48 protein-coding genes and 2 pseudogenes are annotated in these 48,541 nt (G+C 45.7%); 11 read left to right on the top strand and 39 right to left on the bottom strand.

Going from position 1 to position 48,541, the window contains the following annotated elements; all coding sequences use genetic code 11:
• Positions 1-448: 448 nt before the first annotated feature.
• From AC58UU_RS37620 to eutL, 18 genes are all read right to left on the bottom strand, one after another.
• Positions 449-685: a hypothetical protein gene (locus AC58UU_RS37620; protein WP_497322541.1), complete on the bottom strand. Its 237-nt coding sequence runs from the start codon at positions 683-685 to the stop codon at positions 449-451.
• A 312-nt stretch (positions 686-997) separates the two neighbouring features.
• A complete protein-coding gene (locus AC58UU_RS37615) occupies positions 998-1,750 on the bottom strand; it encodes a YwmB family TATA-box binding protein (protein ID WP_497322540.1) in 753 nt (250 codons plus the stop codon).
• Between the two features lie 64 nt (positions 1,751-1,814).
• The gene (locus AC58UU_RS37610) at positions 1,815-3,353 is read right to left on the bottom strand and encodes an amino acid permease (protein WP_497322539.1); all 1,539 of its coding nucleotides are present in this window, start codon (positions 3,351-3,353) and stop codon (positions 1,815-1,817) included.
• A 52-nt stretch (positions 3,354-3,405) separates the two neighbouring features.
• On the bottom strand, positions 3,406-3,534 hold the full coding sequence (locus AC58UU_RS37605; protein WP_261304047.1) for a hypothetical protein: 129 nt from the start codon (positions 3,532-3,534) through the stop codon (positions 3,406-3,408).
• An 81-nt stretch (positions 3,535-3,615) separates the two neighbouring features.
• Positions 3,616-4,431: an ethanolamine ammonia-lyase subunit EutC gene (gene eutC, locus AC58UU_RS37600; protein ID WP_497322545.1), complete on the bottom strand. Its 816-nt coding sequence runs from the start codon at positions 4,429-4,431 to the stop codon at positions 3,616-3,618.
• A gap of 163 nt (positions 4,432-4,594) precedes the next feature.
• Positions 4,595-5,956 (bottom strand): ethanolamine ammonia-lyase subunit EutB, encoded by a 1,362-nt coding sequence (locus AC58UU_RS37595; protein WP_497322538.1) that lies wholly within the window; start codon positions 5,954-5,956, stop codon positions 4,595-4,597.
• Complete coding sequence (locus tag AC58UU_RS37590) at positions 5,953-7,434, bottom strand: ethanolamine ammonia-lyase reactivating factor EutA (RefSeq protein WP_497322537.1); 1,482 nt, start codon at positions 7,432-7,434, stop codon at positions 5,953-5,955. Before AC58UU_RS37590 ends, AC58UU_RS37595 begins: the two co-directional genes overlap by 4 nt.
• 8 nt (positions 7,435-7,442) lie before the next feature.
• Positions 7,443-8,045 (bottom strand): ANTAR domain-containing response regulator, encoded by a 603-nt coding sequence (locus tag AC58UU_RS37585; protein ID WP_497322536.1) that lies wholly within the window; start codon positions 8,043-8,045, stop codon positions 7,443-7,445.
• Positions 8,042-9,496: a sensor histidine kinase gene (locus tag AC58UU_RS37580; protein WP_497322535.1), complete on the bottom strand. Its 1,455-nt coding sequence runs from the start codon at positions 9,494-9,496 to the stop codon at positions 8,042-8,044. The genes AC58UU_RS37585 and AC58UU_RS37580 overlap by 4 nt, the downstream gene beginning before the upstream one ends.
• A 23-nt stretch (positions 9,497-9,519) precedes the next feature.
• Complete coding sequence (locus AC58UU_RS37575) at positions 9,520-9,963, bottom strand: EutP/PduV family microcompartment system protein (RefSeq protein ID WP_497322534.1); 444 nt, start codon at positions 9,961-9,963, stop codon at positions 9,520-9,522.
• 4 nt (positions 9,964-9,967) lie between these two features.
• On the bottom strand, positions 9,968-10,309 hold the full coding sequence (locus AC58UU_RS37570) for a BMC domain-containing protein (protein WP_047676497.1): 342 nt from the start codon (positions 10,307-10,309) through the stop codon (positions 9,968-9,970).
• The gene (locus AC58UU_RS37565; protein WP_171687760.1) at positions 10,291-10,593 is read right to left on the bottom strand and encodes a EutN/CcmL family microcompartment protein; all 303 of its coding nucleotides are present in this window, start codon (positions 10,591-10,593) and stop codon (positions 10,291-10,293) included. Before AC58UU_RS37565 ends, AC58UU_RS37570 begins: the two co-directional genes overlap by 19 nt.
• Before the next feature lie 6 nt (positions 10,594-10,599).
• Positions 10,600-11,421: a hypothetical protein gene (locus AC58UU_RS37560; protein WP_497322533.1), complete on the bottom strand. Its 822-nt coding sequence runs from the start codon at positions 11,419-11,421 to the stop codon at positions 10,600-10,602.
• Positions 11,422-12,216 (bottom strand): phosphate propanoyltransferase, encoded by a 795-nt coding sequence (pduL, locus tag AC58UU_RS37555; RefSeq protein WP_497322532.1) that lies wholly within the window; start codon positions 12,214-12,216, stop codon positions 11,422-11,424.
• Positions 12,217-12,224: 8 nt separating this feature from the next.
• Complete coding sequence (locus AC58UU_RS37550; protein ID WP_047676490.1) at positions 12,225-12,512, bottom strand: BMC domain-containing protein; 288 nt, start codon at positions 12,510-12,512, stop codon at positions 12,225-12,227.
• Between the two features lie 18 nt (positions 12,513-12,530).
• Complete coding sequence (locus tag AC58UU_RS37545; protein WP_497322531.1) at positions 12,531-14,018, bottom strand: acetaldehyde dehydrogenase (acetylating); 1,488 nt, start codon at positions 14,016-14,018, stop codon at positions 12,531-12,533.
• A 1-nt stretch (position 14,019) separates the two neighbouring features.
• Positions 14,020-14,520, bottom strand: coding sequence for a BMC domain-containing protein (locus tag AC58UU_RS37540; RefSeq protein WP_497322529.1), 501 nt, complete (start codon positions 14,518-14,520; stop codon positions 14,020-14,022).
• 20 nt (positions 14,521-14,540) lie between these two features.
• Positions 14,541-15,197, bottom strand: a complete 657-nt coding sequence (eutL, locus tag AC58UU_RS37535) for an ethanolamine utilization microcompartment protein EutL (protein ID WP_497322528.1) — start codon at positions 15,195-15,197, stop codon at positions 14,541-14,543.
• Between the two features lie 325 nt (positions 15,198-15,522).
• Here eutL and AC58UU_RS37530 point away from each other — a divergent pair, with 325 nt between their 5' ends.
• Positions 15,523-19,092, top strand: a complete 3,570-nt coding sequence (locus AC58UU_RS37530; RefSeq protein WP_497322527.1) for a fibronectin type III domain-containing protein — start codon at positions 15,523-15,525, stop codon at positions 19,090-19,092.
• 46 nt (positions 19,093-19,138) lie between these two features.
• Here AC58UU_RS37530 and AC58UU_RS37525 read toward each other — a convergent pair whose 3' ends face one another.
• The 4 genes from AC58UU_RS37525 to AC58UU_RS37510 form a co-directional block, all read right to left on the bottom strand.
• On the bottom strand, positions 19,139-21,478 hold the full coding sequence (locus AC58UU_RS37525) for a sensor domain-containing protein (RefSeq protein ID WP_497322526.1): 2,340 nt from the start codon (positions 21,476-21,478) through the stop codon (positions 19,139-19,141).
• Entirely contained in the window at positions 21,468-21,992 is a 525-nt protein-coding gene (locus AC58UU_RS37520) for a DUF5317 domain-containing protein (protein WP_497322525.1), read from the bottom strand. The genes AC58UU_RS37525 and AC58UU_RS37520 overlap by 11 nt, the downstream gene beginning before the upstream one ends.
• A gap of 363 nt (positions 21,993-22,355) precedes the next feature.
• Positions 22,356-22,745 carry an iron chaperone gene (locus AC58UU_RS37515; protein WP_497322524.1) on the bottom strand — a complete coding sequence of 130 codons (390 nt, stop codon included), beginning with the start codon at positions 22,743-22,745 and terminating at the stop codon, positions 22,356-22,358.
• Positions 22,746-22,962: 217 nt separating this feature from the next.
• Positions 22,963-23,529, bottom strand: coding sequence for a GNAT family N-acetyltransferase (locus tag AC58UU_RS37510; protein WP_497322523.1), 567 nt, complete (start codon positions 23,527-23,529; stop codon positions 22,963-22,965).
• A gap of 257 nt (positions 23,530-23,786) precedes the next feature.
• Between AC58UU_RS37510 and AC58UU_RS37505 the strand changes: the two genes are divergently transcribed.
• The gene (locus AC58UU_RS37505; protein WP_497322522.1) at positions 23,787-24,764 is read left to right on the top strand and encodes an aldo/keto reductase; all 978 of its coding nucleotides are present in this window, start codon (positions 23,787-23,789) and stop codon (positions 24,762-24,764) included.
• Between the two features lie 84 nt (positions 24,765-24,848).
• Here the strand turns inward: AC58UU_RS37505 and AC58UU_RS37500 are convergent, their stop codons facing one another.
• Positions 24,849-25,820: an aldo/keto reductase gene (locus AC58UU_RS37500; RefSeq protein WP_497322521.1), complete on the bottom strand. Its 972-nt coding sequence runs from the start codon at positions 25,818-25,820 to the stop codon at positions 24,849-24,851.
• Between the two features lie 292 nt (positions 25,821-26,112).
• Here AC58UU_RS37500 and AC58UU_RS37495 point away from each other — a divergent pair, with 292 nt between their 5' ends.
• The 3 genes from AC58UU_RS37495 to AC58UU_RS37485 all read left to right on the top strand — a co-directional run bounded on the left by AC58UU_RS37495 (position 26,113) and on the right by AC58UU_RS37485 (position 28,040).
• Positions 26,113-26,682: an FAD-dependent oxidoreductase gene (locus AC58UU_RS37495; protein WP_497322544.1), complete on the top strand. Its 570-nt coding sequence runs from the start codon at positions 26,113-26,115 to the stop codon at positions 26,680-26,682.
• Positions 26,683-26,724: 42 nt separating this feature from the next.
• Complete coding sequence (locus AC58UU_RS37490) at positions 26,725-26,952, top strand: DUF896 domain-containing protein (protein WP_497322519.1); 228 nt, start codon at positions 26,725-26,727, stop codon at positions 26,950-26,952.
• Positions 26,953-27,041: 89 nt separating this feature from the next.
• A complete protein-coding gene (locus AC58UU_RS37485) occupies positions 27,042-28,040 on the top strand; it encodes a type I glyceraldehyde-3-phosphate dehydrogenase (protein ID WP_497322517.1) in 999 nt (332 codons plus the stop codon).
• A 100-nt stretch (positions 28,041-28,140) separates the two neighbouring features.
• Here the strand turns inward: AC58UU_RS37485 and AC58UU_RS37480 are convergent, their stop codons facing one another.
• The gene (locus tag AC58UU_RS37480; RefSeq protein ID WP_497322516.1) at positions 28,141-28,584 is read right to left on the bottom strand and encodes a GNAT family protein; all 444 of its coding nucleotides are present in this window, start codon (positions 28,582-28,584) and stop codon (positions 28,141-28,143) included.
• 125 nt (positions 28,585-28,709) lie between these two features.
• Between AC58UU_RS37480 and AC58UU_RS37475 the strand changes: the two genes are divergently transcribed.
• Positions 28,710-29,870 (top strand): acyl-CoA dehydrogenase family protein, encoded by a 1,161-nt coding sequence (locus AC58UU_RS37475; RefSeq protein WP_497322543.1) that lies wholly within the window; start codon positions 28,710-28,712, stop codon positions 29,868-29,870.
• Positions 29,871-29,883: 13 nt separating this feature from the next.
• Here AC58UU_RS37475 and AC58UU_RS37470 read toward each other — a convergent pair whose 3' ends face one another.
• The 12 genes and pseudogenes from AC58UU_RS37470 to AC58UU_RS37415 all read right to left on the bottom strand — a co-directional run bounded on the left by AC58UU_RS37470 (position 29,884) and on the right by AC58UU_RS37415 (position 40,426).
• Positions 29,884-30,588 (bottom strand): PIG-L family deacetylase, encoded by a 705-nt coding sequence (locus AC58UU_RS37470; protein WP_497322514.1) that lies wholly within the window; start codon positions 30,586-30,588, stop codon positions 29,884-29,886.
• On the bottom strand, positions 30,585-30,896 hold the full coding sequence (locus AC58UU_RS37465; RefSeq protein WP_056830839.1) for a DUF1806 family protein: 312 nt from the start codon (positions 30,894-30,896) through the stop codon (positions 30,585-30,587). The genes AC58UU_RS37470 and AC58UU_RS37465 overlap by 4 nt, the downstream gene beginning before the upstream one ends.
• Positions 30,897-30,925: 29 nt before the next feature.
• Positions 30,926-31,363: an AAA family ATPase gene (locus tag AC58UU_RS37460; protein WP_497322513.1), complete on the bottom strand. Its 438-nt coding sequence runs from the start codon at positions 31,361-31,363 to the stop codon at positions 30,926-30,928.
• 2 nt (positions 31,364-31,365) lie between these two features.
• The gene (locus AC58UU_RS37455) at positions 31,366-32,103 is read right to left on the bottom strand and encodes a tRNA(His) guanylyltransferase Thg1 family protein (RefSeq protein WP_497322512.1); all 738 of its coding nucleotides are present in this window, start codon (positions 32,101-32,103) and stop codon (positions 31,366-31,368) included.
• Between the two features lie 281 nt (positions 32,104-32,384).
• Positions 32,385-32,477, bottom strand: a pseudogene (locus AC58UU_RS37450) (stalk domain-containing protein); the annotation flags it as partial.
• A 33-nt stretch (positions 32,478-32,510) separates the two neighbouring features.
• Positions 32,511-33,302: a sugar phosphate isomerase/epimerase family protein gene (locus tag AC58UU_RS37445; protein ID WP_497322510.1), complete on the bottom strand. Its 792-nt coding sequence runs from the start codon at positions 33,300-33,302 to the stop codon at positions 32,511-32,513.
• A gap of 34 nt (positions 33,303-33,336) precedes the next feature.
• Positions 33,337-34,854, bottom strand: coding sequence for a CehA/McbA family metallohydrolase (locus AC58UU_RS37440; protein WP_497322509.1), 1,518 nt, complete (start codon positions 34,852-34,854; stop codon positions 33,337-33,339).
• 12 nt (positions 34,855-34,866) lie between these two features.
• Positions 34,867-35,742: a carbohydrate ABC transporter permease gene (locus AC58UU_RS37435; protein WP_497322508.1), complete on the bottom strand. Its 876-nt coding sequence runs from the start codon at positions 35,740-35,742 to the stop codon at positions 34,867-34,869.
• A 13-nt stretch (positions 35,743-35,755) separates the two neighbouring features.
• Positions 35,756-36,655: an ABC transporter permease gene (locus AC58UU_RS37430; protein WP_497322507.1), complete on the bottom strand. Its 900-nt coding sequence runs from the start codon at positions 36,653-36,655 to the stop codon at positions 35,756-35,758.
• Positions 36,656-36,727: 72 nt separating this feature from the next.
• Entirely contained in the window at positions 36,728-38,323 is a 1,596-nt protein-coding gene (locus AC58UU_RS37425) for a type 2 periplasmic-binding domain-containing protein (RefSeq protein WP_497322506.1), read from the bottom strand.
• 202 nt (positions 38,324-38,525) lie between these two features.
• Positions 38,526-39,596, bottom strand: a complete 1,071-nt coding sequence (locus tag AC58UU_RS37420) for a zinc-binding dehydrogenase (protein ID WP_497322505.1) — start codon at positions 39,594-39,596, stop codon at positions 38,526-38,528.
• Between the two features lie 68 nt (positions 39,597-39,664).
• Complete coding sequence (locus AC58UU_RS37415) at positions 39,665-40,426, bottom strand: DeoR/GlpR family DNA-binding transcription regulator (RefSeq protein WP_497322504.1); 762 nt, start codon at positions 40,424-40,426, stop codon at positions 39,665-39,667.
• 327 nt (positions 40,427-40,753) lie between these two features.
• Here AC58UU_RS37415 and AC58UU_RS37410 point away from each other — a divergent pair, with 327 nt between their 5' ends.
• Positions 40,754-42,595, top strand: a complete 1,842-nt coding sequence (locus AC58UU_RS37410) for a putative phage tail protein (RefSeq protein WP_497322503.1) — start codon at positions 40,754-40,756, stop codon at positions 42,593-42,595.
• A gap of 95 nt (positions 42,596-42,690) precedes the next feature.
• Here the strand turns inward: AC58UU_RS37410 and AC58UU_RS37405 are convergent, their stop codons facing one another.
• Entirely contained in the window at positions 42,691-42,933 is a 243-nt protein-coding gene (locus AC58UU_RS37405; RefSeq protein WP_497322542.1) for a DUF2357 domain-containing protein, read from the bottom strand.
• Between the two features lie 355 nt (positions 42,934-43,288).
• Between AC58UU_RS37405 and AC58UU_RS37400 the strand changes: the two genes are divergently transcribed.
• Positions 43,289-43,972 carry a YHYH domain-containing protein gene (locus tag AC58UU_RS37400; protein ID WP_497322501.1) on the top strand — a complete coding sequence of 228 codons (684 nt, stop codon included), beginning with the start codon at positions 43,289-43,291 and terminating at the stop codon, positions 43,970-43,972.
• A gap of 347 nt (positions 43,973-44,319) precedes the next feature.
• A pseudogene (locus AC58UU_RS37395) lies at positions 44,320-44,493 on the top strand (helix-turn-helix domain-containing protein); the annotation flags it as partial.
• Positions 44,494-44,588: 95 nt separating this feature from the next.
• Here the strand turns inward: AC58UU_RS37395 and AC58UU_RS37390 are convergent.
• Positions 44,589-45,800, bottom strand: a complete 1,212-nt coding sequence (locus AC58UU_RS37390; RefSeq protein WP_497322500.1) for an HD-GYP domain-containing protein — start codon at positions 45,798-45,800, stop codon at positions 44,589-44,591.
• A gap of 194 nt (positions 45,801-45,994) precedes the next feature.
• Here AC58UU_RS37390 and AC58UU_RS37385 point away from each other — a divergent pair, with 194 nt between their 5' ends.
• Together AC58UU_RS37385 and AC58UU_RS37380 are read left to right on the top strand one after the other, a co-directional pair.
• A complete protein-coding gene (locus AC58UU_RS37385) occupies positions 45,995-46,609 on the top strand; it encodes an N-acyl amino acid synthase FeeM domain-containing protein (protein WP_497322499.1) in 615 nt (204 codons plus the stop codon).
• Complete coding sequence (locus AC58UU_RS37380; RefSeq protein ID WP_497322498.1) at positions 46,606-47,367, top strand: ThiF family adenylyltransferase; 762 nt, start codon at positions 46,606-46,608, stop codon at positions 47,365-47,367. The genes AC58UU_RS37385 and AC58UU_RS37380 overlap by 4 nt, the downstream gene beginning before the upstream one ends.
• Positions 47,368-47,525: 158 nt before the next feature.
• Here AC58UU_RS37380 and AC58UU_RS37375 read toward each other — a convergent pair whose 3' ends face one another.
• Positions 47,526-48,224 carry a nuclease-related domain-containing protein gene (locus tag AC58UU_RS37375; RefSeq protein WP_497322497.1) on the bottom strand — a complete coding sequence of 233 codons (699 nt, stop codon included), beginning with the start codon at positions 48,222-48,224 and terminating at the stop codon, positions 47,526-47,528.
• Positions 48,225-48,541: the final 317 nt, after the last annotated feature.

Below are 48,541 nucleotides of genomic sequence, written 5' to 3'. Positions count from 1 at the left end.
AAGCTGAAATGCTCATTGACTTGCTAGCGAGATTTTGCAATCTCTTTTTGAACGATTTCTCGTTCGTGCTTACTCACTCGTTGTTCAGTTTTCAAAGATCAATTTCTTTCGCTCACTGCCGTGTTACCGAAGCAGCGAAAAGTAATATACCATACTGATTTTTATTTTGCAACTAGTTTTTTTCTAGTTACTTTCACCAGCCTGTCTTGCGGCCGGAGTGATAATATACCATGGTTATTAAACGTATTGCAATGTTTTATTTTTCCAATTACAAAAAAGTTTCTAAGGTTGATTCTTACCTACTTTAATAACATCTCCTTACTTATAAATCCTTATAACAAAAAAACACCTGCTGCTTTAGCACGTGTTCTTTATACTCCTTTTTTGAAAGCAATCGTCAATCCGATTAATGTTTAGTAATCCGAAAACAAAGGCATTATAATTTTGTTCACTCAGCAGCTTTAGTTTCCATTGTACGTTCATGAACCACATAACTGTTGACAATGGCAGCTGCAAACGTTGCTCGATTGTTTCGGAAGTAATGAAACAAAATGCGAGCTTCTGGACACTCTTCATCATATTGAGAAAAGTTAAAGAAATCGTCATCTCCCCAACCCTCACTACGGAGGCTTTCAATAGATTCTGCAATTATACTTGGGATGACCGGTTTGGTTATCGTTATCATATTCCCACTCCTCGGAGTATATTCAGATACCGTTTATTACCCGTTTTTGCCCACATCAGGAAACAATAGCGATTATTTATAATAACGGGATTATTGGATGGCAGGATCGGCTTCTTTTGATTGACTTTTTTCAGCATGTTAAGATCACCTCCTTGCTTACTTTCTTATATACTTCTAATTCTTTTGTATGTGTTACTCATTCTAACCACTCTATTAATCTATTAAACCTGAGGCAAACTATTAATTTTGATTTCACCCCAATCTCGAAACAAACAAAAAAGGAGCAGCAATAAACTGCACCTTTACGCACTTTTAATATTCCATTGTTATGATCGGAGTACCTACGGTTAGTCGCAACTTGCCAGTCGTAGAGTCTTGATGCAAAGCAACCTGCAGATTTACCGTTTTGTCACCACTCTTAATAGAGGATTGGAACTCCCTCGAAGATAAAGACACACTTACCGTATTCTGGTCCTTATAGCTTTCTACGATTTTGCCTTTAAAAGCTAGAGTTATTGAGCTTACCAGCTCTGTAGAACTCTTTTGACCAGACTGTTCTTGCTCATCTACATAACCTTGCACCATAACATTCCATTGGCCATTTATACCAAACTTCTTCAATTGTTCTCCCGCTTGCTCTTGCCACTTAACCAACTCCGACTGTTCAGCTTCATGAGTAGCGTCTAATCGCAAGACGACATAGCAAGCAGATTGTCCCTGTGGACTTGCAACTGTTACGGTGACGACCGCTCCAGGTACAACCTCAGATTTCGCTGTATAGGTCGGATGTGAATTGGATTCACTCAACACTTCAGCCTGAGAAATTCCAAAAGCTTGGGACAGTTTCTTCCCAGTTTGCAGCATATCCTGAGCTACACCATTGCACGTTCCGTAACTGCCTGTATATTTGAAGGTTATTTGATTCTCACTCATCATATACGGTTTAACTGTGTTCAATAACTGGAGAGCTTCTTGCTCACCATGCGCATCGGCATGACGAACCCACCCAAAAATAATGCTTATAATAGACATACAAATGATCGATAATAACCAAGATTTCTGCATATAAAAGGCACCTCTTTACTAGAATATTCAACTCTAGTAAAAGGATGCCCAAATCTAGCAGATGTTAAACAGAGGAGGTTTTCTCAAGTTCTTTTTCTCGTCGTATGATTTCTTCCATGGAAGTGTTAAGTGCGGCCTGTGGCCCAGGGAAGTGATTTTTATAATAAGCTAAATCCATAATTACTAGAAGAATCAGCATCCCAGCTACGGCATAGCCGGCCATTTGATTCGGAGGAATCACCATGACGATGCAGATGAAGATGATCCACAGAAGCGCGACGACAGAAATGAACGTGCTGTATTTTCCGAGATTCCACGGTCCGAGATGTTTATCTTGAAATCTGCCTTCCGCTTTCGCTCTCAGTTTGAGATAGATCGGAATGCCGTAAGCCACATATAGGCCCACAACACTGACCGCAGTTAGAAACGCAATCGTCGTGTAAGTCGCATCCGGATTCACCATTTTGATGATATAGTCGATGAAAGCGAGCAAGAACGAAAGAATAATAGCCAGCCAAATGGCTTTGGCAGGTGTGCGATATTTCTTCGAAATTTGCGCCCATTGGTGGCTCATCGGCATCCCCTTGTCACGAGAGAAGGCATACATCATACGTGAAAAGGAAGTGATAGAAGCTAGACCGCAGAACCACATCGCGGCGGTGACCAGCCATAGAATGACAGAGCCGAATGTACCGCCCAGCGCTTGGCTGATGACATAGATGAACGCATTGCTTGAACCGGCAGCAGCACCAGCATCCTTATTGGACAAGGTGACAAAAGCAAGCATAACGAATCCAATGACAAACGAATAGGCAACGGATGTGAAAATACCCCAAGGCGCGCGCACACGAGGGTTAATGGTCTCCTCAATGGTATGAGCAGAGGCATCATATCCCGTGAATGTCCACTGAGCTTGCAAAAGTCCGATTAGAAAAGCAAACATATACGGTTTATCCGAGAACGTTTCGCCCACTTTGAACAAATAATCGACAGGATTCAAGTTGCCTTTGGTGAAAAAGGCAAGTGACAAAACCAGCACCGCCACCACAGCGATATGGTACCATGCGGAGAAGTCGTTCAGCCTCGAAACGATGCGAATCCCGATATGGTTTAGAATGCCATGCGTAAGTAATATGATTGTGAAACAAATCAACACGGTTGTATTGTTGGATTCATAACCAAACACACTCGCGATGAGCGGATCGGCGAAAAGAGCTACCGAATAATCGATACCAGCCACAATCCCGATTTGACCGATCAGATTGATCCATGCGGTATACCAGCCCCAGCGTTTGTTTTTCAAAATAGCCGCCCAGTGGTACAAGGCGCCAGCCGTCGGAATGGCCGAAGCAAGCTCAGCCATGACTGCCGCGACAAACATGACAAAAAGGGCGACAATCGGCCAGCCAAAGCCCATCATGCCCGCACCGCCATAGGTTAATCCGTGGCCGTATAACGATACAGCGCCAGTAAGAATGGAAATGATGGAGAATGAAATCGCAAAATTGGAAAACCCACCCATACTGCGCAGCAGTTCTTGGGCATAACCGAACTTGTTTAAATCCCTTTTGTCTTTGTCATGATGATTGGAAGGGTTGCTCATCTTTGATCCTCCTCATCAGATAGATACGATTTGTACAAACAAGTCACGAGTCTCATTTCCCTAGGAAACTTTCATGTTTGCTTTCATCGAATTCACGAATGCTTTTGTTGGCGATTCTGACAATCCATAAAGCAAACAAACACGTTACCGCAATAATTACGATTCCTATCGTCAGTTCCATTCGGCCTCCACCTCCTTCTCCGGACTACCATATAGAAAAGCTTCTAACGAAGCACATTCTCAAGGGGAACAATATTGACCATTAGATTTCCAAATTGACACCGCTTGTCTTTTGCTCAAGCATTTTATTCACGATGGTGCCGATATGCGCGCCGCCTTCCAGTGGTGGGGTACCCCCGCGATGAATGTTGGAAATCACCGTTCGGTCGCTCTCTACCGTGCCTTTACGCGGTTTGTAACAGATGTAAGCACTAAGCGATTTTGACGAAACGAGTCCTGGTCTTTCCCCGATCAAAAGAACAAGCACTTCCGGCTGCACAATTTCGCCGATGTGATCCATGACAGCGACCCTACCGCCACGGACGAAAAATGGAGTACCTGTGGATAACCCGTAAGCACTCAAAGAATCCAACAACGAAGGATAGACATCGCCTAAGTTGGCATCTACCGCGTTGGCGCTAAGTCCATCTGAAACGACTATCTGCACCTGCGGATTCAACTTGCACCTTTTCTGAATTTCCGCGATTCCTTCTTCTGTAATAATACGTCCCATATCGGGGCGTTTTAAGTAGTTTTCCGTATTCTCGTACCGAGTTTCTACCGTAAACAAACCGAATTCGTCCAAAAGCGCCTGACTCGCTTCACCATATATGGAATCGACAGCTGCGGCATGGTCACGCCGAAATTTAAGCACCTCTTTGGTGAGCGCCCTCGTTCCCGTACGCCATACGCCTATACGTGCCGGTGTACTGGCAAGCAGCTCATTCATCCCTTCCTCCCATTTGGGAGTTGGTACTTTAGAGGTGAATGTATCCAATTCGGGGGCAGGGGCCAGTTCCGACACCATTTCTACTCGGGTAGATCGCTGAGCTTCCTCGTTAACCAGATCAGGATTCATAGAGCGAATGGTCGCCGGATTGTCAGCAGCTTTTGATGCGGACAGCTTCTTCTCAAGCTCTGCCATCACCATATCGACAAGCTGATCCATGGGTACAGCTTTGTTCATGTCGTTTCCTCCTTAGAGTTTTGCGATAGCAAAACTGGCTTCGTAAGCATCTGAGTTACATAAAAAGGGTCGGATCTCCCGCCAACGGTGTTAATCGGCCATTTTCCATGATGCCCATTTTCACCAGCCATTGTTCAAATGCCGGGGCCGGGCGCAGTCTCATCAATTCCCTCAAAGTGGCGATATCATGATAGCTGGTAGATTGGTAATTGAGCATGCAGTCATCTGCCATGGCCACACCGATTAGGTAATTGACGCCTGCAGCGGAAAGCAGCACAGCCAAATTGTCCATATCATTCTGATCTGCCTTCATATGGTTGGTGTAGCAAACATCTACACCCATCGGCAGCTGCTGAAGCTTGCCCATGAAATGGTCTTCCAAACCGGCCCGAATGACCTGCTTGCTGTCATACAAATACTCAGGTCCGATGAAGCCTACAACCGTGTTGACGATAAACGGCTTATATTTTCGGGCAAGGCCATAACAGCGGGACTCGAGTGTGACCTGGTCGATACCGTGATGCGCTTCGGCTGACAATTCGGAGCCTTGACCCGTTTCAAAATACCAAAGATTCGGCCCTGTCCCCGTGCCTTCCTTGGCAATGAGATCATCCGCTTCGTTAAGCAGCGCAACATCGATGCCGAACGCTTTATTCCCGCCTTCCGTGCCGGCCAAGCTTTGAAACACCATGTCGGCAGGAGCGCCTTGGCGAATAGCGCGCATTTGGGTTTTGATATGCGCCAAGACACAGTTCTGTGTCGGAATCTGCCACTTCTCCATTACTTCTTTGGTGACCTGCAAAATATTCTTGACGCTATCCGCTGAATCGATAACCGGATTGATACCGATAACCGCATCACCGATCCCATAGCTTAAAGCTTCAAATAAAGCGGCCTTAATCCCCTGAATATTATCCGTAGGATGATTGGGTTGAGCCCGGCCGGACAGCACTCCCTTTTGACCAATCGTAATGTTGCAATGAGTTGTAACTTCCATTTTGGATGCGGCTTGCACAAGATCAAGGTTGCTCATTAATTTGGCGGCAGCAGCTACCATCTCACTGGTTAAGCCACGAGAAAGTCTGCGAATTTCATCATTTCCCGTTTCTTGCCGCAGCAAGTACTCTCGCAGCTCAGCCACCGTCCAATTGCGTACCTCGGTGTATATCTTTTCGTTTATACCGACCTCGATCACCCGCGACACTTCATCGATTTCTGGCGGCAGCAGAGGATGATTGCGGATATCCGTCAGCGTCAAATCGGACAGAACCAGCTTGGCTGCAATTCTCTCCTTCGCATCCTGTGCAGAGATACCGGCCAACTGATCGCCTGATTTCTCCTCATTTGCCTTTGCCATGACTTCCTTTAAATTTTTGAATTGAAAGGTTGTACCAAGCAACGTAGTCTTCAGGTTCACTGACTTATCACCTCCGCTCTGTTGTGAAATGCCAACGTTTTGACCACCACCGGAATCATGATTCCGGATATCGCCTCGCCCAAATCGATATAATCCCCATGCTCCACACGGATTTGATCGATGCAAATGACTTTCGGACGTTGTCCGCAGCGTTTTGCTAGAGATTGTCCGAGCGCCTTCGCGATATCCGTTTCACAGATAACCACCATTGCTTCACTATCAGGGAAATGTTGGACAAAACTTGCATGCAGCCTATCAGCTAAGTGCTGAAGCGATGTATATGTAAGGTTATTCATTCCTGTTAAAGCCAGCCCAAACGGAGGTGATTGATCCCGATCAAAGAGGCTTGCGCCACTTTTCATGATCGCATTCAACGCATCCGCAAGCAGTTCAGTTTGCTTAAGGATCTGCGGTGTTATATCAAGCCCCAGTACAGGCAGATTGCGAATCGGCAGCAGCGATGCATCCAAATGCACCGTAGCACCGCTGATTTCCGTACTTTGCATCCCTGCACCGATGACGGTCGCTCTGACCGTTTGATCCGCACGGATGAGTCGGATAGGATATTGGGCTGATAATTCCTTCCATGTGTGCGCCAGCAAAGGGCCAATATCATGATGTACCGCCACATCCGCCAGGCTTTCCGGTTTCTTTTCCTCCATCAACAGGCCGATCCCTCCGGATACCATCCATTCTCCAATGGGAGGCATTGACGCAAGCGGCTTGCCGTTCAGCAAGGAACGAAGTGATTCATCATGCTCAGGAATGATCTGCCCGGCCAAATAATCCATCATGCAGTGGCTCATTCCCATGCAGATTTCTTTTATGAGAGTAAAGCTAACCGTGTCGCCAGCCTTAATGTTATATCCGCTAGTCCTCAGCCACGGACGAATCGATGGTGATACGTCTATAACGGTTCCTGTTGGATCCATCTGGATGAGCCTGCCACCAACGTGAAAGGTGACCGTTCCAATCAGCTTGCCTCTTTGAAAAATAGCCGCATTCGCTGTACCTCCGCCAATATCGATATTGGCGACTGCGCCTCGAATCTGCATCGAACGGCGCTCGGCACCGGCGCCTTTGCCGGCAAGCAGCCCTTCTAGGTCAGCACCTGCCGTTGCTACAACGAAATCGCCCGAGCGTTCGGCGAGCAGATGCAGTATTTGTCTCGCGTTTGTTTTATTCGCCGTTTCTCCGGTAATGATAACGGCGCCGGATTTCAAATCCGCCGGACGGATTCCTGCCTGCTCGTACTCTTTGGTCACGATTTCCCAGATGCGCTCCGCATTGATTTCATCGCCGTTATTCAGCGGTGTGCTGTAAATCGGACTCGCGTACAGCAATTCCCGCTCCGCGATCTCAAATCGAGGCAAGCTGAGAACACCCGACGAGCGTACTAATTTCAAACGGCTAATAACCATTTTGGTCGTACTCGTTCCGATATCTAGGCCGACACTTGTGATCCACTGGTTATGCATTTCTCCGTTCACCCGTCCTGTGCCACGCTAGATAATGATTCCAAACCCTCGGTGAGCATGCACGCCGCCAGCTTCGAAAGAGGAATACGCGTTGTCATGCTTGCTTCGCGCATTTTATTGTAGGCTTCTTCCTCATTTAAGGCGTACGCCTGCATCATGATGCCCTTCGCTTTTTCGATCACTTTGCGCTCTTCGATGGATTGCTTTAGCTGTTTGATGTCCTGTTTCAGTGAATCCATCTTTTCTTTTTGACTCAAAGCAATTTCCACTGCTGGCAACAAATCTTCCTCCGACACCGGTTTAACTAAGAAAGCAGCGACACCCGCCTCGCGAGCATCCTTCACCAATTCCTTTTGGCTGTATGCCGTAAGCAGTAAAACGGATGTATCCTGCTGCAGCTTGCGTATAATTTGGGAAGCCTTGATACCGTTCATGACGGGCATTTTAATATCCATGATGGCTAGATCCGGTTTTAACCTGGCAACGAGCTCTACCGCTTCCTCGCCATTTTTGGCTTCTCCCGCGACCCAATATCCGCCCTCTTCCAGCATTTCGCGAATATCCATGCGAATGATCGGATCATCATCCACAACAACGATGGCGTTTTTCATGCCGATTCGTCCTCCTTCTGCTGCGCTTTGGAAAGTGGAAAAGTGATTTGAACATCCGTACCCCGTTCATCCGAAGTTATGTTAATGACACCGCTGAGATTTTCCTCCACAAGTGTCTCTGTGATTTTCAAGCCAAGATGGCCCTTCCTGTCTGAATGGTTTGCCGCTTCGAATCCGACGCCATTGTCAGATACACGGACACAGACGATGGTGCCGCTACATTGCAGGGAAATTTCGATTTCCCCTGTATGTCTCTCCCCAAAAGCATGCAGCACGCAGTTCTGCACAAGCTCATTGACGACAAGTGCAAGCGTCGTGGCAACGTCTGACTGTAAAATAAGCTCATCCCCCGAAATTTTCGGGTTAATGTTCTGATCTGGTTTGGAAGAGGATGAAATAATGTTCTTCGTAATACGGTCCACCACATCATTGAAGTGGATCGTTTCAAGTCCTTCAAAAGCAAGCATTTCATGAATGACGGCAATGCTGTTAATACGGTTGATACTATCGCGATAGACTCTCTCCACTTCTTCAAGCTTGGTTCTTCGCATCTGCAAGCGGAGTAGACTGGATACAGTCTGCAAATTATTTTTCACACGATGATGAATTTCTTTAATAACTGCGGATTTGATCACCAGCTGCTTTTCTTTTTCTTTAATATCCGAGATGTCGCGAATGAGAATAATGCCGCCAACCTCCCGCTGATCCCGGTAGATGGACATGGCTTTTAGATCAAAGGAAACATGCCCAATTTGAAGCTCCTGATGGATGAGTCCTTTGCGGCCAATGAGAGGGTTCCCTTCCAATCTGCCATAAAACAACTGGGCAATCGGGTATCCGTTAATCACGCCAACATGACCGATTTCCTTCAACATTTCAGCTGCTCGGGGATTGGTATAGGTCACACACTCTTTGTCATCAAATAAAACAATGCCTTCGTGCATAAGCGACTGCATACTGCCTTCAGACATCGCCACAGTAAGCAGCGTTTCGCTCAGCTGTTCCGTTGTCTCCATTAATCTCGTCACATTTTTCTCCTGCTCGAGCTTCTCGGAAATGTCCTTTTCCATGATCAATGCGCCAATGACATTACCATTTTTCGAGCGAATCGGCACGACGTTCTGTTGAATGGCAATCTGCTCCTGCGAGATGCCTCTCGATCCGATTACGGATTGCCCGGAAAGCAAACAAAACATCACGGCAGGCTCATTTTGCGCAAAAGCATATTGTCCGACAACTGATGTCTTATATAGGGATGGGGCTGAGGATGGATGTGCCTCGGCAACCACAAGCGCTGAACCCTTGTCTGCTAGCGGGCAGTCAATAAATACATCCGATTCCGACACATCGGCTATCAATTGCAGCTGAGCGGCCATCTCCTTGATCGTCTGGGCTTCTTCCTCGCTTAAAATCGTATGATTCCTGCACAATTCCATGATCGATGTCATCATGAATCCCTCTTTACATCGTGGATTTACGCCTCATGGACAATCTCCATAAGTCTTTCCTTCAACTTTTGAATTCCCACTATGGATGCAGCCGACGTCAAGAAGATTTCGCCTTCTGGTAATGACTGCCTTAGAAGGGTTATGGCTCGATCAATGTCTGCCTTCGGGTGATCGATTTTGGTTACTACCCCAATCGTTAATACAGGAAACCCCTGTTCAAATCCGGGAGGAAAATAGTTTCTGTTCCGGGCAGCATCCTGCACAAGCACAACGGCTGCAGTCTCATGAGAGGTCGCTATTAGTGAACGATAATACAATGGATTTTCGCTGTATTCACCGGGTGTATCAATGATCCAGTCCCGATAGATGAGACTTTGGGTTTTGATCGCCGGCTCCGATTCCCCGAACAAGGCTTTAATTAACGTTGATTTCCCAGCACCGACAGCGCCGATTATCATTACTTTTTTCATAATTTCAAGACCTCGTTATTGGTGCAGTCGCAAATTTCAGCTTATCCTGCAAAAAAGCATTCACAGCCTCAATCGCCATCTCCACAGCGGCTACTTCTCCCGTGAGCACGAGCGATCCGGTGAAGCGATCCAAATAACCGATGCCCACACTAGCCGCTTTGGTCGCAATGTCAGCGGCAATGATCGCCGTTTCCGTGGGAGTAAGCGTTAAAATCCCGATCGCATTCCTTTCATCAATGCCAAGCTTCGTATACAAAACCGGGTCAGGATTGGCAATCACATGAGCCAGTGTCAGTTGTTTGCCGGGCACATATTCCTGAATCACTCTCATCTTCTGCTCTTCCATACGTCCTCCTCGGTTTCTTGAGCGACCTCATAACTATCTACAATGCCTACAATCATTGCATCGATAGGAACCATTTTATCCGTGAACAAGGTTCGGGCCGGACTCCCTCTAGAGACGATCACATTCTCGCCAACACCGGCTCCAATACGGTCTGCGGCAATGATCGGAGTGCCCGCTTCGCTGTCTTTGAAATCCATCGGCTGGATCACCAACAATTTCAAATTGTCCATGCCCACTTCTTTTTGCGTAGCCCATACACTGCCGATTACTTTTCCTAAAAACATAGGACCTCACCCTTCAGCCGCATATTCGATCGTGATGCCTTTCTCCTTCAGCATGTCTTGGGCCAGTGAAGAAATGATCGTTCTCTTGCCAACTCGCAGTGAGCGAAGAGATTTACTTTTGGATTCCCGCGCCACCCAATCGGCAGAGATGAGCCTTCCTTCATATACAATGTGCCCGCTATCCTCGGTACGCTCGGCTTTTTCTACTGTGCTACCCACTTCTGCAACTTCAGAATCCGGACGGATTTTATTCACAACCATTTCAGCCAGCTGCTTCAACGGACCAAATTCAACACCATACATTTGAAGTTCCATTTTGTAATAATCAAAAAGGTTGGCATAAGACTTAGGCAGTGTTATTGTCTTCAGCGTACGTCGGTCAGCCCTTTTTAACCCGGAATTATCATCGCCGATGAGTACAAATTTATTCTGAACCAACGTGGAAAAGATGATCTCCGATATGATGGTCCCTTTCATGCCAAGAGCGGCCCTTGCCGCATTATCTAGATCAATTTCCGGGATCACGATTCCCTCATATTCGAGAGGCACCTCTAGAGGAGACGGTGCGAATTCGTCGGATGCAATCGTTTTTCCACGACCGCCGCATTCAATTTGGTGTTTTCCCAGCCAAGAAGAGGCTTCTCCATCCAAGAACAAAATATCATGATTAACCTGGTGATTATTTAACCATATAAAATGATCGGTAAAAGCCTCGTGAGCCGTACTGTCGTAAAAAATGTAAAGCACCTTAGGTCGCTTGACCGCTTGCTTCTCCAATGAATCAATGAGCTCACGAACAATAGACTCGACCATTTGCTTGATCTCCACCTAGAGCTGCCTCCTTTCGGCGCGCGTGATTTCACCGTTTTTGCCGATCACCTGAACCTGGTCACCCGTATTTAAACGGGCAGCATTCGCTTCATCCAAGTCAATATGAAAATCGAGCGAAAAATGCGCGCTAACCCTCACGATCGTATCAGCAAAAATAATCGGCCGTTCCCCCATGGCTTGGACAATGAGGCGATCTCCTTCGTTGACCTGAAAGATTTGGGCATCTTCTGGAGACATGTGCACATGATTTTTGGCAATGATCAATCCCTGCTGCAAAACGACCGTTCCGCTCGCACCGACGAGTGTCATACTTGGTGTACCTTGAATATCACCAGACAACCGGATCGGAGGATGAATGCCCAGCTCAAATCCATCTGTACGCGAGATCTCCACTTGGGTCGCTCCACGTGAAGGACCTAGGATACGGACATGTTGGATGATTCCTTTCGGACCAATCAATGTCACGGTTTCGCGCGCAGCGAACTGACCTTTTTGGGAAAGCTCACGAAGAGGAGTTAACGCGTAACCGCCACCGAACAACGCTTCAACATGCTCAGGAGAGAGGTGAACATGCCGGTTTGAAACGCCAACTGGAATGAGCTTGAGCCCAATATCCTCGCTTCCGGGAAGGATCGTTGACTCCGAAGGGGCCACGCGCCGCAAAGAAATTCCCCTATCTTTTAAAAAGTCAGCGGCTGCCGGTGTCAGCTTATCCCCGTCCATTACCGGAAACGGATTCGGCAGGCCTTTAATCAGTTGCGTACGCAGATGCGTTTCCGTAATAAGCGTCATAGACGTATTTAACCTTCGAGTTTAGGAAGAATGAACTCAATGTCTGAATGCGGACGCGGAATGACGTGAACAGAGACAAGCTCTCCCACTTTTTCCGCAGCTGCAGCACCAGCATCCGTGGCCGCTTTAACAGCGCCAACATCTCCTCTGACCATGACCGTGACCAGTCCTCCGCCAACATGAACTTTACCGACCAATCTCACATTCGCTGCCTTGACCATGGCGTCTGCCGCTTCAATTGAACCTACCAAGCCTTTCGTCTCCACTAAACCTAAAGCTGCCATTTCTCCTGCCATTTGAATTTCCTCCTCGGGTTATGTATGCAAATGCATTTCGGAAAGCACGCTTTTTATGATCTGCGCAACTTCATCACGCGTAATACCGAGCTTATTAGAGCTCTCCAAACTTTCTGCCACTAGCGCTACAACACGGTTTGTTACGGGCTCCGTCGGCATCTCTTTTATGCCAAAAGCTACTCGCTTGATGTTCAACAAATGCTGTGGTCCAATATTATCGGATGTGATGTTATTGCCATAGGAACCACAGCCCAGCGTCATTGATGGCATAATCCCCGTCGTTGCACCGATTCCCCCGAACGTAGTGCCTGTATTCACCAAGATACGCGATGCTGGTTTCTCCAGCCCGAACGCCTCAATGATCGATAAGTCTTCGCCATGGATGCCGAGTGTATGTCCAAGTCCTCCGAGCTCCAACAGTTCCACACAGCGTTGGCAGCCTTCTTGCCAGTCACTCACGGTATATAAAGCAAGTACAGGACTGAGTTTCTCCATGGAAAATGGATACGCATGTCCTACCTCCGACTCTTCCGCGACCAGTACCCTTGCATCTTCCGGGACGGTTATGCCAGCCTTGCCAGCAATCACTTGTGGAGAACGGCCAACCACATTCGGGTTCATCCCTTTTCCAATGGTGAGGATCGAGCCGACCTTTTCTTTTTCCTCCACGTTCAAAAAGTAAGCCCCCTGCCGCTTCAATTCCGCGACCAGCTCCGCTTTAACTGCTTGATCGACGACAAGCGCTTGTTCCGAAGCGCAGATCGTTCCGTAGTCGAACGTTTTGCTTTGCAGAATCAGTCTCACAGCTCTTAGGATATTCGCACTTCGGTGTATGTAAACCGGCACATTGCCAGGCCCGACACCGTATGCGGGCTTGCCAGAGCTGTAAGCGGCCTTGACCATTGCGGTTCCACCCGTTGCCAAGATGAGATCGGTGAGCTTATGCTTCATCAGCTCACCGATCGCCTCAAGAGACGGAACCGATAGACAATGAATCAGCCCCGGTGGGGCTCCTGCCTTCTCCGCCGCAGCACGCATGACGGCTGCCGACTCCTGCGAACAGCGCAGTGCTGATGGATGAGGACTAATCACGATGGCGTTTCTTGATTTAAGTGAGATCATGCATTTGAACAAGACAGTTGAAGTCGGGTTCGTTGAAGGTATAATCGCAGCAACAATACCGACTGGTTGAGCGATTTCCCAGACTTGCTTCACATCATCTTTGCGGATGACACCGACCGTTTGCATGTCCTTGATTGCCGAGTAGACGTCTCTAGCAACGAAGAGATTCTTCGCCTTTTTATCGGCGACTTTTCCGAAGCCTGTCTCTTCTACAGCCATTACACCCAGCCGTTCTGCCTCCAACTCCGCCGCTTGAGCCATGGCTGCTACGATCATATCTATTTGCGATTGCGTCATTTTCTCCAGTTGTTTTTGTGCCGCCTTCGCCTCTTGAAGGAAATGGCGAACCTCCTGGATCGCTTGTAAATCGCTATCGAGCTTCATGTTATCGGCTCTCCCCCTCCATCCCCGTGAAAAGTCTTACCAATTCGGCTTTACTAACTAATTGGATATCCCGACCAGTTATGGGGAATCGGGGCGTATTATGGGCAAGCTCTCTGAGCTGTGCTACGGTCATTTTGCTCCAATTCGGCGCACTCACCTCCGGCGTCGCGATAACCTTAATGAGCTCCTCCTTCGGTGAATCTTTCGGCTGGTTTTTGGCCCAAGCCTCCTGAATCATCGCGTGTACTGAAGGATCAGGTCGTGGTATAACGTGTGTGGATAACAGCTTGCCTACTCTCTGCGCTTCTGCCGCACCTGCATCCACGGCAGCTTTGACCGCTGCAACATCGCCCAAAATATAGATCGTTACGATGCCGGCATCCACTTTTTCATAAGTCGTTACCTTCACATCTGCGGTTTTGGCTGCAGCGTCTGCGGCTGCAATCAATGCAGGCAGACCGTAAGTTTCGATCATGCCCAAAGACATCAATCTTCCATCCATTTTTAAACACCCGCTTCTTATTACCCTATTTTCTTAGGCTCTCGAGCAATGCTTCGAACGGCCTCCGCGAACGCTTCTGCTGCTGCCGTACAAGCAGATTGACTGCCTGTCAATAATCCTCCCGCAAAGTTCGTCTCCGTCGGAGGGCCATAAAACTTGCACATGCGTACATCGGCAGCCTTCAGTGCGGCATCGAGTGCGAAAACTGCTTCGAGTGGCGGAGCAATCAAATAGGCAAGAGGCTCTCCTTCTTGAATTTCCGCCAATGTGGATAGATAAGAACCGGTTCTGGAGACAACATGAGCATAGTAAGCATGCGTTCCCTCGTCGTTGAGGGAGTAAAAACAAGCTCCAGTCTCCATCACTTGGATAGCTGCATCTAACCCACTTCTCACTTCTGCAGGCGAAGCACCGCCTATAATCCCAATAAATTCTCCTGAAAGCGGTCCAGATGCATGACCCGATCCTGCATAAAATGAACGAGCATACACCACTTCAACTGTTGCATTCTTCGTTGCTTCATCGATAGCGGTGTAACCCACATCATCGATGCTGGACGTTAACAGACCGAGGCTGCGAATGCCCGGCTTCAATTCCAACTGAAGTGCCAAGCCGGCATCCACATTAGGGATGATCCTAACAGCGAGCGGAATGGCTCGAATTGGTTGTTGTTTCACTCCTTTCACCTCTTCACCCGAATGAATGAAAACAAAAAGGTGCCCAGGTGCAGAGAACGACGTGTCGTTCTTGGACCTAAGGCACCTTTGCCTGCTATTTATGCTTTTGTCTATGGATATGCGGGTTGTACAAGGAATATTCCGTGGCCCCACTTTCAACCGGCAACAAACGAAAAAACAACAGCCTATCATAAATTTTCACATCCTTGGAAGTGAACTTGTTCTATACAATGAAAAAGTCAACAGTCCGAGAGGAGATGATCAGATAATCCTGGCATGACATATGAAAGCGATTTCGAGTGCAATTCACAGTTACCATCGTCAAATGAACAATGAACGAAAGGAGTTAACTGCAATGAATGTATTCAAACGTTTAAGGAAAATCATAGCTTTGTTATTGGCATTATTAATTGTTTCTAACTCCGGTACATGGAATGTTTCCGTGTCAGCAGCATCCACTGTCGATTTACTAGATCCGGAATTTATTAATAGTCATGGCGGTAATTCTGTTTCAATAAATGCAGATCCAAACAGGTCACCCTATGCAGTCTTTGGTGAAGCTTTTGGCACAGATAACCCTGTTGAGGGTGTTACCAAAACGGCAAGAGACATCCTGGGGCCAGCTGCTGAAAGACATGTTGAAAATGTCTATGACCAGTCATTGGGTAAAGACGTTTTTAAAGTAGAAGTGAATGGAAACGATTGCTACACCTGTTATTTGCATAATACGACATACGATAGTGCTACCGGCACTTTTATCGGTGGTAACGACGACAGACAACGAATTGAAATAAGGCCAGACGATGATAATAGAAACCGGATAGGCTTGGAAAATGACATTACGGCCTACAACTGGAAGCTTAAGTTAGATAAAGATCTCCCGAGGCCTGATGGTTTTTTTCATATATTCCAGTACAAGGCAGTAAATGCTTACGGCCCGGTTACAAACAAATTACCGCTCCATGACTCTGTCAGTTATCCAAACTTCTCAAGTGACGAGGATGGTAATCCGATCCTTACACTAACTGTTTCATCATCAGCTACACAAAATCTGGAGTTCCGTTATGCAGATATTGGCTCTGAGGCAGGACAACAAACGCTTGCGAGTATCCCCATTAACGCCATTAAGGACAAATGGGTTGATATTACAATTAAGATTCTTAACTCTGAGTATGGTTGGGTCACAATGACCATGAAGGATGTTGAGACCGGCAATATTTTAATGGAATACAACGATCCTAACCGAGTTCTTGATATCTGGAGACGTCCTGAGGTGAAATATAACAACAAGACCTTTGAGGGGCCCTATCCTTCTATCAGCAATATGCTTAACCGTCCAAAATGGGGTATTTACCGTAAGGCAGATAAATCGAATCCGAATGTCAAGGATGCCAAAATCTACTTGGCAGATATGACACTTTATAAGTCTGCGGTAAATGTCTCACCGGTTAACCTTGCTTACGGTAAAAAAGCTTACAATTTTGGCGCTACAACTGGTAACGCGTTCCAACTAGCTAACGCAAAGGCGGAGCGACTAATAGATGGTGTACAAACAGATCCTGTGAAGTATACAAATTTGATAGTCCCCCAGACCAATTTATCTGCCCTTGGCGATTTGAGCTGGATAGGAACTGAAAGTTCCAAAAAGGGGAATGTAATTATCGATTTAGGAAAGAAAATGGATTTTAATCAAGTTAAGCTCTCGGCTAAAACTTTGCGATTGAAGTATGTTAACATCGAGGTCTCAGATGACTCTGCTGCACATTCAGAAGCGGATTTAAATACTATTGGATTTACGCCAGTGGATCCTTTGTACAGTGATGCCGGTAAAGGTTGGACATATTTCAATTCGGTTAACGGCGGCGGAGATGATGCGGCAGATAAAGAATACCTTATAGATCTAGGGAAAACGTATTCATCCAGATATGTTAAGTTTTATTTTGAAAATGGTTCCGGCAGCAACACGACTACGGGGACTTCCACTTTTACAATGACGGGCCCTCCACGTATTTCTGAGCTTGAGATTTACAATGCGCCTCTAACACCAAAGAATATTGCCATTAATTACTCTGGTGGTTCAAGTGCAACCATTTCCTGGGATCCTGTTCCTGCTGATTATTTCGTTATTTATGATAACGGAAAGGTATTAGTGGATCGTGCTGCTTCAAATAGTTATAACCTGACGAATTTAGACCCTGGTGCAATTTACAATCTTTCTTTGAGGACGGCATACACGGATCCCTATTCTTTCAAACCGATGCTTTCAGCAGAAAGTGCAATTAAAGTATTGCAAACCGATGGAGATCCCATTATTCCAAATCCCCCCTCATCAGTGACAGCGACAGCAGCCTCGGATAAATCTATCAATGTTAGTTGGGATGCAGTACCTGATGCCCAGAGTTATAGGGTAGCGTTGGTTACCGATGCTAATGAAAGAATAGTAGCGGATGATTATAAAGGTACATCCTATACGATCAAAGATCTGTCTCCTGGAACGTCCTATCAAGTAAAGGTCTACTCTATAAGAAGAGGTACATTGTCTACTGCTGCTGCAGAAGACCAAGTCACAACTTCAGGTATAAAGAACGCTTCCGATAATCTTTTATTCAATAAGGAAGTCCAGTATTCAAGAGTTTGGAATGATGATACCGGCAGCTTCGGTGGTCAAAAGACACTTGACAATGATCTATCGGATGGTTCCAGATGGGTTGCTCTAAAAGGCTCCACGTCGGCATGGATGATGGCCGATATTGGAGAAACAACGCCCGTCAGTGTGCTGGAATACTTTAGCTTTCAGAATAAGTTAAAAAAAGTCTCTTTCTATTATGCAACGGACGCAGAAGCGTTTACGAATCCAACTAGTAATAAGTGGATAAAAATACTTACCGACGACCGTGTGAGTCAAGGTAAATATGGCAATCCTAGCATTACTAAAATTGCAGAGAGGATTACTCTTGCTGCGCCTGTAAATGCAAGATTTATCAAATTTACGGTTGATGAAGTTGATGGTGATATTAACGTCAATGAAGTTAAGGCTTTCGGACCTATATCCTTTGTTGGGAACTCTGCCTTAACGGCTATTGATCAAACAGACACCAGTGTTGAACTTAGCTGGGCTGGTTCCAATACGACCCTGCCGGTTTCAAGCTACGATGTTTATAATGGAAATACCCAGCTGACTACCGTGACAGCTGACGTTAATAGCTACAAAGTTACAGGACTTACACCAAACACTGCGTATACCTTCAGGGTTAAGGCTGTAAGTGAGTCTGTAGATGATTCCGTATACTCGACACTTGGTGGGCTGACACTTAACGTTACAACCTTGGCGGATAAGACAGCTCCGACGGCAACCGTTGCGTACAGCACCGCTTTACCGACCAATGGAAACGTGACGGCAATGATTACTCCGAGTGAACCGATTACGGTCACGAACAACGACGGCTCGCTCAGCTACACGTTCAGCGATAACGGCAGCTTCACATTCGAGTTCGTCGACGCTGCAGGCAACAAAGGTAACGCAACGGCGGCGGTCGCGAACATTGACAAGATCGCTCCGACGCTCACGCTTTCGGTCGACAAGCCTGTGCTTAACCCTGCGAACCACAAGATGGTGACGGTCACAGTGAACGTATATGCGGATGGGACCGGTTCCGATATCGCATCCGTTGTGTTGACGTCGATCGTCTCGAATGAGCCGGACAACGGAACCGGCGACGGCAATACAGGTAACGACATCCAAGACGCGGCTATCGGAACATACGACACATCGTTCAGCCTCCGCGCAGAACGTTCCGGTAAGGGAACCGATCGCATCTACACGATCACGTACACGGTCACCGATACGGCCGCCAACGTAACAAAAGCTTCGACTCAAGTGGTTGTCCCACATTAATGGCCATATGAAAACGGCAGCCCTCTAGATGAGGGCTACCGTTTTTTCAATATGTTTGTAAAAGCCATACCCGCTCAACAAACTCTCCTGCCGCCAAAGGTTTACTGATCAAATATCCTTGAACACCATCACAACCTTGCTCACGCAAGTAAGAAAGCTGTTCACTCGATTCGACTCCTTCAGCGATTACTTTCATGTTTAAGCTATGTGCCAATTTGATAATACCACTTATGATCAATTCGTCTTTTGGAGACATGTTTAAGTTATCAATAAAAGACTTGTCCATTTTCAAATAATCAAATGAAAAATGCTTCAAATAGCTAAGCGAAGAGTAACCCACTCCAAAATCATCGATGGAAATAGATATACCGAGCTCTTTTATTTCTTCAAGCACCTTCATCGTATGTTGGGTATTCTGCAGTAGCATGCTCTCCGTAATCTCAATCTCAAGCCACTGAGGATCTAGCTCCGTTTCCCGCAGAATTTGCCCAATTGTACGGACTAAATGCTCATTTTGTAATTGAATGGAGGAAAGATTAACCGACATAACAATAGGTGGAAACCCTGCATCCTGCCAATCTTTATTCTGCTTACATGCCGTCCTCAACACCCATTCCCCAATGGGCAGGATCAATCCACTCTCCTCAGCGATCGGAATGAACTGAACAGGTGACATAGATCCCAATTCTTGATTTTTCCATCGAATAAGAGCCTCTACTCCGTTAATTTTATCGTTGGTCAAATCGATTTTCGGTTGAAAATGTAAATAAAATTCTTCGCGCTCAATCGCTTTATGCAAATTAGAATGTATCTTGTGCTTGGCTTCATTAAGCTCTTGAATACTTTTCGAATATACGCTGTAGGTGTTTCCACCGGATTCTTTGGCCCGATACATAGAGGCATCTGCATTTTTGATTAACGTTTCCACATCGGTCCCATGTTCAGGATATATACAAATCCCTATACTGGTCGTTATATATAATTCTCTTTTATGCAAATAAAAAGGTTCAGCTAATGCTTGTAAGATCGCATCGGCAACTGGTATGACCTCTTCTGCATGACTTAGATTTGGAAAAATAATCGTAAATTCATCGCCCCCCAGCCTAGATACGATAGATCCTTCCGGAACAGATTGGAGAATGCGTTTGGATACATCAACTAATAGAAGATCACCTGTATGATGCCCCAGCGTATCATTTACGTGTTTGAATTTATCTAGATCAAGAAACATTAATCCGGCTAAGGAGTTGTTACGAGCTTTTTCCAATGTCTCCGCCATGCACTCCTGAAAGTGGCTTCGGTTCGGCAGCCCGGTTATTTCATCGAAGTAAGCCATTCTATGAATAATCTGTTCGGCTTGCTTCTGTTCGGTAATATCCTTAGCAATTCCATAGACCCCAACAATTTGATCATTCACTACCGTCGGACCACAAGTTATGAACAGATCACGGTCAGACCCTTCTTTCGTAGAAAAGCCCATTGTAAATTGTTGTGGATTTCCCAGCAGCGCTTGTTCTATATGATGTATAGCTTCTTGTTTCCCTGTTGAAGTCACATATTCGAATAAATTAACGTCCAATATAGACTCCGGGGAATAGCCAAGTAATTTTTCCAACATCGGGTTAATACTCGTAATTTTACCAGATAAATCTAACGTGAAAACAATATCTGGATTACGGTCAAATAAAGACTGGTACCGTTGTTTGCTTTCTTCTATTTTATAGATATGCTTGTTATATGCTGAGATAAAAAAGTTAATAACTAGCATGAGGAAGACCGCAAAAATGATCTCGATAAACAGATCACTTGAATTAGTTTGTTTCAGAAAATGATACAATATAATGGCTACTACTAATAAAGAAACTTGCATTTTAATAATCTTAATAATTGAAAATTCATATAAAAAAGGAATTTTACTTACAAATTTCATGATTCCCGCACGTATTAATAAGTTAACATTCTCAAAAACAAAGGTAATGCAAATAACTTGAATGATCAGTGGTAGTTGGGTTGTAAACTGCAGAATTGCTGCTGCACATACCATACTAATAAAATACATTCCTAAAGTTGAAAATAACCTATACCAGTTAATTCTATAAAATGGTTTGGTGGCTAACAAAAAAAACATTATGGCACTTACAAGGATAGGAACCGTACTTGCTGAAATTCCCATAGAATACATCAAGTAAAGAATTCCTAACGTTGATCCATTATACAAAAGTCCATTAGACATTTTAATTGGAAATATATCAACTATTAAAGTTAAGAAGCATATAAGAATTATAGGTTCCCAAACTCTATTAGATTGAAGAAATTCCAGACAGATAAATGCTGCGTAAATTCCAGTTAAGAATAATATCAGAGTGTATAGATTTTTATCCTTCATGCTGTTCCCTCTTCGAAGTGGTTCCTAATAGAAATCTAATAAATCCGAAGCCTACACTAAAATCTCCAATACTTATCACATGTTTGAAAAAAGGAATCCAATCTCCCAACCACCAATAACTAGAAGTATTCATTAGTTGATGTCGAGGATCGTCTGTTACAAAAGCAGAACCATTATACCCAGACATCATCAGAGCCTTTTCTGATACCGGCATCAAACCACCATGTAAACTAATGGCAATTAAATTAAACAAAGCCCCGAAACATATAAAAATAATTCCTGGTAAATGCCTGTTCATCCATAAACCTAAGATCATTATAGCAAAAGAGAGTTCAAGTAGAATAGGATAATCGCGCCCTGTTCTATTACTCAACCAATAAATAAAAATTTGAAACGCAAAGGTACCGATCAATAAGTAAGGCATTCTGAAAGTTGCAAAGGAATCAACAATTGTCAATAAATTGCGTTTCAGGATGATACAAAGTAGAAGGCCTGCAAGTATGAAGTAAATCATCTATGTTCATTCCTTTATATAAAAAAATGAAAGGAACTAGGGTTTTGCCTAGCTCCTTTTTTTGGGATTAAGGCCCCCAAGGCTGTGATACAACGGATGAATAAACCATAGCAGTCAAAACCAGAGTCATAAGTATCCAATTCTTCCAATTCTTCATTGCATTTCCTCCCCTTTGTTTGAAAAGAATGTCTAGTCAAATGGAAAAATCCATTAAAGAAATTATACTTTTAATGGGTTTTTTATACAATGAAAATATTCAAAATATTCGAAAATTCGCTATAATAAGACATTCCACATCCTAAGCAAAGAAAGAGGCTACCCATGAATTTACAAGGGAGGTCCCTAGGTATCTAGATCCTACAATTACTTCAACTTTTTTAGTTTCCCCTCTGCTTTCCTTATATTCTCAGCCACTCTATATTTAACAATCCTACTTATTAAATCATAAGGAAGCGGCTTATCTATTGGAAATTGTACGGAACCTTTTGCTCCTTTATATCTGGACAACTCATCTTTAAAAGCTTCAATTCCGCTAGCCGCTGGATAAAATCCGATATGATTTTTATAAGCGGCGAAATGAACTATGTTCCCATGTAAAGCAAACGTGGGCATTTGATAACTAATCTTTTCCTCTGAACCTGGAGCCGACTCTTTGATAACTTCTCTTAATCTGTTAAGTATCTCCTGAACCTCCGGTGTAAATATAGAAATATATGCATCAATAGATTCATAAGTAATTTTGATTCCGTCCATGATTTCTCCTTTCATAGACACCTATTTAGTAGTCCTATTATATCATCTTTGCCAGAATCTATAGGTAATCATACCCTAACGTCAGATGGACATTCGTATAACACAAAAAGTGGCGAAGCAGGGACAACCTGCGTTCGCCACTCTTTTAAAGGACCAAATAGTAAACCTCTGGTTACACCAAATCACAAGCCTCAGCTCGGTTAACGCATTATCTAGATCATAATAATCCCTTCATATTTACATATTCTTCTTTCAAAATAGAATAATGAGCACTATCAGTTAATACACCTTTTGTCATGTGGTTTCTCCGAAGGGTACCTTCATATGTCATCCCTAAGCGAATCAAAACTTTTCCAGAAGCAGAGTTTCCACCGTCATGCATCGCAAATACTCGTTCTAAGCCCAGCACATCAAAGGCTAATTGCAACACTAATTTTCCCGCTTCCGTCATGTAGCCCTTACCCCAGTAATGCCTGCTTAACGTAAAACCTATTTCGCCACTTTGGACAGCTTCATTCACTCTGAATTCAAGCGCCCCAATCAGCTTATTGGTTTCCTTCAACACGATGGCATATTTGCCAATCGGTTCTTTCATATAATAGTTGGCTATTAGCTGTTTCGTTCTATTCAGATCTTCGTGTCGTGCATAAATGAAATGTGTCGTTTCTTCATCAGATGTATACTCAAACATATCTTCAGCATCATTAAGCGAAACCGGACGCAATACGATGCGCTCACCTTCCATTTGACTGTGTGAAACCATTAAAAGTGTTACATTTTCCATGTTCACCCTCCGTTTTAATTTAATCTTATTTTTTATTTGTCCATAATACCACAGCCAAGTGGCTGACAAGCAAGTTTTTAACCCCAGGTTAGTTAATAACTTCGACTATAGCTAATCACATAAAGCTCATATACTGTAAACATTTTCACTACTTTCAAAGACATAGGAACTTCTATAGAATATAAAATATCATCACGTACAAACACTCAGTAAATTTAGTTTCTACTAAAATCAAGAGGAATGTGGGAGGATGAATCATGAAGTATTCGTATTTAGGGAAATCTGGATTGAAGGTCAGTCAGTTATGTTTAGGAACGATGAACTTTGGACCGGAAACCGAGGAAAAAGAAGCTTTTAAAATTATGGATACCGCACTAGACGCGGGAATCAATTTTTTCGATACAGCTAACGTCTACGGCGGAGTTGAAAAAAGAGGATGGACAGAAGAAATCATCGGACGCTGGTTCAAACAAGGCGGAGGTCGTAGAGAGAAAGTCATTCTTGCGACGAAAGCCTATGGGGATATGAATGATCCCAATGATGGACCGAATGCTGAACGAGGATTATCTGCGTACAAAATCAGACGTCATCTGGAAGCATCGCTGAAAAGACTGCAGACGGACCATATAGAGCTTTACCAAATGCATCATATCGACCGTAATGTAACTTGGGAAGAGTTATGGGGAGTTTTTGAATCCGTTGTGAACCAAGGAACCGTTGACTATATTGGCTCCAGCAACTTTGCTGGGTGGCATATTGCCTGTGCCCAAGCTGAGGCCAAAGCTCGTCATTTCCTAGGCTTAGTCTCTGAGCAGCACATGTACAATCTACTTGCGAGATTGCCGGAGTTGGAAGTGCTCCCCGCTGCCGAGAAACTCGGTCTTGGTGTCATTCCATGGAGTCCTCTTGCCGGAGGATTGCTAGGCCGCAACGCCTTGGCAGGCACAGGTGCCCGAAGTGCGCGTTCCGCTGAGCGGATCGAGAAGCATCGGAGCCAGTTGGAACAATTTTCAGCACTTTGCAAGGAAATCGATGAAAAAGAAGATGTTGTCGCCTTGGCCTGGGTACTATCGCATTCAGCCGTTACCTCGCCAATTATAGGACCGAGAACGATCGAGCAGCTCCAAGATTCATTACGCGTACCCGAAGTCACACTGAGTGAAGATACGTTGAAAAAGTTAGATGAGATTTTCCCTGGACCCGGAAAACCAGCACCGGAAGCTTACGCTTGGTAGACCGACAAACAAGCATAAAAAGGCGGCTAATCCTTAGAGGATTGGCCGCTTTTTCAACTTCATAAACCCTTGCACTTGCTCCAATCAACCTCTATAAAAATCCCGAATCCAGCGATGCGGCTTCAGCTTCTCAACTTGTTCTTTTGTTAATCCTTGCCCGTCGCCAACCCGCATATTATTCTCCACATTCCGAACGGAGCGCATACCCGGTATGACCGTTGAAACAGCAGGATGGCTGAGCACGTACCGCAGTGCGGTTTCCGGCATGTTATCAATGGATATATCAAGTTCGGAAGCGATCTTCTGAACGCGGTCATACACCTCTTGTTTGCGCTCGCCTCGGAAATAGTTATTGCGGAAGTCACCTTCACTGAACGTCGTGTCAGGCGTAATTCGCCCCGTCAAGCCGCCTTCATCCAGCGAAACTCTGACAATAACACCGACATTATGCTCCGCACAGGCAGGAAGCAGTTGATCTTCGGGGCTTTGATCGAAAATATTATAAATGACCTGTACCGTATCAACAAGCCCCGATTCAATCAGCTTGATGGCGTTGTTCGGTTGATGATCATTTATCGATATGCCAAAATGGCGGATTTTGCCTTGCTCTTTAAGTTTGCGGATCCCTTCCAGCCAATCTCCTTGACCCACCCACTCGTCCGACCAGACATGAAACTGCTGGACATCGATCGTATCCAAGCCCAAATTTCGCAGACTTTGCTCTGTACTAGAAATAACGTGCTCCGCTGTAAACGCCTCTTCCACAGGCACCCCGTCTCGAGCAGGCCATTGTCTGTTTATAGGAGGGATTTTGGTAGCAACATAAATCGGCTTATCGTGAGCCTTTACAGCCTGCCCGACAAGTCTTTCACTGTGACCGTCTCCATAGCCCAAGGCTGTATCGATAAAGTTCAGCCCCAGCTCGATGGAACGATTCAATGCCTGAATCGACTCGTCGTCGGATGCACCAATCCAAGCCGTTTTGCCGATTCCCCATGCGCCATACCCGATTTCCGATATCTGTAATCCCGTTTTTCCAAGAGTTCTATAGTTCATTTCTAGCCCTCCATCCATAAACTGTATTCGTTCACTGCTATTATACAGGGAAACAAAAATCTTCATAAGAACTGAAAAAGTTGTCAGTTAGTAACATTGGAGTAAGTATGGGGTGATAATTTAAAAAGACACCCTCGCGGGTGCCCCTTCTTGCTGTCCATAAATGGCAAATCGAAAAAATAAAATACATATTGACTTTTCACTTTATGAAGCCTATTATTATCTCATAACTAAGAATCTTAAATTTGAGATACTTTATACTAAATTAAACACATTCGAAGGAGTTGTTGATATGTACGATATCGCAGTGATTGGCGCAGGTCCCGCAGGAGCAAGTGCAGCATTATTTGCAGCAAAAGCAGGAAAGAATACTTTACTCATCCATAATGATAAAAGCATGACAAAAAGGGCGTGGCTTGAAAATTATTATGGTATTGAAGAAATTTCCGGCCCTGATCTAATAGATATTGGGAAGAAACAGGCAGTTAAATTTGGCGCTGCAGTGAAGGATGAGAAGGTTCAAAATATCGTTAAAATAGATGCAGGTTTTCGCATTGAAACAAATATCGGACAACATGAAGCTAAATATATCATTATTGCTACAGGAGCTTTAACAGAGCTTGCGGAACATTTGGGCTTGAAAACAAAACCAGCAACTGAACCGCGAATTAAGACGGTCATTGATGTTGATACAAATGGCCAAACAAGTTTGGATGGCATTTGGGCGGCAGGTACAGCAGCTGGAGTTAGCGTCCATGCCATCATCACCGCTGGTGACGGGGCTAGAGTGGCGATAAATGTCATTAGCGAAATAAATGGGGAAAGATACGTTGATCATGATATTTTAAAAACTTCCGAATAAAAATTTACCATCTTAAGCAAATCATAAAAGGAGTGGTTCACTATGCTTACCATTTTAAATAAAATTAATGTGCTTTCAAGAAAAGAGAAAGAAATCGGATTAACTAAGATTGAAAAAACAGAACAAGCCAATCTGCGTAAAGAATATCTTCAAATATTTCGTGGTTCTATAGATAGCTTGCTCTTGAATTCTACAATTATTGATCCGAACGGAGATAATGTTACCCCTGAAAGATTAAAAAAAGAACAGGCCAAAATAGCTGCAAAATAAATGCTTTCTGAGTGATATGGACCAAAACATGCTAAAATTGAGGCGTACCCGTAAGGAATTCATATTTATCATTCAATGGAGGTTATACCATGGGTAAAATAGGAATATTTGGATTTGGGCGTATTGGCAGACAATTATTAAGAGTGGCTTTACAGGATCAACTATTCGTTCCCGTGTCCATCTCCGATATTAAAGACGCAGCAACACTTGCCGCGCTGTTCGAAGTTGATACCAATTATAAGCGCTGGCACGAAGCCGTATCGGCACAAGAAGGTATTATGGTGATCGGTGGACGTGAAATTCAGTTTATCGATTCATCAAAGGAAGTCCCTAATTGGAAAGAATTAGATGTAGATCTGGTAATTGACTGTACAGGCAGAGCTGTCACCCGAGCTGTTGCTCAGGTCCATTTGGATCGCGGGGCAAATAGAGTATTAGTTAGTGGGCCCAGCAAGAGCCTTGAAGATTGTGATGCTGTATTGCTGAAAGGGATAAATTTGGATAGTTTTGATCCGGAAAAGCATAAAATTATTAGTATGGCGAGTTGTACGACCAACGCATTGGCTCCAGTGGTCAAAATAGTCAAAGAAAACTTCGGGATTAAGTATGGTCTCTTCTCCACCGTCCATTCTTACACGAACACCCAGTCGCTAACTGATCAGCCTATGAAGGATCGCCGAGATTCGTGGGCTGCAGCTGAGAATATCATTCCTTCTTCATCAGGAGCTGCAAGAGCCCTTAAATTTATCTGGAATGATTTGCAGATTACCGGAAAGGCATACCGGATTCCAACGCGCACCGGAAGTATTGCTGAATTAAACCTTGTGACGGAAAAGCCCTGTACGGTACAGCAGGTAAATGATATTTTCCGCAGTGCTGCCAAAGATGGTCAACTGAAGGGAGTTCTTGATGTTCTGGAAGGTGAATGGGCATCATCTCGTATCGTCGGTGACCCCCACTCCTCCATCATTGACCTTCCTTTGACCCAACTGCAGGGTGAAATCCTATCCGTTGCAACTTGGTACGATAATGAATGGGGTTACGCTTCGCGATTAGCAGAAGTTGCGGCTTATCTGGTTAATAAGTAAAATTGCTACCATTGAATAAGTAGGATCACCTCCGTTTATATAGAGGTGATCCTTTATTACCTCTATGATCCCCCACTCTTCAATCCTTGAACAAAAGTAATTAATTATACGACAACCATACTGTATTACCCACAACCTCAAAACCCTGCTTATACCAAAAATTACGTGACTTTTCTAATGAATAAACATACATTTTCTTATTAGGGTATTTCAGTTTAAGCCAATCCATGAAGAAAGCTGCATAGCCCTTCCGTTCAAATTCTTTCAGTACATCCAATGCTTCAATAAATACATAATCTGTTTTATTCTTGATATCAATATAGAAGTCTTGTTCTAAGTATTTTTCATCATCGTTAAAATAATCTTTCTCCGCTTTCTGAATTAACTGTTTCGCACTCGTGTATTCCCAAACCACGGCATAACCCACCATCGTATTTTCAACTTCAATGAGATATACATCATTAGGCAATTCCGAGCTTTCCTTCTTACTCAATTCCCCTGCATGGTAGCCAGATTGTAATTCACTTAATATCGTGCTAATCATGTATAGCACATATGTAAATTTGATACATGTACCCAGAGAATATAAAATGGGTTCATGTTAACGAGCTATATGATGAACCTATACGCCAGCTGATATAATAAGTAAGGAAAGGAGTGTGTAATGGAATGAATCGAGTCATCGATCAATATATTCGCAACGAAGAAGAGTTGGCTTGGGCCAGAAAAGCAGAGGAGTTGGCTGCCCTTTTTGCGGGGAGGGCCACGCGGCATGACCAAGAGGGATCGTTTCCATTTGAGAATTTCGCAGACCTGTGCGAGGCCGGGTACTTAAAGATAACCGTCCCCCAAGAATTCGGCGGGAATGGACTCTCGCTTTATGCCCTCGTCATGCTGCAGGAGAGGCTAGCTTACGGAGACGGATCGACCGCATTGGCCGTTGGCTGGCATGTCGGTCAGATCCTTCATCTTGGGACAACCCGGAAATGGCCGGAGGCTATATTTGCCGATTTGTGCCGTTCCGTCGTGAGCGACGGGACGATGATCAACACCTTCGCTAGCGAAGCAGCATCCGGCAGTCCCAGCCGGGGCGGAAAGCCCGAAACGACAGCGGTCCCTACGGACGGCGGATGGCGGATTACGGGACGCAAAACGTTTAGTACGCTTTCACCGATCCTCGATCGTTTTGTGGTATCGGCGTATATCTCGGATGAAGACTGTACGGCCGACTTCCTGATTCACCGGACGGACCGAGTGACCTTGGTGGAAACCTGGGATACACTCGGGATGCGCGCGACCGGAAGCCACGATGTGGTGCTGGATGGCGTTTTTGTGGACAAAGACATGAGGCTCTCCGGAAATGGCATGGATGACGGTGGCGGCTGGCTTCTGCATATCCCGGCATGTTACATGGGTATTGCCTTGGCGGCACGTGATTACGCCCTTGAATTTGCCCGCTCCTATCGACCCAACCATATGAGCGAACCGATCGCCGCACTCCCTTCCGTCCAGCATTCGATCGGAGAGATGGAAATCGAATTACGAACCGCACGCTCGCTCCTTTATGCGGCGGCGGATCGCTGGGATCGTGAGAACGAAGACCGACCCGCTTTGAAACCTGAGCTCGGCTTGGCCAAGTATGTTGCCACCAACAACGCCATCAAAATCGTGGACTTGGCGATGAGAATTGTCGGTGCCGCGAGTTTATCCCGCAATCGGCCTTTAGAACGGTATTACCGGGATGTTCGTGCAGGCCTGCATAATCCGCCAATGGATAGTACAGTGCTTCATACCTTGGCTAAAGCTGCTTTAGCCGAGACAGCCTTGTAATCCGAGAGAGACGCTAAAACAAATCATCGAGAACCCGAGCCGGAGCCTCCCTATCCGCCTTCAAAAAGTATTCATATTTGCCGAATCTCGCCAGCGCCTCTTGGTCGGGCAGCCATACCCATTCGTCGATTTCGGTCTGGCAGCGGTGGGCCCGAAAAGCGGCGAGCTTTGCTTCCAGATGAGCATGCACGTCGATTTTGATGACATCCTTACGGGAATACCCGAACCGCTCCGGACGCTCCATCGCGTCGCCGAACGTAATGAAATATAAAGCACCCCTATGTCCTGTTCGTTGAAAAGCGGCCATCGTCGCTTTTCCAATTGCGCAATGATCTGGGTGTCCACCCAGCGTTTCGTGAAACGTAAGCACGACATCGGGATCCACTTCGTTAATGAGAGCCGCAATCCGTGCTGTCAGGCTAACTTCATCCGCAAACTCAACTGTTTTGTCGCGGATATCCAAAAATAGGAGCTGCTGGATGCCCAGGCACTCACAGGCTTTCCGTAGTTCCATTTCGCGGGCAGCCGCCATCGATTCCCGGTTGAGATAGGGTGGATTGCCCATGCGTCGTCCCATTTCACCCCGTGTGGCGCTCACCAGCGTAATGTCGACCCCTTCGCTAGCGTATTTTGCGAGAGTACCTCCACAAATAAACGACTCGTCGTCAGGATGGGCAAACACCGCGAGCAGCTTTTTGGCTTTATCGATATTGTTCATTCTGGAAACGGCTCCTTTCCCAAGTGCAGAGCAACATTCATCCGACCTCTGTCATCATAGCCGGCCAGCAAAAGACGACCATTCCCATCTACCTCATAATGCGTGAGCGCCTCCATTCGCAGCCAGCCATGCCCATCGAATCGCAGAGCGGCACGAAAAGGGCCTTCCCCCGCTATAAAGACATGGGTAACCTTGACCTTAAAATTGCGAACGAAGACAAATGAAGTTGCTTCGCTGTGGATATAAGCGTCAGTCCCGACGAAGGCCTGAAGCTCGGCTTCTACTTTCGACCTGATTATTTTGATCATCGTCCTTGGCTCTCTTTTCTTTGTTTTCCTTAATAAAAATCCTCAACATAAAACTTCCCATCTTCAGTTCTTACTCGATATAACATATCAAATCCTTCACTGAAACCAGGTGTCTGTAATCTTTTCATTATACTCTTAATTCCAACCTCCGGTACTTTTTCTCTCCCTGAACGCACTTCATTTCTTTTTACGGACTCAGCAAAATCAGGTTCAAAGTAATAACCCACTACTCGGAACTTGTGTTCTTTTGCGAGCGATATATACTTACTCCTATCCTCAATCGTTGGATTAGTGTTGTCCACAACAAAAGGCTGCTTGGCTTGGATGGATGCAGCTAAATATATGTTTTCCCTGTGCCTGGTTTTAAGCATATCCATGTTGAGTCTGATGTGGGAATTGAAAAATCGCTCCTTAAAGAAGGTTGATTTGCCTGAAGCTTGAATACCGACCAAGATCACACACTCCATAATTACTCATTCCTATTCAGATAGACGTATTGGTTGATATACTCTCTATTTTGCGAAAAAATCGGAGTATCCATATCAACATCCCACTTATATCTTTGTGCTTCTCCTTTTAAATAGGACTGTTTTGTTATGCAAACCCCTCGTTTTTGCCATACGGGAAGATCATTCCAATTAATTCCCTTTTCCACGAATAGCTTGTCCTGAAGCTGTTTTCCATCAAGACCTTGTAGTACTTTTTGCGGGAAGTGGACCTGTGAAACCATAGAAATACTGTTCTTCGTCGCATCCTGCTGGCGCCAGAGAAAGTAGTTCGTGACCTCATCATGCGGTAATACCCATGCTCTGCTGTCAAATGTCGCCAGTTCCTTATCGGGATAATACTTTCTAATCTCCTCATTGAACTTAGCCGTGGCCATTGATGAAGACACAGACACCATTTTTTGTATGTTATTATCGAACCACGATTGAGTGGTCAATTTATCATAATTCGTGAGCAGGATCGAAATCTCGTCACTTTGGTGGTAAACCAATTTGCAGCCCATCATATTTTGAGCGAGATACTTACAGGTCTCCCATAACGCTTTGGTTAACAGCTCATCAAACGGTTTGGCCATCCCCCGTGTAAAGGTGTGAAAGTGGCACCCGTCAATTCTCAGGATTACAGGTAGACGCTGCGGTAGACTGTGCCGGAACGTATTCTCATAATTCTTCATTCGATTTCCGAAATCATCCTTATTCATTGCTGCTATCTCCTTTCCTGAGGGCGATAATGGTACTAGTTTAATCCAATTTCTCGAATATCATAACCCTGATCCTCTTTGCCCTACGAGTAGTCAACTTTACTTGGGCAATAGCCACCGTTATCTTCCGCTTGGATATCAAAGTATAAAAAAAGGCCATGGACTCAAAAGTCCATGACCGGGTATTGTTTATTAATAATAACCATGCGTTCCTTCTCATCCCAACCTACTTTTGCGCCAAAGACTTCACTTACAAAGTGTATTATTTCAGCCATAATGCTTTGCGTATTCTCATCCCAAGAAACCCGGGCTCCCAAAACAATGAAAATTCGTCGTATAGGTACTAGAACAGTTCCAGCCTCTGTGCCCGGCAACGATCACCGAGTTGTTCTGCCCAAGCCGAGCAATCATTCAGGATTTATCCCAAGCTTTCTTCCCACCATCACCGCATGCTGCAGAACCGTCTCCACCGGCGTATCGTACTGGTACTCCAATATAGAACGGAACGGATGCTGCATTTCCTTGAGCGCATCCCAAATCGGTTGCCATTCGATCGTTCCTTCGCCGACCGGCTGATGCAAGTCGTCGATGCCGTCATTGTCATGAAGGTGAACCGCGCTGAGCCGTCCTCCCAATGCGCGAAGGAGCTCCGGCGTATTCCAGCCATTGATATGCGCGTGCCCCACATCCACGAGCGCCGTGATCGTCGGAATATCTTCGAACAAGCGGGCAAACTCTTCCTGATTGAACAGCGCTCCATCGCGAAACCCTACATTTTCCACAGCGAGGTCGATACCAAGCTTCTGTGCCTCGTCGCCAAGACGCTTCAGGTTGTCGATCGACCGCTGCTGGGATTGCTTCCGCAAAAATAGCGGTGTGGAATACAAACTCGGATGCAGAACCATTTGCTCGGCCCCGATATGCGCTGACCAGGCTAGACATTCCTTATACACATCGCAAGAATATTGTGCGAGCAGGTCGAACCGCGCCGAGGCGATATTAAGCTCCCAGATCGGCGAATGCACGCTTAACGGTCCCGGACGGCCTCTGAAACGACCGAATTCCGCATGCCAATTGATAGGCTCAAGCCAGTTCGGCCCGTCCATCGAAATTTCTATACCGCCGGACCACCTGTCAAGAAGCTCCTTGCAGTCTTCGATCCGGTTCATATACGGTAACATATTGATAAAAACAGTCATGAGATTTCCTTCCTCCCTCATTCAATTCAATTAGTTATACGAGCGAATCAAGCGCAATTCCCGCTTTATCCAGCAGCTGCCCCCATGTCAGGAGCTCATGCTCCTTCGTTCCGCTCGAAATCGGGTTCGTAAAGCAGAGCAGCTTGTCATCCGCATCGCGAATCTCCAATCTTTTCCACACGTAAACCAGACCTTTCCATGAAAAGGTTTGATCGTGCACCCAGCAGTCCGTCTCAATCGGCTGTGTGTCGATAACGACGCCGTTCTCGATGATGCGCAGCTTCGCTCCCTTGGCGTCCGTCACCGTCAGCCGATAGCGAACGATGCCGTCATCGGTGCCGGCCAGCGCCTCGGTCAAATCGTCCCCGAACGTAAACGTGCAGCCTCCGGCTTCAATGGACGCCTCAAGCACAGGACCGCGGGACACATACACATGCCCGGCGCGCAAACCGTTTAAGATGTCCTGTGGCGTCAGCCGGTCTGCCAGCACATAGCTGGCCGGATCACCGATCGTATCCGGCGGGCAACCCTCTTCGTAGCTCTGATCGGGCCGAAGATGCGTGTCCGAACCGCCGACGCCGGGCACGCGATATCCGTCGTTCCACAGCAAATTCCACAGCACCATTGTCTGCTCGGTCAAACCAGGTGTCGACCTCTTCGTCGGGCTGTTCCATATTTCCAGCAAATCAATGAAACAGAGCGGTGATTCCGGATACCGCCATGCAAACCGCCCGGCCAGCGGATGGTTGAACGTACGAACCGCACCGAACGCGGCCGCCTCCTCCATCATCCGGTTCTGCCCCTCCTGTGTATGCATGCCTCCATCCTGAAGACCCGTTCCCCAACAATCGATCCAGCCGGGCAAGCCGAGAGCGTTCCAATCTCCTTTGCCGAACGAAGTAAACTCCATACCTGGGATGACCAAGGGCTTTCCCTTCGGCCAGCTTGACGGGAACACGTTATGCTCAGTAACGAAAAAGAAATCCAGCTCCCGCGCTTCCGCCTGCCTCGTTATCTCGCGCGGCGACAGCGACCCGTCGGACAGCGTCGTATGACCGTGCAGATCGCCTCTGTACCAGCGGCGTCCGGTCCCTTTGCACACGTTCCAGTCGTAACGGTTCAAGTCCCCATTCCGTCCGGCCCCTTCGCCTTCGCTCCAAATCTCGCGGTCTTCATCCCGGGCGAATGCCTCGTCAAGAACCTCTCCGTCTCCGATAACCCATTCCAGTTCGAACTCCCCCGGGAAATTACGCAGAAATTCGATCGTCCAGCGGCCCGGGATAATATCACCGGCCACGGCCGTCGCCGTCGTCAGTTCGGCATTCCGATGCAGCAGTGCGCTCCGCGGCTCCACAACGTCAAAGTGCATATAGCGTAAACGGCCGGCAGGATCGCGAACGACGAGCTGGCGCCAAGTCCGGGGCTTCCCGTAATCAAATCGCAGCCGCATCCATTCCGCATGCCGCTCCACCTCGAACGAAATCGCGGAATCGGGCGCTTCTACCCTTAATTTCGCTTTCACGCCATTCTTCGGCGATTGCTCTATCTCCATCTCATACCCCTCCTATTCCTTCAGCGATCCGAGCATGGCGCCTTTTACGAAATATTTTTGCAAGAACGGATAGACGAGAACGATCGGCGCCATCGAGAATATAATGGCGGCAGCCTTGATCGTCGCGGGGCTGGACAGCACGCCGGAATCGACCGCGATGCTGTCCAATCCGGAATCGGCTGCGTTCGTCGCCACCATATTTTTGAGCAGCATCTGCAGCGGATACAGGTCCTTCGAGCGAAGATAAATCATGGCTCCGAAATAGCTGTTCCACGTCCCCACGGAATGGAAAAGTGCAATTGTCGCGAGAACCGGCCCGGATAACGGCAGCACGAGCCTGGTGTAGATGCCGGCTTCTCCGCTGCCGTCTATTTTCATCGCTTCGACGAGCTCGGACGATATGCCCTGGAAGAACGTTTTCATAATGAATACGTTATATGCTCCCACCGCTCCGGGAATGATGAGAGACCAGAGCGAGTTGATCATGCCTAGTTCCTTGACCATCAAATAGCTCGGAATAAGCGGCACCGGAAAGATAAACGTGACCAGTATCAGCTTCAGCAGCAGCTTCCGTCCCGGCATCGCCGGGCGCGTAAGAGCGTAGGCAAGCGCTGAAGTCATAATCAGGCAAAGCAGCGTCCCCAATATCGTGATATAGAGGCTCACCCCCATCGCCCGCCACATGGTTTTCATGTGCAGGAGCGATTCGTATACGTTCATCTGAAACCCTTTTGGCCATAGCACGACCAATTTGTTGTTAGCAAATTTCGGATCGCTGAGCGAAACGGATAGCAGATGAATCAGGGGGGAGACCATCGTAAAACACAACGCGGTGAAAAAGGCGGCGTTCACCCATTGAAACCATTTCTCCGAGCGTTGAATCTTCATTATGCGTATCCTCCTAGTAAATACTTTCCCCGGTCGTTTTGCGGCTAAGCGTGTTCAGACCGACGACGAGAATGATGCCGACAAACGCCTTAAACAATCCGATCGCTGTCGTATAGCTGTATTGGCTGCCCATCAACCCGACGCGGTACACATACGTATCGAATACTTCGCCTGCTTCCCGGTTGAGCGGATTAAGGAAGAACAAAATTTGCTCGACGTTGGCATCGAGGACGTGGCCGATCCGCAGCAGCAGCAGTACGATGATGGCGGGCATGATCGAGGGAAGCGTAATATGCCAGGCTTGCTTGAAGCGCCCAGCCCCGTCCACCATCGCCGCCTCGTACAGATTCGGATTAATGCCGGAGAGCGCCGCCAAATAAATAATCATCGACCAGCCTACTTCCTTCCAGATGCCGAGGCCGACCACCATCCCCATGAAATAATGGGGCTCCGTCAGGAAAGAGACAGGCTCCATGCCGAACAGGCCCAGCGCCCGATTGATGACTCCTTCATTGGCAAGCAGCTCGGTGAAAATGCCGCCTACGATGACCCACGACAAAAAGTGCGGCAAATACACCAGCGTTTGCGTCATGCGCTTGAACCAGCTTTTGCGGATTTCGTTCAGCAGCATGGCCAAAAGCAGTGGGGCCGGAAAGCCGAAGAGAATGGAATACAGGCCGAATTTCAGCGAGTTTTTCAGCACTGTCTTGAATTCGGCATACTGAAACATGAATTGGAAGTGCTTAAAGCCGACCCATTTGCTTTCGAATACGCCTGCGAATATGTTATAGTCCTGGAATGCAATGACATTGCCCGCCAAAGGGATGTATTTGAAAATAAGAAAATGGGCAAGCGCCGGCAGCGCAAGCAGCAGCAGCACGATCGCATCCCGAGATTTGGCTTTTCGGAACAAACGGAAGTCTCCCTTCTGAAGAAAAGGGCCCTTTGCCTGCGTTCGCCGGAGGGCCCATTCCTTTATTTCACCTTATTTCTTGTTGAAGCTGTTGTACCAGTCTGTCGCTTCTTTGATAGCCGCGTCACCACCGCGTTTCTTCCACTCGGCAACGAAGGTGTCGAAGCCTTTGTCCAAATCTTCCTTGCCGACGACCATCTTGGCGAACCAGTCGTAGAACAAGCTGCCCGCCACAAACCCGGGGTTCAGCTCAGGACGGCCGTCCATTGCCTTGAGCGGCGGCATATACATCGCATCGTTCTTCATGAGAACCGATTTGGCGTCGTCATAGCCCTTCAAAATTTTATCGCTGTTCGGCAGCACCTTAAGCGCAAGCGGATTGTTCAAGCCGTTCTCGCGGACGTTGATCGAGAGCTGGAAAAACTCTTTCTCGTTGAGCTGAGAGTTGTTCGGCCCCTTCGGATCGAATTTGATCTGGCCGTTCTCTTCCGTGTAGTTGAAATCCTTGATGCCGTAAGCGAAAAACTTGTCGGCTTCCGGCGAGCTCCAAGCCCACTCGAGGAACTTGATGACTTCCTCCGGATTTTTCGTTGTCGCCGGAATGGTCCATACGAAGTAGACCTGATCCGTCTCGGCCTGCAAGAAATTTTCCCCGCGCGGCCCCTTCGGCGGAACGGCCATCGTGATGGCGCCTTTAGGCTGGTTCGTGAACTCCTGCGCCGCGACGGCGGCGTATTGATACGTTGCGGCTCCCCACGCGGCGACAGTGCCTTTGGCGATGTCCGTACCGCGGTCGCCCTGCTTCTTCGTAATAAAGTCCTTCTCGATGTAGCCTTTGTCATAAAGCTGCTTGTAGAACGCGATCGCTTCCTTCATTTGCGGCTGGATGATATCCGGCTCCAGCTTGCCGTTCCGTATATGCCACGTCCCCGGTCTGAGGCCGAAGGAGCCGGTGAACACATCGTTCCACGACATACCGTCCGTCAAGGAAAGCGCCCACGTATTGTTCGGGATGCCGTCGTTGTTGACGTCGGTCGTTTTGACCGCCTCGGCGAATTTCAAGAATTCGTCCAGCGTCTTCGGCACGGACATATTCACCTTGTCGAGGAAGTCCTGGCGGTAGAACATGATCCGGTCGGCCGCAGCGCCGTTCAGTACCGGGATGCCGTATATTTTGCCGTTTTTGGTTACCTTCGGGCTTTTCCAGGCAGCCTCCGGAATTTTCTTCTTCAGGTTAGGCGCGTACTTGTCGATCAGCGGTCCTAGATCAAGAAATACGCCGCGGTCGACGGCCCCCTGATGCACTTCCCAGTCAACGCTGGCGGTTCTGACCAGATCGGGCAGCTCGCCGGACGCGAAACGAAGCGCCAGCTGCTGGCGGAAATCGATGTCATGGCCCAGGAATTCATAGCTGACATTATACCCGGACAACTTGCTCAGCTCTTGGTAATACTTGGTTTTCTTGTCGTCCGGGCCTTTGGAGGCGAATCCCGAGTTATTATGGGATAACAGCACCTTGATGTCCTTGTTTACGGGTTTGGTGCTTGCGGCTCCTCCCCCAGAATCGGCGGGTTTGTCGGAGCTGTTCCCGCATGCCGCCAAGACGATACTCGAAAGTATAACCGTCACAACCGATGTCGTTATCGTTTTCTTCGCTTTGTAAGCCACTTTGAATCCTCCCATTTTCATCTTTCTTTCAATAACCTTTACAAAATCTTAATAAAAATAAAGCGCTTTCTTCGTTGCCCGCGAAAACATGTGACATCTGGAGTCACATGTTTTCAACAGTGTTTCAAATTTTCTCTCTATCGTGTACAATATAAGTGCATATTCTTTTTTCTCTTGGGTACTGTGCTGTTTCATTGGTTGCTTACCATTGAAACGCCAGTACCGTTTTTTTCCACTGACGATGGGCGCTAGCCTCGTTCATGGCTTCAACAAAATGCTCGACTGCCGATACCCGGTGCCACTGCTCTGGCAGCAGCTGCCGCAGCGTAGCCTGGCAAGCCGGATTCCGCATAGCGTTCAATACTTGGATGAAATCCTCCGAAGAGCTCCGGCTGCTGCCGATTAACGTAATCCCTTTCTCCAGAACATCCCGCGTATTGATCGGAACGCGCTCCTCGGTAACGCCCATCAGCAAAAGGACGCCTCCCGGATTGAGCAGCTCGATCGCCTGGTTAACCGCACTTTCGCTAAAGCGTCCGCCCGTGCATTCCACCGCAATGTCAACGCCCGCTCCGTTACCGAAATCATAATTTTGCACCATCGCCCTACTGGCAAACGAAAACTCGTTCAGCTTCTCTTCCATCGCGCCGAATACTTGAAGCCGGTCGCTGTTTAGCCCATAAACATGATGCAGCATCGCTGCGGTCAGAAAGCCGACCGGCCCGTCGCCGAAAACCGCTACCCGCTTTTTGGAAAGCAGGTTTTTTACCCGGCTCAGCGCTTGGCAAGAAACGGAGCACAGCTCGGCCAGCACCGCGATGTCGTCAGGAATTTCGTCCGGTACCGGAATCGCGCATGCCGCAGGTATGACGAGCCGATTTTGGGCGATGCCGTCCGTTCCGCTGGCGAGAAAGTGTCCTCTGGTACAATATGTACTGCCGAGTCCCTCCCGACAAATGGGACAGCAGGTTTCCGCCGTCTTCCCGTCGAGCAAATAACCTGGGACGTTCGGTACGATCACGATCCTCTGTCCGGGAACAAGCTCTGCCGTATCACTGCGAACGACGTACCCGATTCCTTCATGGATGAGTGCCATCGGCAGCTTGCTCGCCATTGCCTCCTGCCTTCTCTGGCCGGTAAAATATCGTAAGTCCGCGTGGCAGATGCTGCCCAGCGCAGGTTCTATGACAACATGGCCTTTCGGAACCGGATGCTCCAGTATTGTCTCCTCTACTACCCCGGATTTAATCAGCCGATAGGCCCGGGATCGCACGGCATTATTTCCTTCCTCAAGCAACTATATCACCTCCTCTCATGCCGCCCGAGGAAATCATCCTTGCCTTACACCGCCACGACCTTTACTCCCTCATCGCGGAACGCTTTTACTTGCGCATCTGAAGACTCGACCCCCGTAATGAACTGATGCACCGAGCCGATTGGCACAACCTTGTGCAGCGACACTTTGCCGATCTTCGTATCGTCCGCTACGACGATAATTTCCTGCGCTGCTCTGATCATGCCTTGCTTGGTCGGCACGAGCTGGGCTTCCGGATGCGTAAGCCCGAATTTGGGATGGATCGCCGGCGTCCCGATAAACGCTTTCTGCACATGGAGCGTGCCAAGCGCATGGTCGGTGAACATCCCGTTCAGCATGAAGCTGGAGTGATACAATAGCCCTCCCGTTACGATGACGGTAATGCCCGGCGCGTCCCGCAGCTCCGCGGCAATGTTGATGTCGTTCGTCACGACGGTAATCCGCGACCGATTTTGGAGGTACTGGGCGATGTGCATGGTTGTCGTTCCCGAGTCCAGAATGACATGATCGCCATCCTCGATTAAGGCAGCCGCCGCTTTCCCGATCCGCTGCTTTTGGTCGACTTGTTCATAGGCTCTTTCCGAGAAGGAGGCTTCTATATTCGCCCCTTGATCGACCACGACCCCTCCGTGCGTTCTCCGGAGCAGCCCTTCAAGCTCGATCTCCGCAAGATCCCTTCTGATTGTCGCCTCATGAACTTGAAATTCCTTTGCCAGATCCGCTACTGTTGCAACCCTCTTCTGTTTAACGAATTCTATGATGCGCATTTTACGTTCGACAGCCAACATCGGTTTTTGCTCCTTTGCGCATTAAATCGAGCCATTGTTCATTTACACTCATTTTTGTTCGTTTGTTAACATTAGATTAGCTTAGGGAAAAAGCAGTGTCAATAACTTTTTTCCACATTGAAAGTTCGCAGAAATGTTTACAATTCCTTTATAAATCAAATACTTACACTCATTTATGCAAGCTTTACAAACATTTAAACCGAAGATTAACAGGGAAGTATTGACAAATAAACGCGCATAATATTAACATTATATTCGTATCTACGCGCCAAAATGAGTAAATATTATACTTTTTCGCGCAAATTATACTGAGGAGGTAGTTGAGGAATGAGCAATGAAGTCCATTCTCCACAACCAGAACCCGCAGCAAATCGTTCGATTAGCAGAAGAAAGCTGCTCGCAGCGATGGGGATGGCCGGCGCGACCGCAGTCTTGGCAGCTTACGGGAGAGGCGACAGCGCCCAAGCGGAAAGCGTGACGGAGGCCACTTATGGAAAATCCGGCAAGCCTTCTCTGATACCGAAAGATTTGATGAACTTATCCTATTGTATTCCTACTACGATTGCCGAACTCAGATTGAACGATCAACCGTCCACTTCCTTCGCTTACTACGTCACTGACCAGGAGCAAGAAGGCTTTTTCTACTACGACCAAGCCGATATGCAAACCGCGGACAATACCGGTACCGTTCTCGTAAGCGTTTCAGGCGCAAGATACAAACGCTCGGTCGACGCTTATACCGTCAACGTCAGATGGTACGGCGCCAAAGGAGACGGCACGGCAGACGATACGCTCGCCCTGCAGTCAGCTCTAAATGAAGCGCTTCGCTGGCCTGCCGCGAACGTGATCGTTCCTGCGGGTACCTACCGAATGACGGCGGAGCTGTACATATTCAAAAACACCCATCTGAAAATGGATGCACAAACGGTCATTTTCCGCGGCCACGATGGCAACGTCATCCGCAACTACCGGAAGGACGATATTTTCTACGAATATGGCGGCAACGGCAATATTACGATCGAAGGCGGCATACTCGACTGCAACGCGACCAAGCAGCCCCGGGTTTGCAACGGCATTGCGCTTGCTCACGCAGAGTACATTACGCTCAGGAACTTGACAATCAAGGATACGCAAAGCGGACATGCTGCAGAGCTGACCGGCCTACGTCATGTGCTGATCGAGCGCTGCAAATTTATCGGCTGCATGTTTACGACCCAAACCTACGTCGAGGCTATTCAGCTCGAACCAGCATTGATAGCGGGATTCGCAGGCCAAACGGCCGACCATACACCCACCCATCACGTTACAGTGAAGGACTGCTATTTCGGACCGAGCGGTACGCCCGGTACCGTTCCGTGGCCTTGCGGCGTAGGAGCGCACGGCGCATATCCCGACGCCTATTTCGATCACATCATCGTCCGGGACAATGTGATGGAGAAGTCGACCTACTGGGCGATCCGTCCATTCAAGTGGAGAAAATCAGTCATTGCTGGCAACCATTTGAAGATGGTGAACGGTGGCATTTTCGTTTCCACGCCATCGGCAACTTCTGCCTCCTCCAAGGACGACAACGGCGTATTCCATCCGGTTCAGCCGGCCAGCACGATCATCATCGAGCATAACATCATCGATACCGCCTCCAATAACGGCATTTATGTCGAAGGGTTTCCGGAAGGCTGCGGCGAGAAAATCATTATCGCTAACAATATATTCAGGAATCTGGATGGCCAAGGAATCAGTGTGCGCTGCAATCACTGCATTGTCACCGGCAACATTATCGAAAGCGTTAAAAAGAACGGCATTTATATAACGGACAGCAGCAATGTCATCGTCACGGATAACATCATCCGGGATACGAACTTCAACGGCATCCAAGCGAACAATGCAAAACTGACCGTCATCGCAGACAACTCGATCACGAATGCCGGACAGAACGGAGACAGTACCTACGACGGCATCGCGCTTACAGCAACGTGTGCGGAAGCCCGGGTCATCGGCAACGTCTTGCGCACCGAATCCGGCAAAAAGAAGCTGCGCTACGGGTTAAACGTCGCCGCAACCGTCAAACTGCTGACGCGTTTGCAGAACGATCTTCGCTGCGGGGCAATGAGCGGCAACCTGCAGGACCTGTCCGCCTCAACGAATACGTCATACGTGGATTTGGCGTAGTCAGGCACGGTCCACAAAAACAAAATGGAGGGCTGATGCCCTCCATTCTTTTGTTCAAAACCTACATACCCCTGTCAAGTAGACAGATGAAAAAACTACGCTACCAGACGATTCTCGCTTTGAAGCTTAGAATGTGGCGATAGCTTGATTCGCTCAACAGCTTGCACAAGCTGCGTGAATACATGCTGCAAAATCGTAAAATACTCCGTCAAACTCTGATGATTCGTTTCTTTTAACCCTGTCAGATTGTACGTTTTCCGCAAAAAATCGAAGGAAAGATTATAGATCTGTTCATTAACATCGTTAAGGATCATCTGATAGTCGTTCTTATAATCTATATATTTCCCTTAGAAATAAGAGTACAAAAAATGCCATAGAACCAAAAGTCCATGACCGAGCAATATGATACCGGCTGATAACCAGCACGACAAAATCCATTGCCATATTTATCTCTTTTTTATGATGTGTACCAAATACATTACTAATGGCGTTCCTATAACTCCAACAATTGGAACCAAAATTTGCGCTTAGATTCCATAATGGAGTTTTAAAGTTTCGGCTAATTTGTAAGATAAAAAAAACACTCGTTGATCAAGTTTACACAAACAATACTATTAAAAATTGAACATTCTTGAAATATCTGGTACTATCACGTAGGTAAATACTACTATATTTTAGGAGGTGAAAAGGTAAATGAGGTTCAGACAAATCGGACTAATATTATTAACATTTATTGTAACATTGACATTATCGCAGTCTGTTTACGCTCACTCGGGTAGAACAGATTCAAGTGGAGGGCATAATTGTTCAGCAAAATCCATAGCCAAAGGGTTGTGTTCTGGATATCACTATCACAATGGCGGGTCTTCATCCGGCAGCAGCGGCTCATCATCTGGTGGTTCAACTTCCAAGACTACACCAGTAACCCCAGTAGAAACTATTCCAAGTGGACATGTCAAAGTTGTAAAACCGACATACAGTATTTACGTGAATGGTACTTCAGTACCAAATTCATCCCTAAAATACCCCGTCATATCGTATAAGGATATTACTTATTTTCCAATGACCTTTAAGTTTACTCAAGCACTTGCTTTAGAAACAGTATGGGATGCAGATACTGGATTTGTAATTCGAAAAACTTCTAACAAAGCTGGTAAACTTGAATTTGACTACGGCTCCACGCAAACAAACCTGTATGCTAAAGAACCAGATTTTAATATCTATGTAAACGACAGCTGGGTTGACAATGGCTCTGAGGAGTATCCTTTACTAGTATTAAACGATGTTACCTATTTCCCTATGACATGGCACTATGCAGTTGATGAGTTAGGATTAATAATAAAGCTTGAGAACAATGCTTTTTATATTTCTAAATAATTGACTGCCTTCGAGCAGTTTTATTAGCTAAAATAAACCCCACCTACCTTAGGATGGGGTTTATTTACTATGTATTTAACTATCTTTTTGAATCAGCTGACAATTAGCTTCTAAACTTTTAATCTTATTTTCCAAAAAGCTCTTCTCTAGTCTGATATGAAGTAATTCGGTGTCTAAATCCTGACCCATGGTATGAACCGCGGTAACAATGTCTTCTGCTGTTAGTATATGAATAGAATCTGTCTTGTCTGAGATATACTTTAAAATAACTTCTATAAACTCTTTGCATACTCTGATTCTTTGAATGAGAACATTTTCCTCTGCTACGAATTCGTTGTATTTGATAACTATCTAGATTATCTGATGTGAGACATGCAGCATTAAGTGAATTATCTAATGGAAAAAGGGAAAACGTGAATTTCAGTCATATTGTTAGAATTGCGGAAGCTCTGAATATTGAAGATATTCGAGAGATTATTGATCTTGTTGAGGATGATAATGAGGATGGCGAGTTAGACTAGAATGAAAACAAGAAAACCTAGAAGCTACAGCTTCTAGGTTTTTATTTATAATATTTATTAAACATGTACGGTATGTGAGAAATAAAATGGAAATATTAAATTAGGTTCATTAATGTTTCAAATTCATCAATCTCGTTGTTTAATTGTTTAAATAGTTTTAACCAAGATAATTGATGCGGAGTTAGTACATCAATAAGTCTAGGATCATAAAATGTCCCTTTACCTTCTATTAAGCGTTGGAAAGCTTGATTTGTAGACATAGCATCCCGATAAGCACGATTTGAAGTCATCGCATCAAACGCATCTGCAATTGCAAGAATTCGTGCTTCTAACGGAATCTCCTCCCCTTTTATGCCACTAGGATAACCTAGCCCATCCCACCTTTCATGATGATACAGTACGCCCTCTCTTAATGTTCCTAAGACCGATATCTTTTCTACCATTTTTGCTCCCACAACCGTATGGGTCTTAATAATTTCATACTCTTCATCTGTAAGCTTCGATGGCTTTGTAAGGATTGTCTCTGATATATTTATTTTCCCTATGTCGTGGAGAAGCCCCATCATTTTAAGTGAGTGCAGTTTTTTAGGTTCTTGCTGATACTCAGGCAGTTTACTCGCAAGGTCAACAGCGTAATTACTGACTCTCTCACTATGACCAAAAGTATATGTATCTTTAGCTTCAACAGAAACGATAAACGTTTTAACAACTTGTTCAATTGATTCATCAGCAGATTTAGATATAATCGAAACCAAATTTAAATAAAGACCAAGTAGTTTTTTGTATAGGATATGACTGAAAGTTGCAAGAATGATGTAAAGAAGAATTCGGTTCGAGAGATCAATAGAATCAAAGGTGGTATTTGGAATCAAGGGAAAGTATAAATCGAGAGTAATCATGCTGACTAACCCAAGAACGGAATATATCAATAAAGAAATAATATCGCCATATAGTGCAGATATTAAAGGTATCAAAAGGAAAAAACTCCATGCTTCCCTATAACCCGAACCAAAATATAAACATATGACTACAAAACAAACAAAGCATAAAGTTATATGTTTCAATACTGATACAGGAAGTTTAGAAAATTTATTTAATGAATACGTAATAACGCAAATTACTAGACAAAGTAATAAAACCCCAATATTTGCTCTTGAGTAAGGCAAGTGCATAACCCTAAAAAGATAATTCCAAGTAATACTTAAGATTAAATATACAAAACCAACTTGTAAAATGTTGTTATTTAGGTTGCCTTGATGAATTTTGTAAAAGGACAAAAGTAGTCTATTTTGCTCGGCATTCCCCATATAGAAAGTCCATCCCAAATGATTTATTTGAACTTCATTGTATCATTTTTAATAATGATAAACTATGGAATCTTAACTTCCTATAGTAAAAAAGAACTAGTAATGATACAATTTGTATCATAAAATGATTATTCCAAATAAATTACGACATTCTTCTATAATTAAAGAGAAAAAATAAAAAGGAGTGTTATTTTATGAGCAATAATTTGAGCTACAACTACAGTTTTTATGAAGCTTTTGGTAAAGAAAGAGATAACGCTATTCTGCTTCATCATCAAAGATACCAGGAGGTGGGTTTTTTTGGAAAAGACGATAAGGATCCCTATGAAACTAATTCTAACTATTTTGTCGCAGAATCGATAACGGAGAAGAAGATTGTCGGAGTAACACGCCTTATTTTTGAGAAATTAGAAGAATTGCCGACCATGAAATACTTTTCGTTATATGATCTCGAAAAAGCCAAATTAATGCAAATGGATCGAAATCGATACGCGGAAATCAGTGCATTTACGAAGCTTCCTCAACATGATGTCGGAATGGGACTGATCCGAACTGTTCTACAATATTCTCAGCATACAGGAATCACCCACTGGATATGCTGCATTGATGAGAGAGTCTATAATTATATGCACCGCATGTTCAAATTCCCTTTCAAAGTTGTAGGAGCACCCAAATTATACCTTGGCTCAACTAGTATTCCATGCTTATTAAATCTAACAGAATGTTTAAACACACTAGAAGTTTATCGGCCTACTCTATATAATTATTTATCAGAAAATTCTTATAAAACTAACGAGGTGGTACAATGATAAAAGAACAATTTAGCCGTAATTTAGGGATTATGTCTGAAGAGGAAATCAATATTCTTCAAAATAGTACAATTTCTATTGCCGGATGCGGTTGTATAGGCGGATTTTCGGCAGAATTACTAGTCCGAATGGGTATAGGAAAGGTAAAGCTCGCTGACCCCGATGTTTTTGATATCTCCAATATTAACAGGCAATGTGCAGCTACCTATGAATCCGTTGGGAAGTCCAAGGTTCTAGCTTTACGGGATCACTTATTAAAAATAAATCCTGAACTTATTGTAGAAGAATACCAATCAGGCGTTACTAAGGAGAATGTTCAACAATTCATTCATGGCTCCGATTATGTCATCGATGCCATCGATTATTTTGAGTTTCCTACGTCATTGTTCATGCACCAGGCAGCAAGAAAAGAACATCTATACATCATTACTGCGGTAGCGCTTGGCTTTGGTACATCGGTTTTAACATTTTCACCCACGGGGATGTCACTAGAACAGTATTTGGGCTTACCGGATGGCCTTTCGCCCGAGAAGCTTAATGAAATCACCTTCCCGGCTGGAAACTACACCAGTTCTCTCCCGGCCTATGCAACTCCAGATAAAATTCTAAAATGGATCCAAGCAAAAACGATCCCTACTATTAGTGTAGGACAAGCACTAGGTCCTGGCGTGTTAGTATCTCATCTAGTTCTTCATCTTCTAAACAGAAAAGAGCCTGTCATCGTACCAGAGAAATTTGAATTACAGTTTGAATTATAAACTCGCCAAGCCCGATAGATTTTTGGATAAAAAAGTAAACTCCGCCTGCTCGATTTGGAAGCTGGCGGAGTTTATTAATACCCTTGTTGATGAAAAAAAGCTTGCGAGAGTAAGCATCTCAAGCATTTTCCGGAGTTATGATCAATATTCTCGAGATTTTATTTGCCAGATGAAGTCTTTGCTCTTTCAATATGTTCATTCCTAATAACGGGATCTACTATATTAGCCTTTTGAATTGTTTCATATATTCGGATGATTGCATTGTCGTTAAGTTTTGGTTCAGGAGATTCAGCTTTTAACCTTAATAATTTCCTTTGGATGAACTCGGATAGCTCCACATCGTAAACAATTAAATCATTGGAATGAATTTTTCTAAGTTCAGGATCTACACTGAATCTGCAGCGCATCGTAAAAGAAATCATTGATATAAAGGTTAATGTTTTAAATTCATGTAATATGTGTTCCAAAGCTTTTATGTGACCATAATTCTGAAAAAACGGGTTATACATTTTAAATCTATTACTTACTGACCAGTACCTATCATTCTTGTTTCCTTTAATTTCACCATTATAATTTTTAGTTTCAATAACGAATAAACCATATGGAGTAATGACTAGATGATCGACCTGTGAATATCCCGTTTTTGATTTAGAATTTGCAATCAAAATATCACTCAGATATTTGCAATCCTTAGGAAGTTGGTCTAGCTGAATGTTAATTTTGTGCTCACCTAATTCGCCTATTCGGGCAGGTTCAATCTTCCTAACTGGTTTCACACTTTTTTTAGCTTCTGTGATCTTCTCTTTAGTTTCTTTTGCTGGAGATTTTCTAAAGAACTCTAGTATTTTTTTAAACATATGTACCCTCTCGTCAATCATACTTTTATAAAAAAATAGCTAAATCTTCTGGGCTTAATTAATTAGCACTCTAAATTCTCTTTCGATTGGATATCTATTCCAACCCAATCCCCAAAACCGAACTACCCAAATCCAAATGCTCCCGATCCAGCGTTACCTTCACTCTACCCACACGCCGCTTCTCCCGCCAATCTTTAAGCTCCTCTTGTTCAAAATGAATAAACCCCTGCTAAAAAACACCCCCGCATGCACCGTTTCACCGTTCATTGCATAAATAAACTCTTGCTACAAATCAGTCATTTCCCCAATTTCTCACC

This window comes from Paenibacillus sp. JT22N1 (genome assembly GCF_059692155.1).
The sequence above is the reverse complement of the archived record's forward strand: the minus strand, read 5'-3'. Positions and strand labels throughout refer to the sequence as shown.

Coding starts and splice junctions, on each gene's coding strand:
- AC58UU_RS37620 (WP_497322541.1), bottom strand. CDS start 685: ATGATAACGATAACCAAACCGGTCATCCCAAGTATAATTGCAGAATCT.
- AC58UU_RS37615 (WP_497322540.1), bottom strand. CDS start 1,750: ATGCAGAAATCTTGGTTATTATCGATCATTTGTATGTCTATTATAAGC.
- AC58UU_RS37610 (WP_497322539.1), bottom strand. CDS start 3,353: ATGAGCAACCCTTCCAATCATCATGACAAAGACAAAAGGGATTTAAAC.
- AC58UU_RS37605 (WP_261304047.1), bottom strand. CDS start 3,534: ATGGAACTGACGATAGGAATCGTAATTATTGCGGTAACGTGTTTGTTT.
- eutC (WP_497322545.1), bottom strand. CDS start 4,431: ATGAATCCTGATCTGGTTAACGAGGAAGCTCAGCGATCTACCCGAGTA.
- AC58UU_RS37590 (WP_497322537.1), bottom strand. CDS start 7,434: ATGCATAACCAGTGGATCACAAGTGTCGGCCTAGATATCGGAACGAGT.
- AC58UU_RS37585 (WP_497322536.1), bottom strand. CDS start 8,045: ATGAAAAACGCCATCGTTGTTGTGGATGATGATCCGATCATTCGCATG.
- AC58UU_RS37580 (WP_497322535.1), bottom strand. CDS start 9,496: ATGATGACATCGATCATGGAATTGTGCAGGAATCATACGATTTTAAGC.
- AC58UU_RS37575 (WP_497322534.1), bottom strand. CDS start 9,963: ATGAAAAAAGTAATGATAATCGGCGCTGTCGGTGCTGGGAAATCAACG.
- AC58UU_RS37570 (WP_047676497.1), bottom strand. CDS start 10,309: ATGGAAGAGCAGAAGATGAGAGTGATTCAGGAATATGTGCCCGGCAAA.
- AC58UU_RS37565 (WP_171687760.1), bottom strand. CDS start 10,593: ATGTTTTTAGGAAAAGTAATCGGCAGTGTATGGGCTACGCAAAAAGAA.
- pduL (WP_497322532.1), bottom strand. CDS start 12,216: ATGACGCTTATTACGGAAACGCATCTGCGTACGCAACTGATTAAAGGC.
- AC58UU_RS37550 (WP_047676490.1), bottom strand. CDS start 12,512: ATGGCAGGAGAAATGGCAGCTTTAGGTTTAGTGGAGACGAAAGGCTTG.
- AC58UU_RS37545 (WP_497322531.1), bottom strand. CDS start 14,018: ATGAAGCTCGATAGCGATTTACAAGCGATCCAGGAGGTTCGCCATTTC.
- AC58UU_RS37540 (WP_497322529.1), bottom strand. CDS start 14,520: ATGGATGGAAGATTGATGTCTTTGGGCATGATCGAAACTTACGGTCTG.
- AC58UU_RS37530 (WP_497322527.1), top strand. CDS start 15,523: ATGAACAATGAACGAAAGGAGTTAACTGCAATGAATGTATTCAAACGT.
- AC58UU_RS37525 (WP_497322526.1), bottom strand. CDS start 21,478: ATGAAGGATAAAAATCTATACACTCTGATATTATTCTTAACTGGAATT.
- AC58UU_RS37520 (WP_497322525.1), bottom strand. CDS start 21,992: ATGATTTACTTCATACTTGCAGGCCTTCTACTTTGTATCATCCTGAAA.
- AC58UU_RS37515 (WP_497322524.1), bottom strand. CDS start 22,745: ATGGACGGAATCAAAATTACTTATGAATCTATTGATGCATATATTTCT.
- AC58UU_RS37510 (WP_497322523.1), bottom strand. CDS start 23,529: ATGGAAAATGTAACACTTTTAATGGTTTCACACAGTCAAATGGAAGGT.
- AC58UU_RS37505 (WP_497322522.1), top strand. CDS start 23,787: ATGAAGTATTCGTATTTAGGGAAATCTGGATTGAAGGTCAGTCAGTTA.
- AC58UU_RS37500 (WP_497322521.1), bottom strand. CDS start 25,820: ATGAACTATAGAACTCTTGGAAAAACGGGATTACAGATATCGGAAATC.
- AC58UU_RS37495 (WP_497322544.1), top strand. CDS start 26,113: ATGTACGATATCGCAGTGATTGGCGCAGGTCCCGCAGGAGCAAGTGCA.
- AC58UU_RS37490 (WP_497322519.1), top strand. CDS start 26,725: ATGCTTACCATTTTAAATAAAATTAATGTGCTTTCAAGAAAAGAGAAA.
- AC58UU_RS37485 (WP_497322517.1), top strand. CDS start 27,042: ATGGGTAAAATAGGAATATTTGGATTTGGGCGTATTGGCAGACAATTA.
- AC58UU_RS37480 (WP_497322516.1), bottom strand. CDS start 28,584: ATGATTAGCACGATATTAAGTGAATTACAATCTGGCTACCATGCAGGG.
- AC58UU_RS37475 (WP_497322543.1), top strand. CDS start 28,710: ATGAATCGAGTCATCGATCAATATATTCGCAACGAAGAAGAGTTGGCT.
- AC58UU_RS37470 (WP_497322514.1), bottom strand. CDS start 30,588: ATGAACAATATCGATAAAGCCAAAAAGCTGCTCGCGGTGTTTGCCCAT.
- AC58UU_RS37465 (WP_056830839.1), bottom strand. CDS start 30,896: ATGATCAAAATAATCAGGTCGAAAGTAGAAGCCGAGCTTCAGGCCTTC.
- AC58UU_RS37460 (WP_497322513.1), bottom strand. CDS start 31,363: ATGGAGTGTGTGATCTTGGTCGGTATTCAAGCTTCAGGCAAATCAACC.
- AC58UU_RS37455 (WP_497322512.1), bottom strand. CDS start 32,103: ATGAATAAGGATGATTTCGGAAATCGAATGAAGAATTATGAGAATACG.
- AC58UU_RS37445 (WP_497322510.1), bottom strand. CDS start 33,302: ATGACTGTTTTTATCAATATGTTACCGTATATGAACCGGATCGAAGAC.
- AC58UU_RS37440 (WP_497322509.1), bottom strand. CDS start 34,854: ATGGAGATAGAGCAATCGCCGAAGAATGGCGTGAAAGCGAAATTAAGG.
- AC58UU_RS37435 (WP_497322508.1), bottom strand. CDS start 35,742: ATGAAGATTCAACGCTCGGAGAAATGGTTTCAATGGGTGAACGCCGCC.
- AC58UU_RS37415 (WP_497322504.1), bottom strand. CDS start 40,426: ATGTTGGCTGTCGAACGTAAAATGCGCATCATAGAATTCGTTAAACAG.
- AC58UU_RS37410 (WP_497322503.1), top strand. CDS start 40,754: ATGAGCAATGAAGTCCATTCTCCACAACCAGAACCCGCAGCAAATCGT.
- AC58UU_RS37400 (WP_497322501.1), top strand. CDS start 43,289: ATGAGGTTCAGACAAATCGGACTAATATTATTAACATTTATTGTAACA.
- AC58UU_RS37390 (WP_497322500.1), bottom strand. CDS start 45,800: ATGGGGAATGCCGAGCAAAATAGACTACTTTTGTCCTTTTACAAAATT.
- AC58UU_RS37385 (WP_497322499.1), top strand. CDS start 45,995: ATGAGCAATAATTTGAGCTACAACTACAGTTTTTATGAAGCTTTTGGT.
- AC58UU_RS37380 (WP_497322498.1), top strand. CDS start 46,606: ATGATAAAAGAACAATTTAGCCGTAATTTAGGGATTATGTCTGAAGAG.
- AC58UU_RS37375 (WP_497322497.1), bottom strand. CDS start 48,224: ATGTTTAAAAAAATACTAGAGTTCTTTAGAAAATCTCCAGCAAAAGAA.